The organism is Pseudomonas sp. 86_A, from assembly GCF_017491705.1.
GTDB lineage: Bacteria > Pseudomonadota > Gammaproteobacteria > Pseudomonadales > Pseudomonadaceae > Aquipseudomonas > Aquipseudomonas koreensis.
This window is the reverse complement of sequence record NZ_JAFGYS010000024.1, coordinates 1-49,300: the sequence shown is the minus strand read 5'-3', so window position 1 is coordinate 49,300 and position 49,300 is coordinate 1. Positions and strand designations below refer to the sequence as shown.

Genomic DNA, 49,300 nt, shown 5'->3' with positions numbered 1-49,300 from the left:
CCCGCGCCCCGCCCATCGCCGCGTAAACACCGCACCTTTGATTGCACACGGTTGAGAAGACAGCTCCAGGCTGCCGGCCGTGTCGTTTACGACTGTTTGATGGAAATTGTCATGTCCAGGTTTTCCGCTGTTCCACGTTTGAGCGCTGCTCGGGCGTCCTTCGCTTTGAACGAGTCGCGCATTCGTTTCTCGCACGCTACCGCCGTCCTTTGCGGCGTCCTGCTGTCCCCGCTGGTGCTGGCCGATGACCACGCCGGGCACAACGATGAACTCAGTCCAACGGTGATCACCGCGATCGCCCCGAGCTCGCCGTTGACCATCGTCACCAATCCCAAGGATCCGCGCCAACCGGTGCCAGCCAGCGACGGTGGCGATTATCTGAAGACCATTCCGGGCTTTGCCCTGGTGCGCAATGGCGGCACTAACGGCGATCCGGTGCTGCGCGGCATGTTCGGTTCGCGTCTGAACATCCTCACCAACGGCAGCATGCTACTCGGCGCCTGCCCCGGCCGCATGGATGCACCGACCTCGTACATCTCGCCGGAAACCTACGACAAACTCACGGTGATCAAAGGCCCGCAGACCGTGCTCTGGGGCCCGGGCGCCTCGGCCGGCACGGTGCTGTTCGACCGGGAACCGGAAAGCTTCGGCGAACTCGGCACCCGGGTAAACGCGAGTGTGCTGGCCGGCTCCAACGGGCGCTTCGACAAAGTGGTCGACGCCGCCGCCGGCGGGCCGCTGGGCTACGTGCGGGTGATCGGCAACACCGCGCACTCCGACGACTATCGCGACGGCAACAACGACACCGTGCCGTCGCGCTACGACAAGTGGAACGGTGACATCGCGCTCGGCTGGACGCCCGACGCCGACACCTTGATCGAACTCACCGCCGGCAAGGGCGACGGCGAAGCGCGCTACGCCGGACGCGGCATGGACGGTTCGCAATTCCTGCGCGAAAGCCTCGGGCTGCGCTTCGAAAAATCCAACGTCACTGATGTGCTGGAGAAGTTCGAAGCGCAGGTCTACTACAACTACGCCGACCACGTGATGGACAACTACACCCTGCGCACACCGTCCGGCACCGGGATGATGGCCGGGCCCATGGCCTCCAACGTCGACCGCCGCACCCTCGGCGCGCGGATCAAGGCGACCTGGCGCTGGGCCGACATCCAGTTGATCACCGGCCTCGACGCGCAGACCAACGAGCACCGCCAGCGCAGTGGCATGGGCATCGACACCTACAAGGATCAGCCGTACACCAAGGACGCCGACTTCCATAATTACGGCGTGTTCAGCGAAATGACCTGGTACGCCGCCGACCGTGACCGCCTGATCAGCGGCGCCCGGGTCGACCGCGCGTCGGCCAAGGATTATCGGCAGAGCATTGGCTCGGGAATGATGAGCCGGCCAAATCCGACCGCCGACGACACCCGTGCCGACACCTTGCCAAGCGGCTTCGTGCGTTACGAGCATGACCTCGCCGACAGCCCGACCACGCTGTACGCCGGCCTCGGCCACGCGCAGCGCTTCCCGGATTACTGGGAGCTGTTTTCGCCCAAGTCCGGCCCGGCCGGTTCGCTGAATGCGTTCGACTCGATCAAGCCGGAAAAGACCACCCAGTTCGACTTCGGCGTGAACTACAAGACCGCCGAACTCGAAGCCTGGGCCTCGGGCTACATCGGCGTGGTGCGCGACTACATCCTGTTCGACTACACGCCGACGATGATGGGCATGAGCACTTCCAGCGCCGAGAACATCAACGCGCGGATCATGGGCGGCGAACTCGGCGCTGCGTACAAGCTCACCGACAACTGGAAAGCCGACGCGACCCTGGCCTACGCCTGGGGCAAGAACAGCAGCGACGGCAAGGCCCTGCCGCAAATGCCGCCGCTGGATGCGCGTTTCGGTCTCACCTACAGCGAAGACAACTGGAGCGCCGGAGCGCTGTGGCGCGTGGTCGCGGCGCAAAACCGCATCGACCAGAACAAGGGCAACGTGGTCGGCAAGGACTACGACAAGAGCGGCGGGTTTGGCGTGTTCTCGCTCAACGGTGCCTACCGTATCAACAAACACTGGAAGGTCAGTACCGGCGTCGACAACTTGTTCGGCAAGGCTTACGCCGAGCATCTGAACCTGGCGGGCAACGCCGGTTTCGGCTACCCGGCCAACGACCCGCAAGCGATCAATGAGCCGGGGCGCACGCTCTGGACCAAGGTCGACATGAGCTTCTGATAAGAAAAAGTCAAAAGATCGCAGGCTCCTACACAGGAGCGCGCGCCCCCTGTAGGAGCTGCCGAAGGCTGCGATCTTTTGATCTAAAAAAAATGATTCGCCAAGCGGAGCACACGTGATGCAAAAGCCCAAACCGAACTTCTACAACCTGGCCTGGCGCTGGCATTTCTATGCCGGATTATTCGTCGCGCCCTTCATGGTGATGCTGGCCCTGACCGGCATCGTCTACCTGTTCAAACCGCAACTCGATGCGCTGATGTACAGCAGCCTGCTCAACGTTCCGGCAGGTCATCACACGGTGCCGGCCGATGACCTGCTGCAGCGGGTGAAAAGTGCTTATCCACAGGGCCAGATCACCCAATACCTGCCGCCGGCCAACGCCGAACGCAGCGCGCAATTCGTGGTGAAGAACGCCGGTCATGAACTCAACGTGTTCATCGATCCGTACCACGGCGACATCCTCGGCGAGCAGGACGCGAAGAAAAACCTGCAAGCCGTCGCCCGCGCCATTCACGGTGAGTTAATGATCGGCACTGTTGGTGATCGGCTGATCGAACTCGCCGCCGGTTGGGGCGTGGTGCTAGTGGTGTCGGGGGTGTTCCTGTGGTGGCCGCGGGGTCAGGCCGCCGGCATTCTATGGCCACGGCTGAACAGTCGCGGCCGGGTGTTGTGGCGTGATCTGCACGCGGTCACCGGGTTCTGGGGCGCAGCGTTGCTGCTGGTGATGCTGCTCAGCGGCATGACCTGGACCGGCTTCTGGGGCAAACAGTACGCCCAGGTATGGAACGTGTTCCCGGCCGCCATGTGGAACAACGTGCCGACCTCCGACGTCGAGGCCGGCAGCCTGAACAACGCTGCGCGCCAGACCGTGCCGTGGGCGATGGAAAACACGCCGATGCCGATGTCCGGCGACCATGCCGAGCACATGGCCCACGACGGCATGCAACACGGTCCCGCCGCGCCCGCGATCAGCCTGCAAGACGTGCAGAACATTGCAGTGGAACGCAAGGTCGAACCCGGCTACAGCATCACCCTGCCGACCACCGCCACCGGTGTGTTCACCATTGCGGTGTTTGCCGACGACCCGCGTAACGACGCCACCCTGCACGTCGATCAGTACACCGGCAAGGTCCTCGCCGATGTGCGCTTCGAGCAGTACGGTGCGGTGGCGCGGGCCACGGAAATCGGCGTGATGCTGCACGAAGGCAAGATGTTCGGCACTTTCAACCAGATTGTCGTGCTGCTGATCTGCCTGATGATCCTTCTCAGCGCCGTCAGCGGTGTGGTGATCTGGTGGAAGCGTCGCCCGCAAGGCAAGTTCGGCGTGCCGCCGCTGCGTCATGACCTGCCGAAGTGGAAAACCGGCGTGGCGATCATGCTGGTGCTGGCGGTGATTTTTCCGCTGGTGGGCGCTTCGCTGGTGCTGGTCTGGTTACTGGATCGCCTGCTGTTGTCGCGCCTGGGGCGTCAACCTGAATCCGCCTCAACTTCATCGTGAAGCAGGCGAGATGCGCGCTTTAGACAGATCTTTAAACTGCCGGGGCTTAATCTCCGGCGATTTTTAGTGTTACTGTATAACGCAAGTAGGCCGCTCTGCCCGCAACCAAACGTTGCGGGCTTTCTTTTGAAGAAGTGATTCACCGCCCCGATGAACAAGTACCTCTTGTCCAGTCTCTGCCTGTTCGGCCTGAACAACGCCCATGCCGACAACCAGGCGCTGTTGCTGCCCACCGGCACCATCAGCGCACCGGCCATCGACGACGCAAGCGTCAGCCTGACCACGCCAACCACCGCCGGCTCGCGCCTGAACCTCAACGCCATGCAAACCCCGGCCAGCGTCGAAAGCCTCAGCGGCGAACAGGTCCGCGCCCGTGGCGATCGCAGCGTGCAGGACGCCGTGTCGCGCAGCACCGGCATCAGCCGCACCGGTACGCCGGGCGATGGCGGCACCTCGTTGCAGGCACGCGGGTTTACCGGGCAGAGTTCGGTGATGCAGTTGTATGACGGCAACCGCATGTACACCGGCATGGGCACCGTGACCTTTCCGGTCGATACCTGGTCGGTGGAGCGCGTCGACGTGCTGCGCGGCCCGGCCTCGGTGCTGTACGGAGAAGGCGCGACCGGCGCGGTGGTCAACGTGATCCCGAAGAAACCGTTCGAAGGCGAAATCGAAAACCACCTGCGCGTCGGTTACGGCTCCTACGACCGTCAGCAACAGGCGTTCGACAGCGGTGGCTCGCTGACCGATACCCTGAGTTATCGCCTCAATCTCAATCGCCTGCGCAGCAACGGCTGGATCGATCGTGGCGACTCATCCAGCGATTTCATCAGCGCCGCCCTGCGCTGGCAGGCCACCGATGATCTGGCCTTCACCCTCGCCCACGATTACGGCGACCAGCGCCCGCAGAACTATTTCGGCACGCCGCTGATCAACGGCCGGTTGCACGACAACCTGCGCAACAAGAACTACAACGTGCGCGACGACCAGCAGCACTACAACGATCAGTGGACGCGCCTGACCACGGCTTGGCAGATCAACGACACGGTCAGCGCCAGCAACGAGCTGTACTACCTCAAGGCCCAACGCCGCTGGCAGAACGCCGAGAACTACAACTTCGACACCGCCACCCAACAACTCAGCCGCAGTGGCTATTTCGGCATCGGCCACCGACAGGAGCAGGTCGGCGACCGCCAGACCTTCACCTTCAAGCACTCGCTGTTCGGCCTCGACAGCCAGACTGTGACCGGCGTCGATTACAACCGCATCCGCTTCCAGCTCAACAGCAACTCGCCGTTCAACGACGTGCTGCCCAACGGCCAGGCGCTGGACCTGTATCACCCGCAACCGGGCTACTTCGAAAGCGCCAACCCGTACCGGGATCAGTTCGACAGCACCACGAAACAGATGTCGCTGTTCGGCGAAAACCGCACGCAACTGAGCGAGCGCTGGGCGCTGGTGACCGGTGTGCGCCGCGATTACGTGCAGGTGGATCGCACCAACCTGATCGACGACAGCCAGAGCGACAAGACCCTGACCGGCAATAACTGGAAGGCCGGACTGGTGTTTGCGCTGACGCCGGAGACTTCGTTCTACGGGCAGGTCGCGACCAGCACCGACGGCATCGGCGGCCTGATTTCCCTGAGCCCGAGCCAGCAGCAATACGACCTGTCGAGCGCACGCCAGACCGAGGTCGGTCTGAAGCAGTTGTTCTGGGATCAGCGCGGCGAGTTCACCCTGGCGGCCTATCGCATCGTCAAGAAGAAGCTGCTGACCGACGATCCGGGCAACCCGACGCTCAAGCAGCAAGTCGGTCAGCAATCGTCCAACGGCCTGGAAGCCAGCCTTGATCTGCAACTGCCGCATGCCTGGCAATTGCAGGCCAACGCCGCGATCGTGAAGGCCAAGTACGACGATTTCTCCGAGGTGGTCAACGGGCAAACCCTGTCGTACAACGGCAACCGCCCGGTGGACGTGCCTCGGCGTACCGCCAACCTGTGGCTGAACAAAACCCTCAGCGATGACCTGAAGGCCGGCGCCGGCGTGCGCTATGTCGATGCGCGCTACGCCGACATGGCCAACCGCAACGAGTTGCCGAGTTATACCGTGGTCGATGCAACGCTGTCGTGGCAAGCCCTGCGCAACACCACGCTGGGCCTGCAGCTGAACAATCTGTTTGACCGCCAGTACGCACTAAGCCAATACAATGCGGGCCAGCAATGGATGCTCGGCGAGCCGAGATCGTTCTTCGTCACGGCGGATTACACTTTTTGACCCAATCCCTGTAGGAGCTGCCGCAGGCTGCGATCTTTTGATCTTGATCTTTCAAAAGATTGCAGCCTGCGGCAGCGCCTAAAGGGGCAAGCATCGCTTTATGAGAATTTGATGACCTCGCTAAACCTCACCAACCTCGCCTGGACACCTCTGGGCCACGGCCACTGCCATCACCAGTTCCAGCTGCGTGACGCCTCGTTGCGGGTGGCCGCCGGTGAGTTTGTCGGCTTGATCGGTCCCAACGGCAGCGGCAAGACCAGCCTGCTGCGCTGCGCCTATCGCTTCAGCCAACCGGAACACGGTGAGGTCCGACTCGATCATCACAACGTCTGGAAACAGTCCTCGCGCTGGTGCGCGCAACGCATCGCCGTGGTCCTGCAGGAATTCCCCGATGCCTTCGGCCTGACCGTCGAAGAGGTCGTCGCCATGGGCCGCACACCGCACAAAGGCCTGTTCGATGGCGACACGCTGGAAGATCGCAACCTTGCCACGCAAGCGCTCAAATCCGTCGGCCTCGACGGCTTCGAAGACCACGCGTTCGCCACCCTGTCCGGCGGTGAAAAACAACGGGTAATCCTCGCCCGGGCCCTGACCCAGCAACCGCAACTGCTGATCCTCGACGAGCCGACCAACCACCTCGACCCGCGCTATCAACTCGAACTGCTGCAACTGGTCAAGCGCCTGCAGATCGGCACTCTCGCCAGCATTCACGACCTGAACCTCGCGGCGGCGTTCTGCGACCGACTGTGTGTGATCAACCACGGACGCATCGTCGCCAGCGGCACGCCGCAAGAGGTGCTCAGCACCGAGCTGCTGCGCGATGTGTTCGGCGTCGAGGCGCTGATCGACTCCCACCCCCTCCACGGCTACCCGCGAATCACCTGGATAACCCGACCATGACTGTGCGTTCCCTGCTTTGCGTCGCTCTTCTGTTGTGCAGTGCCCAGGCCTTGGCCGAAGCCACGAAATACCCGCTGACCATCCACAGCTGCAACCGTGACGTGAGCTTCAGCGAGGCGCCGAAACACGCGGTCAGTCACGACATCAACATGACCCAGATGATGCTCGCCCTCGGCCTCAAATCGCGCATGGCCGGGTACAGCGGTGTCAGTGGCTGGAAGTCGGTGACGCCCGAGATGCAGTCGCTGCTCGACGGTTTGCCGGAGCTGGCCGCGAAGTACCCGTCGGTGGAAACCCTGCTCAATGCCAACGTCGATTTCTTCTTCGCCGGCTGGGATTACGGCATGCGCGTCGGCGGTGACCTCACCCCGCAGACCCTGCAGCCGCTGGGCATCAACGTGTACGAACTGACCGAATCCTGCGCCTTCGTGACGAAGCGCCCGGCGGCGACGCTGGAGGATACCTACAACGACCTGCGCAACCTCGGCCAGATCTTCGACGTACAGGATCGCGCCAACGCGCTGATCGCCGACATGCAGCAGCAGGTCGCCGAGATCCGCAAAGACCTGCCCGCCGACAAGCCGCGCGTGTTCCTCTACGACAGCGGCGAAGACCGCGCCATGACCTCCGGCCGCCTCGGCATGCCGCAAGCGCTGATCGATGCCGCCGGTGGGCGCAACATTCTCGATGACGTCGACGCGAGCTGGACCCGGGTCAACTGGGAGACCGTGGTCGAACGCAATCCGCAGGTGATCGTGATCGTCGACTACAGCGAAATCACCGCCGAGCAGAAGATCGAATTTCTGCTGAAGAACCCGGCGCTGCAATCGGTGGACGCGATCCAGAACCAGCGCTTCATCGTCATCCCTTATGTGCAGGCCACGCCGGGCATCGATAACGTGCTGGCGGTGGAAACCCTGGCCAAGGGGTTCCACGGCGAATGATCGACCGTCGCTACGCCCTGTTGCTGACCGCCCTCGGCGCCCTGTTGCTGGTGTCGTGCGTGGTCTCGCTCGGCTTTGGTCCGGCGCGGGTGCCGGTGGACGTGGTGTGGCGGATTCTGCTGCACAAGACCTTCGGCCTCGGCGAGGTGAGCTGGAGCGCCGGGCAGGAACACATCGTCTGGCTGATTCGTGTGCCGCGCATGTTGCTCGGTGCGTTGGTCGGCGCCGGGCTGGCGTTGATTGGCGCGGTACTGCAAGCGGTGACGCGCAACCCATTGGCCGATCCGCACCTGCTTGGCGTCACCTCCGGCGCGACCCTGGGCGCAGTGATCGTGGTGCTGCACATCGGTGAGATCGTCGGCCTGCTGACCTTGCCGATTGCCGCGTTCATCGGGGCATTGCTGAGCATGTTTCTGGTGCTGGGTATTGCCAATCGTCAGGGCCGGCTCGACAGCGACCGCTTGCTGCTGTGCGGTGTGGCGGTGTCGTTCGTGATGATGGCGATCGCCAACCTGCTGCTGTTCATGGGCGACCACCGTGCCAGTTCGGCGGTGATGTTCTGGATGCTTGGTGGTCTCGGTCTGGCGCGCTGGGAACTGCTGGCGGTGCCGGCCCTGAGCGTGTTGCTCGGCCTCGGTTTGCTGCTGGGCATGGCCCGCCCGTTGAACGCGCTGATGGCCGGCGAGCAGACCGCCGTGACCCTCGGCCTGAATGCCCGGGCGGTGCGTTTGCGGGTGTTTGTGATCGCCTCGCTGATGACCGGCGTGCTGGTGTCGATCAGCGGCTCGATCGGCTTTGTCGGGCTGATGGTGCCGCACATTGCCCGGCGTCTGGTCGGCGCCGAGCACCGGCGATTGCTGCCAGCCTGTGTGCTGCTCGGCAGCCTGTTTCTGGTGTGGGTCGATGTCGCCGCGCGGACCCTGATCGCGCCGGAAGACCTGCCTATTGGCGTCGCCACCGCGGCTATCGGCGGCCTGTTCTTCATCGGCCTGATGCGCCGCCGCTGATCCAGCACAATCAACTTGTAGGAGTGAGCCTGCTCGCGATGACGGCGGCACATTCGACATCAATGTGGATGACAGAACGCCATCGCGAGCAGGCTCACTCCTACAGGGGACAGTGTTGTCCTTGAAATCGCGCCCCAATCTGGCGCGGCCGCCTGCACCAACGCTCCACCCGCGTTCCTTCATGGTGCACCCCGCCCGCGCGCAACCGCTCTAAACCGACATTTTCCTGCCCGATCCCGACCGGGCACAGCCCTTGCAAAACACACCTTCAGTCGTCCGCATCTGCCAACCAGAAAAATTAAACGTTCATGGAGATCGCACAATGAAGCGTCGCAGTTTGATCAAGGCTTTCACTCTCACGGCATCCATTGCCGCGATGGGCATGACCTGGACTGTCCAGGCTGCCGAGACCATCAAGGTCGGGATTCTGCATTCGTTGTCCGGGACCATGGCGATCTCCGAAACGTCGCTCAAAGATATGGCGCTGATGACCATCGACGAGATCAACGCCAAGGGCGGGGTGAACGGCAAGATGCTCGAACCGGTGGTGGTCGACCCGGCGTCGAACTGGCCGCTGTTTGCGGAAAAGGGCCGGCAGTTGCTGACCCAGGACAAGGTCGCCGTAGTATTCGGCTGCTGGACCTCGGTGTCGCGTAAATCGGTGTTGCCGGTGTTCGAGGAACTCAACGGCCTGCTGTTCTACCCGGTGCAGTACGAAGGTGAAGAGATGTCGCCGAACGTGTTCTACACCGGCGCCGCGCCGAACCAGCAAGCGATCCCGGCGGTGGAATACCTGATGAGCGAAGAAGGCGGCAGCGCCAAGCGCTTCTTCCTGCTCGGCACCGATTACGTCTACCCGCGCACCACCAACAAGATCCTGCGCTCGTTCCTGCACTCCAAAGGCGTGGCCGACAAGGACATCGAAGAGGTCTACACCCCGTTCGGCCACAGCGACTATCAAACCATCGTTGCCAACATCAAAAAATTCTCTGCGGGCGGCAAGACCGCTGTGATCTCCACGGTCAACGGCGACTCCAACGTGCCGTTCTACAAAGAGCTGGCCAACCAGGGCCTGAAGGCCACCGACGTGCCGGTCGTGGCGTTCTCGGTCGGCGAAGAAGAACTGCGCGGCATCGACACCAAGCCGCTGGTGGGCAACCTCGCGGCGTGGAACTACTTTGAGTCCGTCGAGAACCCGGTGAACAAGAAGTTCGTCGCGGACTGGAAGGCCTACGCCAAGAAACACAACCTGCCGGGCGCCGACAAAGCCGTGACCAACGACCCGATGGAAGCCACCTACGTCGGCATCCACATTTGGGCGCAGGCGGTGGAGAAAGCCAAGTCCACCGACGTCGACAAGGTCCGCGAAGCGCTGGCCGGCCAGACTTTCGCCGCGCCGTCGGGCTACACCCTGACCATGGACAAGACCAACCACCACCTGCACAAGCCGGTGATGATCGGCGAGATCCAGAACGACGGTCAGTTCAACGTGGTGTGGCAGACCGAAGGGCCGATCCGCGCGCAACCGTGGAGTCCGTTTATCGATGGCAACGACAAGAAGCCGGATTATGCGGTGAAGAGCAACTGAGCTATTGGATGTCAGTCCTGCGCCTGGCGTGGGGCTGATGCAATTCCCTGTGGTAGCGAGCTTTTGTGGCGAGGGGATTTATCCCCTCGCCACAAAAGCTCGCTACCACAATGTCCGCGTCAAGGCGACTGACTATGCCCACTGCCCTCTACCGCTTTATCTGCGTCATCGCACTTTTGTTGCCGATGATGGCCCACGCCGGCGACGCCGAAGACTTCGTCGCCGCCAATCCCGTGCAACAAGCCAAACTGCTGGAAGCCTGGGCCGCGCAGCCCGAGCCGGCGCGTGTCGAGCTGATCAACGCCCTGCAACAAGGCGAACTGACCCTCGACGGCCAAACCAAAACCCTGCGCCTGAACAACCGCCTGCGGGGTCTGATCGACACTGCACTGGCCAGCCACCAATTGCTCGCCGCCGACGCCAAAATCCGTCTGAGCGCCGCGCAGCAATTGCAGAAAAGCGCAAAACCCGCGCAGCTGAAATTCCTCGACCAGCAACTGGCTGGCGAAAAAGACCCTGGCGTTCACGACGCCCTGAGCCTGGCCCTGGCCAATCTGCAACTGGTGGATGCCGACCCGGCGGTGCGTCTGGCCGCCGTGCGCCTGCTCGGTGAAACCGGTGACCCACTGGCCCGCACCCGCCTCGAAGGCTTGCTCGAACCCGGCGTCGAAACCGATGCCGGCGTGCGCACGGCCGCCGAAACCAGCCTCGCGCAGGTCAAGCGCAAACTGCTGATCGGCGAAGTGTTGGGTCAGGCGTTCAGCGGCATGTCCCTTGGTTCGATCCTGCTGCTGGCGGCACTCGGTCTGGCGATCACCTTCGGCCTGCTCGGGGTGATCAACATGGCCCATGGCGAGATGCTGATGCTCGGTGCCTACTCGACCTACGTGGTGCAGTTGATGTTCCAGCGCTACGCCCCGCAAGCCATCGAGTTCTATCCGCTGATTGCGCTGCCGGTGGCGTTCTTTGTCACGGCGGCGATCGGCATGGCGCTGGAACGCACGGTGATTCGTCACCTCTACGGCCGGCCGCTGGAAACCCTGCTCGCCACCTGGGGCATCAGCCTGATGCTGATCCAGTTGGTGCGCCTGCTGTTCGGTGCGCAGAACGTTGAAGTGGCGAATCCGGCGTGGCTGTCCGGCGGCATCCAGGTGCTGCCGAATCTGGTGCTGCCGTACAACCGCATCGTGATCATCGCCTTCGCCTTGTTCGTGGTGGTGCTGACCTGGCTGCTGCTGAACAAAACGCGCCTGGGCCTCAATGTGCGCGCGGTCACGCAGAACCGCAACATGGCCGCCTGCTGCGGCGTGCCCACCGGGCGCGTCGACATGCTCGCCTTCGGCCTCGGCTCGGGCATCGCCGGCCTCGGCGGCGTGGCGCTGAGCCAGATCGGCAACGTCGGCCCGGACCTCGGCCAGAGCTACATCATCGATTCGTTCCTGGTGGTGGTGCTGGGCGGCGTCGGTCAACTGGCCGGCAGTGTGCTCGCCGCGTTCGGCCTCGGTATCGCCAACAAGATTCTTGAACCGCAGATCGGTGCGGTGCTGGGCAAGATCCTGATCCTCGCGCTGATCATTCTGTTTATCCAGAAACGTCCGCAAGGCCTCTTCGCACTGAAAGGACGGGTGATCGACTGATGAACCAGCCTCTATTAGTTACAGCCACACAAAAGGCCGGACCGAGAGTCACGCTGGCGGTCGGCGCGGTGATTCTTGCGCTGCTGATCGCCCTGCCGCTGCTCTCGCTGCTGTCGCCGGACAGCGCGCTGCACATTTCGGCCTACACCCTGACGCTGGTCGGCAAGATCCTCTGCTATGCCATCGTCGCCCTGGCGCTGGATCTGGTCTGGGGTTACGCCGGCCTGCTGTCGCTGGGGCACGGCTTGTTCTTCGCTCTAGGCGGCTATGCGATGGGCATGTACCTGATGCGCCAGGCCGCCGGTGATGGCTTGCCAGCGTTCATGACCTTTCTGTCGTGGACGGAGTTGCCGTGGTACTGGAGCGGCACCAGCAGCTTTGTCTGGTCGATGTGTCTGGTGGTGTTGGCACCCGGCCTGCTGGCGCTGGTCTTCGGTTTCTTCGCCTTCCGCTCGCGGATCAAGGGCGTGTATTTCTCGATCATGACCCAGGCCCTGACCTTCGCCGGCATGCTCCTGTTTTTCCGCAACGAGACCGGCTTCGGCGGCAACAACGGCTTCACCAATTTCCGCACGATTCTCGGTTTCGGCATCACTGAACCGGGCACCCGCGCGGTGCTGTTTCTGGCCACGGTGTTGCTGCTGGTGGCGAGCCTGTTCATCGGCTGGCGCCTGGCGCAGAGCAAGTTCGGCCGGGTACTGACGGCGCTGCGCGATGCGGAAAACCGTCTGATGTTCTGCGGCTACGACCCGCGTGGTTTCAAGCTGTTTGTCTGGGTCCTGAGCGCGGTGCTGTGCGGTTTGGCCGGTGCCTTGTATGTGCCGCAAGTGGGGATCATCAACCCCAGCGAAATGTCGCCAACCAACTCCATCGAGGCGGCGGTCTGGGTCGCCCTCGGCGGGCGCGGAACCTTGATCGGCCCGTTGCTCGGCGCCGGCGTGGTCAACGGCATGAAGAGCTGGTTCACCGTGGCCTTTCCCGAATACTGGCTGTTCTTCCTCGGCGCGCTGTTCATTGTCGTGACGTTGTATTTGCCCAAAGGTGTGATCGGTCTGCTGAAGAAACGAGGTGAGCAATGAGAGTGACAGCAACGGCTGAATTCATGCTGGAACCGGCGTTCTTTCCCGTCGAACCGAACAAGGATGAAGGCACCAGCCGCGATTCCATCGGCCTCGGCCAACGGGTCGGCCCGGGTCTCGACACCCGGCACGGCACGATCCTGACCCTGGAAGACATCAGCGTCAGCTTCGACGGCTTCCGCGCCCTGAACGATCTGAACCTGTACATCGGCGTCGGCGAATTACGCTGCATCATCGGCCCCAACGGCGCGGGCAAGACCACGCTGATGGACGTGATCACCGGCAAGACTCGCCCCAGCCACGGCAAGGCCTGGTTCGGCGAAACCCTCGATCTGACGCAGATGAGCGAAGTGCAGATCGCCCAGGCGGGGATCGGGCGCAAGTTCCAGAAGCCGACGGTGTTCGAAGCCCTCAGCGTGTTTGAAAACCTGGAGCTGGCGCAGAAAACCGACAAGTCGGTGTGGGCCAGCTTGCGTGCACGCTTGAGCGGTGAGCAGCGTGATCGCATCAGCGAAGTGCTGGAGACCATTCGCCTCACCTCTTCGGTCAATCGCCCGGCGGGCTTGCTGTCTCACGGCCAGAAGCAGTTTCTGGAAATCGGCATGTTGCTGATGCAGGACCCGCAATTGCTGCTGCTCGACGAACCGGTGGCGGGCATGACCGATGCCGAAACCGAATTCACCGCCGAGCTGTTCAAGTCGCTGGCCGGCAAGCATTCGCTGATGGTGGTGGAGCACGACATGGGTTTTGTCGGCTCGATTGCCGACCACGTGACGGTGCTGCATCAGGGCAGCGTGCTGGCCGAAGGGTCGCTGGAGCAGGTGCAGGAAAACGAGCGGGTGATCGAGGTCTACCTCGGCCGCTGACGATCCATCCCCTGTAGGAGCTGCCGCAGGCTGCGATCTTTTGATCTTGATCTTAAAAACAAGATCAAAAGATCGCAGCCTGCGGCAGCTCCTACACAGGGATTTGAGGAGATTTTGAGAATGCTGCAAGTCGACAAGCTGCACCAATACTACGGCGGTAGCCACATCCTGCGTGGCCTGAGCTTTGACGTGAAGGTCGGCGAAGTCACCTGCCTGCTTGGCCGTAACGGCGTGGGCAAGACCACCCTGCTCAAATGCCTGATGGGCCTGTTGCCGGCCAAGGAAGGTGCGGTGAACTGGGAGGGCCAACCGATCACCACGCTCAAGCCGCACCAGCGCGTGCACGCCGGGATCGCCTATGTGCCACAGGGCCGGGAAATCTTCGGCCGGCTGACCGTGGAAGAAAATCTGCTGATGGGTCTGTCACGGTTTCCCGGCAGTGAAGCCAAAGAAGTGCCAAGTTTCATCTACGAATTGTTCCCGGTGCTGCTACAAATGAAGCAGCGTCGCGGTGGCGATCTCTCCGGCGGTCAGCAACAGCAACTGGCGATCGGTCGCGCATTGGCCAGCCGCCCGCGTTTGCTGATCCTCGACGAACCCACCGAAGGTATTCAGCCGTCGGTGATCAAGGAGATCGGCGCGGTGATCAAGACACTCGCGGCCCGTGGCGACATGGCGATTTTGCTGGTGGAGCAGTTCTACGACTTCGCCGCCGAACTGGCCGATCAGTATCTGGTGATGTCCCGGGGCGAGATCGTGCAGCAGGGTCGCGGTGAAAATATGGAGGCCGAGGGTGTACGAGGTCTGGTAACGATTTAATCTGTAGCTTCCTAACGATAATCACACATCATGAATCTAGCGCTTCCCACTGCCCTGTTTACCCCGAGCTGGCACGCCGAGCTGGAGCTGGCCTACGCGCGCTTCGGCGATTGCACGCGCCCGGTTCAGCGCCGCCATCTCGGCCCGCTGCGGGTGCAAAAGCACCTGTATGCCGAAGGCCCCGAGGTCTGCCAGCACATCATCGTTCACCCACCGGGCGGGATCGCCGGCGGTGACCGGCTGAACATCAGCGCCCGCGTCGAACCAGACGCCTGGGCGCAGATCACCAGCCCCGGCGCGGCCAAGTGGTATCGCGCGGCAGGGCCGGCGTATCAGCGGCTCGACCTGAAAGTGGCGGCCGGCGCGACGCTCGAATGGCTGCCGCAGGAAACCATCGTCTACAGCGCCGCCCAGGCTGAACTCACCACCGCGATCGAGCTTGAGGGCGATGCACGACTGTTCTACTGGGACGTGGTAGCGCTGGGTCGCCCGGCCAGTGGCGAGCGCTTCGACCTCGGACATTTCCAGGCGCACCTGGATATTCGCCGCGACGGCCGCTTGCTCTGGCATGAGCGCCAGCGCCTCAGCGGCAATGACGGCCTGCTCGATTCGCCCATTGGCCTGGATGGCCACCCGGTGTTCGCGACCCTGCTGGTGACCGGTGAAATCGACGCCGAACTGCTGGAGCGTTGTCGCTCGCTGGGCCATGAGGTGCGCGGCGATCTGACCCAGTTGCCGGGGCTGTTGGTGGCCCGCTGTCTGGCGCACGAGGCACTGCTGGCCCGCGCCTGGTTGATCGACCTGTGGCGCCTGCTGCGCCCGGCCCTGCTCGGCCGCGAGGCCCAGCCACCACGAATCTGGAATACCTGAAATGCATTCCCCCTGTAATCCCGTGTAGGAGCTGCCGCAGGCTGCGATCTTTTGATCTTGATCTTAAAAACAAGATCAAAAGATCGCAGCCTGCGGCAGCTCCTACAGGGTGTACGACTTAACGTTCTTCTGCCGAGATTTGAAAAACAAATGGACCTGACCCCACGCGAAAAAGACAAGCTGCTGATCTTCACCGCCGGCCTCGTCGCCGAGCGCCGACTGGCCCGTGGCGTGAAGCTCAACTACCCGGAAGCCATGGCCTACATTTCCGCCGCGCTGCTGGAGGGTGCCCGGGATGGCCAGACCGTGGCCGAACTGATGCACTACGGCACCACCCTGCTCAGCCGCGAACAAGTGATGGAAGGCATCCCGGAAATGATCCCGGAGATCCAGGTCGAAGCGACGTTCCCCGACGGCACCAAACTGGTCACCGTCCACCAGCCGATCGTCTGAGGCCGCGCCATGACTTACACCATTCGCGATGCCCTGCACGCCGATCTGCCGGCGATCCGCGACATCTACAACGACGCGGTGCTCAACACCACGGCGATCTGGAACGAATCAGCGGTCGACCTCGGCAACCGTCAGGCATGGTTCAGCGCACGCCAGGCTCAGGCCTACCCGATTCTGGTGATCGTCGACGGCGACAATGCAGTGCTCGGCTACGCTTCATTCGGTGACTGGCGGCCGTTCGACGGTTTCCGCCACACCGTCGAGCACTCGGTCTACGTGCGCAGCGACCAGCGCGGCAATGGCCTTGGCCCGCAATTGATGAGCGTGCTGATCGAACGGGCGAAGGCCTGCGACAAGCACGTGATGGTCGCCGCCATTGAGAGTGGCAACGCCGCTTCCATTCGTCTGCACGAACGCGCCGGTTTCAGCATCACCGGGCAAATGCCGCAGGTCGGCACCAAGTTCGGCCGCTGGCTCGACCTGACGTTCATGCAACTGACCCTTAATCCTGGCGCACAGCCGCCGGTCGCCAACAAGGAGTGACACGCGATGAACCCCGCCCAACTGCGACGCGTCAATGCAGAAAGTTTTGCGCACTATCGTCAGGGCCTGATTGACCTGCTGCTGGATGCCGTGGGCTATGGCGCCAGCGTCGGCTTCATGGCCGACCTCGATGCCGCGCAGGCCCGCGCCTATTTCGATGAGGTGCAGCAACAAGTGAACAAGGGCAGCGTGTTGCTCTGGGTGGTGGTCAAGGATGAACAGGTGCAGGCCAGTGTGCAGTTGGGCCTGTGCCAGAAGGCCAACGGCCTCAATCGCGCCGAAGTGCAAAAACTGCTGGTGCGCGAACAGGCGCGCCGGCGCGGCCTCGGTCAACAACTGATGACTGCGCTGGAGCTCGAAGCGGCCAAGCACAAGCGCGGCATGCTCTACCTCGACACCGAGGCCGGCTCCCCCGCCGAAGATTTCTATAAAGCCCTGGGTTACACCCGCGCCGGGGAAATCCCCGACTACGCCTGCGACCCTCACGGCACTTATCGACCGACCGCCCTCTACTACAAGATTCTGCAAGGAGCCCGGCCATGATTCCCGGCCAGTACCAGATCCAGCCCGGCGACATCGAACTGAATGTCGGCCGCCGCACCGTCAGCCTGAAAGTCGCCAACAGTGGCGACCGGCCGATTCAGGTCGGCTCGCACTACCACTTTTTCGAAACCAATGACGCGCTGACCTTTGACCGCGCCGCCAGCCGCGGCATGCGCCTGAACATCCCGGCGGGCACCGCCGTGCGCTTCGAGCCGGGGCAGAGCCGCGAGGTCGAGCTGGTGGAGTACGCCGGGCTTCGGCGGGTGTTCGGGTTTGCCGGGCGGGTCATGGGTGATCTCGACTGAGACGCGCACAAGCCTGTGGCGAGGGAGCTTGCTCCCGCTCGAGTGCGTAGCACTCGCAAACCCGGGGACGCGGTGTGTATGAAAGAAATCATTGGCAGGTTGTGGGGCTGCTGCGCAGCCCGGCGGAAGCAAGCTCCCTCGCCACAATACATTTGTGCAAGGAATTGAAATGAAGATTTCCCGGCAAGCCTACGCCGACATGTTCGGCCCCACCGTCGGCGACAAGGTACGCCTGGCGGACACCGAGCTGTGGATCGAAGTCGAAAAGGACTTCACCACCTACGGCGAAGAAGTGAAATTCGGCGGCGGCAAAGTCATCCGCGACGGCCAGGGCCAGAGCCAGCTGCTCGCCGCCGAAGTGGTCGACACCCTGATCACCAACGCGCTGATCATCGACCACTGGGGCATCGTCAAGGCCGATGTCGGCCTCAAGGACGGGCGCATCGCCGCGATCGGCAAGGCCGGCAACCCGGACGTGCAGCCCAACGTGACCATCGCCATCGGCGCCAGCACCGAAGTGATCGCCGGGGAAGGCATGATCCTCACCGCCGGCGGCATCGACACCCACATTCACTTCATCTGCCCGCAGCAGATCGAAGAAGCGCTGATGAGCGGCGTCACCACCATGATCGGCGGCGGCACGGGACCTGCCACCGGCACCAACGCCACCACCTGCACCTCCGGGCCGTGGCACCTGGCGCGCATGCTCCAGGCCGCTGACGCTTTCCCGATGAACATCGGCCTCACCGGCAAGGGCAACGCCAGCCTGCCGGAGCCGCTGATCGAACAGGTCAAGGCCGGGGCCATCGGCCTCAAGTTGCATGAAGACTGGGGCACCACCCCGGCGAGCATCGACAACTGCCTGAGCGTCGCCGACCAGTACGACGTGCAGGTGGCGATCCACACCGACACCCTCAACGAATCCGGTTTCGTCGAAACCACCCTTGGCGCGTTCAAGGGCCGCACCATTCACACCTATCACACCGAAGGTGCCGGTGGCGGTCACGCGCCGGACATCATCAAGGCCTGCGGCTTCCCCAACGTATTGCCGAGCTCGACCAACCCGACCCGGCCGTTCACCCGCAACACCATCGACGAACACCTCGACATGCTGATGGTCTGCCACCACCTCGACCCGAGCATCGCCGAAGACGTGGCGTTTGCCGAAAGCCGTATCCGCCGCGAGACGATTGCCGCTGAAGACATCCTTCACGACCTTGGCGCGTTCTCGATGATCAGCTCCGACAGCCAGGCCATGGGCCGCGTCGGCGAAGTCATCACGCGCACCTGGCAGACCGCCGACAAGATGAAAAAACAGCGCGGCCCGCTACCGCAGGATGGCGAAGGCAACGACAATTTCCGCGCCAAACGCTACATCGCCAAGTACACCATCAACCCGGCAATCACCCACGGCATCAGCCACGAAGTAGGATCGATCGAAGTCGGTAAATGGGCGGATCTGGTGCTCTGGCGTCCGGCGTTTTTCGGCGTGAAACCGACGCTGATTCTCAAGGGCGGCGCGATTGCCGCCAGCCTGATGGGCGATGCCAACGCTTCGATTCCGACCCCGCAACCGGTGCACTACCGCCCGATGTTCGCCAGCTACGGCGGCTCACTGCACGCCACCAGCCTGACCTTCATCAGCCAGGCGGCACACGAGGCCGGGTTGCCCGAAGCGCTGGGGCTGAAGAAGAAAATCGGCGTGGTCAAAGGCTGCCGCGAGGTGCAGAAAACCGACCTGATCCACAACGACTATCTGCCGAACATCGACGTCGATCCGCAGACCTATCAGGTCAAGGCCGACGGCGTGCTGTTGTGGTGCGAGCCGGCGGAAACCCTGCCGATGGCCCAGCGTTATTTCCTGTTCTGACGCAGCCGACACACGGTAAAAAGGCCCCGGGCCGTGCCTTGCGCACCGTCTCGGGGCCTTTTTCGTGGCGGTATGAAACCACTGCACAAACGGTCGTGTATTTCTCGTCAAAGGGTCTACTATTCGTTTCGCTCCACCTCTTTTCAGGAACTGCCCATGCGTCTATCCGAGTTCATCCTGGCCAATATCGAGCCTATCGTCGATGAGTGGGAACAGTTTGCCGCGACCATCACGCCGGCCGCCGACTATCTGGACTCCACGGCCCTGCGCGATCACGCCAGCGAGATTCTGAGGGCCGCCGCCCGCGACATGAACAAGCCGCAAACCCCTGCTGAGCAGGCCGCCAAAGCCAAGGGCGAAGGCCCGGAAAAGACGCCGAGCCTTGACGAAGCGGGCGCCAGCCATGGCGAGCTGCGTCACACCGTGGGGTTTGATCTGGTGCAGATGACCAGCGAGTTCCGTCATCTGCGCGCCTGCGTCATCCGTCTGTGGGTCGACAGCCTCGAATCGCCGGACAAGGCTTATTTTCAGGACATGATCCGTTTCAACGAAGCCATCGACGAAGCGCTCGCCGAATCGACCGCTGCCTATGCCGAACAGGTCAACCGCTCGCGGGACATCTTCCTCGCGATCCTCGGCCATGACCTGCGTGCGCCCCTGCAGGCGGTGAGCATGTCCACCGAACTGTTGCTGCGCAAATCCAGCCTCGAGGGCGATGCCCTGGCCTGCGCCCTGCACATCAAGCGTGGCGCGCGACACATGGCGTCGATGGTCGGTGACTTGCTGGAGCTGGTGCGCAGTCGGCTGGGCCGCAGCTTGCCGATCGAGCCGGTGCCGATGGACATGGCCAACGCTGCACGGGCGGCAATCGCCGAGGCTTGTGCCGGCAACCCCCATTACCATCCGACGCTGACGGTCGAGGGTGATACCCAAGGCACCTGGGACGCCGGCAGGATCGATCAACTGCTGCAAAACCTGATCGGCAATGCCTTGCAGCACGGCGCGAACCAGCGCGAGGTGAACATCCGCCTCGGTGGCAACGTCGATAACGTCTGCCTGACGGTGCATAACTTCGGCACACCGATTCCCGAAGAGGCAATCGGCACGATCTTCGACCCGTTGGTACGCAGCGCCGACGAAGAGCTCGGGCAGCCGTCGACCAGCCTCGGGCTGGGCCTGTTCATCGTCAAGGAAGTGGTGAATGCCCATGGCGGGGCGATCGAAGTCAGCTCGAGCGAGACTGACGGCACGCGGTTCAGCGTGGTGTTGCCCAGAAAGGTTTAAGCAGGAAAATTTGCAGTGAAGTCATCGCTGGCAAGCCAGCTCCCACAGGTCCAGCGTCCAATACAATCGTGGTGAACGACAGCGTTCTTTGTGGGCGCTGGCTTGCCAGCGATGGGGCCCACCCATACAACCGAGAACCTATTCGACCACCAAGCGTCCCAACCGCTGACGCAGCATGCGGTTCTCGGCCCGTAGAGCCTGCACTTCTTCCAGCAGATTCAACGCCAGCGCCACCCCCTCCCACTCCAGCTCCAGTTCGCGCCGCAACTTGGCGGCGCGCTTGGCCAGACTCAGTTCGTAGTCGGTGAAACGCCATTCCCGGGGCTGCGCGCCCTGAGGTTCGAGGATGCCGTGTTCGACGATTTCGATCACGTAGACGTCCGACAGATCGGCCGCCTCACAGAATTCTGCCAAGTCCAGTTGAACGATCAGGGGGCTGCTCATGATGGGCTACTCCGTCGTCGGATTCAGAAGTTCTCGCGCGGATTGAAGGCGGCTTTCTTCGCCAGTTCCTGCCACAGCGCCTTGACCTCGTCGTCCGAGGTTTTCGGCATCACGGCCTTGAGCTGCACGAACAGGTAACCGCGTTCACCCGCCTTGTTTTTCAGACCATGACCCTTGGCACGCATGCGCTGGCCGTTCTGGCTACCGGCCGGGACCTTGAGGTTGATCTTGCCGGTCAGGGTCGGCACGGCCACCTCGGTGCCCAGGGCCAGTTCCCACGGCGCCAGCGGCAGGGTGATGATCAGGTTTTCGCCTTCGACATCGAATTTCGGGTGCGGCGCGAAGCGAATGGTCAGGTACAGATCACCATTGGCCCCGCCACCGATGCCCGGCGCGCCCTGGCCTTTGAGGCGGATGCGCTCGCCGTCGGTCACGCCCGCCGGGATCTTCACGTTCAGGCTCTTGCTGGTGTTGCTGACGTGCTGACCGTTGGCGTTGTATTGCGGCACCTGAAAGGTGACCTTCTTCGATTCATTCGAGAGCGTTTCCTCGAGGAAGATCGGCAGTTCCATTTCCACGTCTTGCCCTCGGCGCCCTGCACTGCGTTGCTGCCGACCTTCGCCGCCACCGAAACCGGGGCCGCGATTGCCGAAGATCGAACTGAAGAAGTCCGAGAAGTCGCCGGTGTCGCCACCGCCGCCAAAACCGCCACGGCTCTGCCAGCCCGGTGGCCCCTGGAACGGCTGACCATGCTGGCCGTAGCGGCGCAGCTCGTCGTATTCGGCGCGTTTGTCAGCGCTTTTCAGCGCTTCATAGGCTTCCGAGGCGTCCTTGAACTTGGCCTCGGCATCCTTTTCCTTGCTGACATCGGGGTGGTATTTGCGCGCCAGCTTGCGATAGGCCGCCTTGATCGCCTTGTCGTCCGCTGTCGGCTCCACGCCGAGTATCTTGTAATAGTCTTTGAAGTCCATCGAAGGAATCACCATCCGTTATCGATTTCGCGCCGCCTGCAGCATGCGCCTGTTTGCGCGTGCCGGGTTGACCGATCTCAAGGTTGTGACCGGGTGGCGCAGCAGAAGTTTATCGGCAGTGGACGACGGTTCTTGCGACCGCCGGTATGTCTGCCGGCCCATGCCAGCAAGTTTGGGGCGAAGCTGCGACTTTCAAGAAGCTTAGTCGTGAAATAGCAGATGACCGGCCTTCGAATCTGTCGCGCACTGACATACACTGCGCGGCCGTTTTTTGACCGGAACCCGAAAGACATGAACAACGCCTCTCCAGCCCGTGCCTGCGGTATCGACTTCGGCACCTCCAACTCCACCGTCGGCTGGCTGCGCCCCGGCATGGAAACGATGATCGCGCTGGAAGACGACAAGATCACCCTGCCGTCGGTGGTCTTCTTCAACATCGAGGAGCGCCGCCCGGTTTACGGTCGTCTGGCGCTGCACGAGTACCTGGAAGGCTACGAAGGCCGGCTGATGCGCTCGCTCAAGAGCCTGCTGGGTTCCAAGCTGATCAAGCACGACACCAGCGTCCTCGGCACCGCGATGCCGTTCAAGGACCTGCTGGGGCTGTTCATCGGCCAATTGAAGAGCCGCGCCGAAACCGCCGCCGGTCGGGAGTTCGAGCAAGTGGTCCTGGGGCGTCCGGTGTTTTTCGTCGATGACGATCCGCTGGCCGACCAGGAAGCCGAAGACACCCTGGTCGAAGTGGCACGCAAGCTCGGCTTCAAGGACGTGTCGTTCCAGTACGAGCCAATTGCCGCCGCATTCGACTATGAGTCGACCATCGAAAAAGAAGAGCTGGTGCTGATTGTCGACATCGGCGGTGGTACGTCCGACTTCTCGCTGGTGCGCCTGTCGCCCGAGCGTCGCGGCATGGACAACCGCCACGATGACATCCTCGCCACCGGCGGCGTGCACATCGGCGGTACCGATTTCGACAAACAGCTGAGCCTGCAAGGCCTGATGCCGTTGTTCGGCTACGGCAGCCGCATGAAGAGCGGCGCCTACATGCCGACCAGCCACCACATGAACCTGGCGACCTGGCACACCATCAACTCGGTGTATTCGCAGAAGTCGACCCTGGCGTTGGGCAGCATGCGCTACGACATCGAGGACACTGGCGGCATCGACCGCCTGTTCAAACTGATCGAACAGCGCGCCGGGCACTGGCTGGCGATGGAAGTGGAAGAAACCAAGATCCAGCTGACCCACGCCGACAGCCGCCATGTGCCGCTGGACCGGATCGAGCCAGGCTTGAGCGTGGAGCTGAGCCGCGCCCTGTTCGAATCGTCCATCGATGCCCTGCTGGAGCGCGTGCGCGGCAGCGTCACGCAGCTGTTGAACGATGCCAACGTGTCAGTGGCTCAGGTCGATACGGTGTTCTTCACCGGCGGTTCCAGCGGCATCCCGGCCTTGCGCAACAGCGTCTCGGCGATGCTGCCGAATGCGCGGCATGTCGAAGGGAATATCTTTGGCAGCATTGGTAGCGGCTTGGCGATTGAAGCGATGAAGCGTTACGGCGCAATGGCCTGATACACAACCTGTAATGGTCTGATCACACATCTTGTGGCGAGGGAGCTTGCTCCCGCTGGACTGCGCAGCAGGCCCAGGCTTTTGATTCAAGGAGCGGGGCCGCTTCGCGCCCCAGCGGGAGCAAGCTCCCTCGCCACAGTGGACGCCCTACACCATCCCGCCCAGCTTCAACTCACTCTTCAGATACGCGTAATAAATCGGCCCTGCCACCACCCCCGGCAGGCCGAACGCGGCTTCGAACACCAGCATCGCCAGCAGCAACTCCCACGACTTGGCACTGATCTGCCCGCCGACGATGCGCGCGTTGAGGAAGTATTCGAGCTTGTGGATAAAAATCAGGTAACCCAGCGCCGCCACCGCCACCCAGATCGACAGCGACAGGCCGACGATGGTGATCAGCGTGTTCGACATCAGGTTGCCGATCACCGGCAGCAGGCCGAGCAGGAAGGTCAGGACGATCAGGGTCTTGGTCAGCGGCAGCTTGATGCCGAACAATGGCAAGACCACCACCAGGAAAATCGCGGTGAAGAACGTGTTCAGCAGGGAAATCTTGATCTGCGCGAAGACGATGTTGCGAAAGGCTTGAACCACCAGGTGCAGGCGGTCGAACAGGGCGGCGGCCAGCGGTTTGCGTTTGGTCAGATCCGGCACTCGCTGCAAGGCGATGATCGCGCCGAGGACCATGCCGATCAGCAAGGTGACGAACATGTGCGCGGCGTCCTTGCCCACCAGTTGCAGCTCGGACAGGTGCTTGCTCGCCCATTCCCCGATGGCCACGCGAAACTCCGCAGCACTGGCCGGCAGGTAGGCATCGAGAAACGGCGGCAGTTGCCCGCGCGCGCGGTCGACCACGCCCATGAATTTGTCGAGCGAGGCGCCCGGATTTTCCGCTTCGTGCAGCAGGAAACTGATAGCACCGGCAAAGATCAGCGCCAGCACACTGACCACCAAGGTGCCCAGCAGTGCCACCGCCAGCCAGCGCGCACGCCGACCTTCGATCAACCGTTGCAATTGCGGGGTGAGCATGTTGACCAGCTCGAACACCAGCAAACCGGCCAGCAGGCTGGGCAACAAGCGCAGCGGCAATGCCAGCAGCAAACCGCCGCCGATGATGATGCAACTGACCCAGAACACAACATGACGCTCAGAAAACGTTGGCATACAGCCTCAAAACGAACGGCGTAAAAGGATTGGCAGTCTGCCAGCGTTCAGGGGAGAGCACTAGGGATATGCAGGGGCCTTTGTCGCGCTCAATGGCCCCTTCGCGAGCAGGCTCGCTCCCACAAGGGGTATGCATCTCAATGTGGGAGCGAGCCTGCTCGCGAAGAGGCCGGCCCGTTCACCACAAATCCTTGCTGATTACTTTTTCTTCAGGCAATCACTCATGAACGTCTTGCGCGCATCGCCGGTCAGGGCTTTGGTTTTCGCGTCGGCGTTGCAGGTCTTCATTTTTTCCTGCTGCGGGGTCAGCACTTTGGCGTCATTGGCGGCCGGCGCGGCCTTGAGGCAGGTGCTCATGAAAGTCTTGCGCTCGTCGCCCTTGAGGCTCTTGGCGGTAGCGTCGGCATTGCAGGTGGTCATTTTGTTCTGTTGCGCCGTGGCGGCGAAACCCTGGGAACACAGGAGCAGACCGATCATCAACAAAGGGACACGCAACATCTTCATGGAGTTTTCTCCTTGTCGCCGCACCGATGGATGCGGCCTCTGCTGGAGTGTAGCCAAATCTTGTTACACCTTCCTGCCTTCGAGATGGCTGCGCCGATACTGTTCCGGCGTACACCCGGCCTGGCGAGCAAACATGGCGATGAAGGCCGAACCACTGCTGTAACCCAAATCAAAAGCGATTTCCTGCACGCTCTTCGTACTTTCCAGCGCCTCGATCGCAGCCAGGTAACGCAGACGCTGACGCCATTCGCCAAAACTCATCCCCAGTTCGCGCACGAATTGCCGGGCCAGGGTGCGCTCGCTGACGTGCACCTGCGCCGCCCAGTGCGCCAGCGGCTGGTTATTTCCCGGATCGGCCTGCAACGCATCGAGGATCGCCAGCAACCCGGGGTGGCTGGTGTACGGCAGGTAACATTCATGCACCGGCGCCTGTTGCAGTTGATCGACCAGCACCTGGGCCAGACGCTGGTCGGCATCCAGTTCGGGGATTTTCACGTCGCGGGCGGCGAAGTCCTTGAGGATCGCCTTGAGGATGTCACTGATCGCCAGCGTGCAGGCGCGCGCCGGCAGATCGGCGCAGACCTTGGGGTCGAGGCACACCGCGCGATAGTTGACCGGTTGGTGGCTGTAAAAACTGTGCTCGACCTGCGGCGGCACCCACACCGCGTATTGCGGCGGCGACATGAAACGGCTGCCGTCGACGTCCATGTGCAGCACGCCGTGGGCCGCGTACTCCAGCGTGCCCCAGGGATGACGGTGCGGCGCGGCGTATTCATGGGCGTTGAAGTCGGCGTAGCGGAAGTACACCGTTGACGGCAGTTCGCTGAAATCCAGCAGATCGATGTGTTTACTGTTCATGCTGTCCGGTTACAGAGGCAGGTTGTCCGGTTTGCAGTATAGGGCTGCATCCAGACAGGGGATAATCACCGTTCATCAACGTTCTGGTTTTTACCCATGCAATACGCGTTTCCCCTGCTGGCGATTTTCATCTGGGCCGGCAACACCGTGATCAACAAACTGGCGGTCGGGGCGATCTTCCCCGCGGAGATCGGTTTCTATCGCTGGCTGCTGGCCGGGCTGCTGTTCACCCCGTTCATGCTCAAAGCGGTAATCGCGCACTGGCCGCAGATCCGCCCGAACCTGGGCAAGATCTTCGTCCTCGGCGTGCTGGGCATGGCGGTCTATCAAAGCCTGGCCTACTTCGCCGCGACCCTGACCACCGCGACCAACATGGGCATCATTCTGTCGCTGATGCCATTGATGTCGCTGGCCATGGCAATCATCAGCCTCGGCCAGCGCCTGACCGCCGGCGCTTTGTTCGGCGCGGTGCTGTCGTTCGCCGGCGTGCTGGTGGTGGTCTCGTCGGGCAGCCTCGGTGCGCTGCTGCAGCATGGGGTGAATCTGGGTGACGCGATGATGCTGATCGCCACCCTCGCCTACGCGATCTACAGCACCTTGCTGAAAAAGTGGCAGCTGCGTTTGCCGCCGCTGGTGTTGCTGTATCTGCAGGTGCTGGTGGCGATTGTGGTGCTGTTTCCGCTGTACGCCGCCTCGCCGAAGACCGGCCTGACCGTGCAGAACATTCCGCTGGTGCTGTACGCGTGCCTGCTGGCCTCGATGCTCGCGCCACTGGCGTGGATGCAAGCGGTGCAGCGCCTGGGGCCGAGCCGGACGACGTTGTTCTTCAACTTGCTGCCGTTGATTACCGCGCTGATTGCGGCGGTGGTGTTGAAGGAAGAGTTGGCGATGTATCACCTGGTGGGCGGGGTGCTGACGTTGGGCGGGGTGATTCTGTCCGAGCGTTGGACCACGGTGTTGGGCCGTCGGATCAGCGTTGCCTGACGAACTCCTGTGGCGAGGGAGCTTGCTCCCGCTGGGGCGCGAAGCGGCCCCTTTTTTAAAAGCCGGGGCCTGCTGCGCAGTCCAGCGGGAGCAAGCTCCCTCGCCACAAAAGCAGGTTAGAGCCCGGCAGCCTTGAGCCGCTCCGCATGCTCGACAAACAGCCGCACCGGGTCCGCACCTTTGCCCACCAGCCCCAGCGACTGGTTGACGATGTCGAAGTGATCCAGCGGATAGTCGTCGCCAATCACCGTGCCCAGGTGCGAGCTGTAGCGCCCGACCATCCCGTCGCACTGCCCAGGTTCACGCACGAAGGTTTTCGCGAACAGGCGGCAGCTGCGATTGGTGCCGTCGAATAGGTTGCCGCCGCGATCGGTCTTGCCCGGCTGTAACGTCCCCGACCATGAGTAATACCGCACGCCGTTGACCTCTTCCGGTCCGTGTCCGCCCCAGGTCTCGGGCAAGCCCTGTGGATAACGCTGATTGAACAGCGCCACGCCCTCACGGGTCAGCGATTGATGGGAAGCATGGATATCCACCGGCAGTTTCGGCCCGTGGTAGCCGGTTTCCAACAGCGCCATCAGCCAGCCGATAAAACGCAGCAGCGCCTCGAGCAGGCGGCCCTTGGCGCTGTTCGCCGGGTAGTGTTGTTGCAGATAGTCGGCCAGCTCCGAACCGTGATTGGGCCCGGCCACCGAGGTCACCGACGCGACCAGGTCCGGCCGCTTGGCGGCGGCATAGCGGGCGGTCAGTGAACCCTGGCTGTGGCCAAACAGATTGACCTTGGCGGCGCCGGTCTCGCGCAATATCTCGTCGATGCGCGCCAGCAATTGCTCGCCGCGCACCTCGCTGGAATTGAGCGGCGACACCTGCACCGCGATCACCGTTGCACCACCGCGGCGCAAGGCCTTGATGATCCCGTACCAGTACGGGTACAGCAGCAGCCGGATAAACCCGAGCATGCCTGGCACCAGCACCAGTGGATAACGTGTCGCCGTACCTTGTGACATGGGCAAACATCCTTGTGGTCGTGAGTGGATGCCAGACGTGCAAAACGCCCGCCAAGCATCCTCCTTGATGATGACAACTCCACCATCAGCCTACTTCAGGCCCACCACCCCCGCCACAATCAGCCAGGCCTTCTAGAACGCCCGGGCGAGGTCGAGCAAGCGCTGCTCGGCCTCGGCCAGCGACACCGCGAAAGTGCGCTCGGCCGATTCTTCGCCCTCGGCCGCGACCACGCTGACGTCGTTGATGCCGATAAAGCCCAGCGCGGTGCGCAGCCATGGGTCGGCGTGGTTCAGTGCTTCCAGTTCACCGCCGGGGCCGAAACCGAAACCGCCGCGACTGGTGACGATCAGCGCTTTCTTGCCCTGCAGCAGCGGGGTGTACTGGGCCACGCCGTTGTCCAGGGTGTGGTCGAACGTCAGGCCCAGGCGCACGATCTGATCGACCCAGGCCTTGAGGCCGCTGGGCACGCTGAAGTTGTACATCGGCGTGGAAATCAGCAGCAGGTCATGCTCGAACAACTCGCCGACCAGTTGATCGCTGAGCGCCAGATCGGCCTGCATCGACAACGGACGGGCCTGGGGCTCCGGGTAAAACGCCGCCGCCACGAACGCCTCGTTGACCGCTGGAATCAGCGCCCGTCCGACTTCGCGGCGGGTGACCAGAGCCTGCGGTTGACGCGCTTGCCAGGCGCTGAGAAAACTTTCCGCCAGGCGCCGTGAGTGCGAACGGTCACCGCGTGGGCTGGCATGAATCGCAAGAATCTTGCTCATCTGAAACTCCTTTGAGACTGGACTTTTCGGGGTGCTTGGCGCCACATTGCCGCTGGCTTGCCGTCGTCTCAAATGAGCAAAAATCAGTCGGGATGAATTAATTTCATCCATGGAGCTATCAATGTTCGCCTCATTGCCGCTGACCGCCCTGCGCGCCTTCGAATCCGCTTCGCGCCTGCTGAGTTTCAAAGCCGCCGCCGAAGAGTTGTCGGTCACCCCCACGGCGATTTCGCATCAGATACGCGCGCTGGAAGACTGGCTCGGTGTGGCGCTGTTCGAACGCTTGCCGCGTCAGGTGCGTCTGACCGAGGGCGGTGAGCGGCTGTTTCGCAGCCTGCACGGCGCGCTGCTGGAAGTGGCGCAAAGCGTCGACACCCTGCGTCCGCAACGCAGTGGCAGCAGCCTGACACTGTCGACCACCGCCGCGTTCGCCGCGCTGTGGCTGGTGCCGCGCCTCGGGCGTTTTTACACCCGGCACCCGAACATCAATGTGCGCCTGGATACCCACTGTGAAGTCATCGACCTGCATCAGGACGCCAGCGTCGATCTGGTGCTGCGCTACAGCCTCGACGACTACCCCAATCTCTACGGTTTGTGCCTGTTCGATGAGTCGTTCGGCGTGTACGGCTCGCCGGAGCAGGTGGCACTGGCCGCCCGGCGCACGCCGGCGCTGATCAGCGTGCACTGGCACAACTCCAGGCTGTATGCCCATGGCTGGGAAGCGTGGTGCGCCAGGTCCGGCGAGCAGTGGCTGAGCCAGCAACCAGCGATCCGCGAATACGACGAGGAGCATTACGCCCTGCAGGCCGCGATTGCCGGGCAAGGTCTGGTGCTGGCGAGCAATATTCTGGTCTCGCAAAGCGTCGCCAGCGGTTTGCTGGTGCCATACAAGGGCGAGGTGCAGGTCGATGGCGCCGGTTACAGCGCACTGTGCGTGCCGGGACGGGAGCGGCATCCGCCAGTGCGGGCGTTCTTTGCCTGGTTGCAGGAGGAGGCCGTGTTGTCCGGGCTGACGCCAAGATCGCAGGCTTCGCCCGCGCCTGCCGGGGAATCAGCGTAAAACCGATAAAACTTTTTGCATCGCGCAGGACTCACAACCTGGGTAGGCAATCACGTCAGTAGAACGTGGCGCCAATCGGATTAGCCTCCAGGAGACTGAAATGAGTGACATGCATTTGTCTGATGTAAAAACCCTGCGCGAGCGCGCACGGCAACACGTCGAGAACGGCGCGGTAACCGAGAGCTACAGCGCCAACCGTGAGGAAGTGCTGCGCTTGCTCAATGAATCGCTGGCCACCGAGCTGGTCTGCGTACTGCGCTACAAGCGTCATTACTTCATGGCCAACGGCCTGAAGGCCCACGTGGCCGCCGAGGAATTTCTCGAACACGCCACTCAGGAAGCTGAACACGCCGACCGTCTGGCCGAGCGCATTGTGCAACTGGGCGGCGAGCCGGAGTTCAACCCGGACCTGCTGTCGAAAATGTCCCACGCCCAGTACGTGGCCGGGAACACCCTGAAAGAGATGGTCTACGAAGACCTGGTGGCCGAACGGATCGCCATCGACAGCTACCGCGAGATTATCCAGTACATCGGCGATAAAGACCCGACCACCCGACGCATCTTCGAAGACATCCTGGCGCAGGAAGAAGAGCATGCGGATGACATGGCCGACATCCTGCAAGACCTGTAAGCCGTTCAAAACCGCCTTCGCGAGCAAGCTCGCGAAGGCGCCGTAGCAGAAGTAAAAAGATCGCAGCCTGCGGCAGCTCTTACAGGAAAATACATTCCTCTGCAGGAGCTACCGCAGGCTGCGATCTTTTGCTCTTGCCTTTATTTGGTTGGCTTGACGGTCACTGGTGCCTTGCCGGCCTTCATCTGTTGCAGCAACGGCGCACACTGATTCGGCTCACCACCGCTCGGTGCCACCAGCGCCAGCAGCCCTGCCGCCGGTGCGGCAATCACGCCCAACGCAACCATCCCCGCCCCGCGCAGCATCAGCGGCACGGCTTTCACGCCCGCGTCCGGTTTGATGAACTTGCCGCGCACGTACAACGGTGAACGCAGCGAGATCAGACGCCAGCCCTTGGATTCCGGCGTTACGGTCAGGTCCAGTTGCTCGGTGGCCATGTTCGCCGTGCCATCGATATAGATGATCGCGTTCTCGGTATCGAACACAAACAGCCGCGTGGTCGCCAGGCCGGTCTTGATGTCGAAGTCCGCCGCCGCGCAGTTGATCTTCACTTCCTTGTCGCCAAAGATCTTGCCGATCACATAGTTGCCGACGTTGAGCCCCGCCAGTTCCATCAGCTCACGGCTGATCGCGCCGTCGTTGATCAGCATCTTCAGGTTGCCATTGGCGCCGCCGAGCAGCTTGGCCACCGAGTTGCCGCGACCGCTGATGTCGGCATCGCCATTGAGCTCACCGAAACTGGTTTTCATCGGCTCGAAGGTCGGGAACAGTTCCTTGAGCTTGAATTTGCGGGCGGTCAGTCTGGCCCGGCCTTCCAGCGGTTCGGTGCGGCCATTGAGGCGAATCTGCGCGTCCAGATTGCCGCCGGCGACGCCGAAGCGCAGCGGCTCGAGGCTGAGTTCGCCGTCGTTGAGCTTCAGGTGGGTGTAGAGGTCGTTGAACGGCAGTTTTTCGCTGTGCACGATGCGCTTGCCGGTGAACTCGACATCGGCGTCCATCGCGCGCCAGCGGTCGGTCTTGAACTCTTCGACCGGCAGCACTTTGTCGGTCGGCTGTTTGCTCTCGCCGCCGCGGGCCTTTTGCTTGTCGTTGGAGTCGGCACCGATCAGCGGCGCGAGGTCGGCGAACAGCAGTTGGTTGGACAGCAGCGCGCCACTCAGCTTGGGCCGTGGCTGGCTGGCGACGTAGGTCAGATCACCGTGAATGTCGCTGCTGCCGATCTTGCCGTTGAACTGCTCATAGGTGAATTTCGCCCCAGCAGCGTCATGCAGCTTGGCAATCAGGTGACCGTCGGTGGAATACGGCGGCGTGTCCGGCAGGGTCACGCCGGTCAGTGGATAGAGGTTGCCGAGGCTGGCGCCGGCCAGCTTCAGACGCAGATCGAGGGCGCCGAGGTTGAGCGGGTCGGTCAAGGTGCCGGCCAGTTCAATGCTGGTGGCGCCGATCTTCGCCTGGGCCTGCAGCGGGAACGGCTTGCTCGCATCCTGCAGCGCCAGCAGCCCGCCGATCTTGCCCTGGCCGGTGAGGTTCTGGCCGTGAAACTGGCCTTTGACCTTCAGCGCGAACGCGTAGTCCTGCGGCGCGGCGCCCTTGTCCTGCGCAGTCTTCGCGGCTTTGTCACCGACGATCTCGTTGAACGGAATCGGCTTGCCCAGCGGATCGATCACCACGTCGAGGTTGGTCTTGAGCGTCTGATCATCCAGCGTGACGTGGCCCTTGTCGAAGCCAATCGCCCCGATGTCCACCACCCAGTTGGACGGCTCAGCGTTCGGGTCCTTCGGATCGAACTTGAAGGTCCAGTTGGCGCGGCCGTCGGCCAGGCGTTGCAGTTGTGCATTGGGTTCAGTCAGGTCGATACGCGGGATCGTCACTCGTTGCGCCAGCAGCGCCAGCGGCGAGATGCGCAGTTCCACGCGCTTGAGCGTGACCATCTGCGGTTGTTTCGACCAGTCCGGATTGCCCAGCGTCAAGTCTTCAGCCACTACATGCGGCCATGGCACCCAGGCTCGCCAGCCGCCCTCATCCGGCTCGCGCTGCCAGATCACCGCGAGGTTGCCGTTGATGGCAAACGGTCGATGCAGTTCTTCCGAGACTTTGGCGTTGAGCGGCGGTTTGATCCGGTTCCAGTCGAAGAACACGATGATCAGAACCAGCACCGCCAGCAGCAGTACGAGGATGGCGAAGGTCCAACTGAAGATTTTCCCGGTGCGCGTCATGCACAAGACTCCTGATGACGACCGCACGCCGACTTCGCGACGCACAGCTGAAACGACGGGCCAAAGCGGCCCTCATGAATTCTACGACTGGCAAACAGTGCGCAGGTTTAATCGGAATATAGATTCCACGGCAAAAAATCGCCCGAATGCTGACCGATCGGTCGAACTGCGTTACCGCGAACCGCACATTTGCGAGGCGCGAGTGAGTCGAAAATACCCACTGCGGTGCAAAACCACCGCCCGCAAACGCCCGAGCTAGAGCGCCTCGGCAGAACAATCAATTCTGTTGATTATTACCATTGCGTTTATGAACTTTTATATCGACTTATCGAGAGTAGCATTGGCTTCGTACCCACTTTATCGCCCTCCCAAGGAGCAACCCATCATGAAACGCCAATTACTGCTCAGCCTTACCCTGTCGATGCTAGCCAGCACTGCTTTCGCCCTGCCCGCTGCCGAACAGGCTACCCCACAAGTGAAATCCAGCCACTCGGTATTCAGCCAGACTGTGGCGGCCGACGGCAGCGACCGTACCCCACAAGGTCAGACCCTGGCTGAAAACGGCCGTAATCGTCTGGAAGAAAAAGGTCTGGTCCAGGATGGCTACGACAAGACCCCACAAGGTCAAGCTGTAGCTGAAGGCGGCCGTGATCGCCTGGAAGAGAAAGGTCTGGTTCAAGACGGCTATGACAAGACTCCACAAGGTCAGGCCCTGGCTTCCGATGGCTACGACAAAACCCCACAAGGTCAGACTCTGGCTTCCGATGGCAGCGATCGCACTCCACAAGGCCAAACCCTTGCTGAAGGTGGCGGTGACCGTACCCCACAAGGCCAGACCCTCGCTGAAGGCGGTGGTGACCGTGTGATCGAACGCAACAGCGCTTTGAGCTAAGCCCGTGGCGGCCTGGAAAAAAAGCCCAATCACCCGATTGGGCTTTTGACTTTTTCAGCCCCGACACACACCGCAAGACTGGATTTGCCTCTGCTGACTTTCCCCTGCCGTTCGACGCCAGCAAAGCCGATTTGCTAGAGTGCGGCGCTTGTCCCGCTCAAGAAAACGCCTTTGCGATGCTGCCCCGCGCCGAACAGAAACAACAGACCCGCAACGCCCTGATGGACGCTGCCCGCCACTTGATGGAAAGCGGCCGAGGATTCGGCAGCCTGAGCCTGCGTGAAGTGACCAAGACCGCCGGCATCGTGCCGACCGGTTTCTATCGGCATTTCGCCGACATGGACGAACTCGGTCTGGTGTTGGTCAGTGAAGTCGGCCAGACCTTTCGCGAGACCATCCGCCTGGTGCGCCACAACGAATTCGTCATGGGCGGCATCATCGATGCCTCGGTACGGATCTTCCTCGACGTGGTCAGCGCCAACCGTTCGCAATTTTTGTTTCTCGCCCGCGAGCAATACGGCGGCTCGCAGCCGGTGCGCCAGGCGATCGGCCGTCTGCGCGAGAACATCAGCGCCGACCTCGCGGCTGACCTGACGCTGATGCCCAAGCTGCAACATCTGGACGCTGCCGGCCTAAGCGTGATCGCCGACCTGATCGTCAAATCGGTGTTCGCCACCCTGCCGGACATCATCGACCCGCCCGCCGAAGCCCTGCCCGAACATCTGACGCCGCAGGCGAAGATCACCCAGCAGTTGCGCTTCATCTTTATCGGCCTCAAGCACTGGCAAGGGCTGGGCAGTACCGAGTAAAGATCAAAAGATCAAAAGATCGCAGCCTTCGGCAGCTCCTACACCCATTCCCTGTAGGAGCTGCCGAAGGCTGCGATCTTTTTTTATAAGCCACAAATTGGTGCATGTAAAAATCTTCACGCACCAAAATCTTCCAAAATCCCGCAACATCTTGAAACATCCACTACGCTCCGACAGGGATTTCCTACATCTCGGCCGGTTGGCAAGCCACTTGCTCTAGCCCTCACTACAAGTCCATTGCTGGAAGCTTTCCGATGCTGGTGATTCACCGCAGAATCGACCCTCAACCTGTCTGGTCCGCCGAGTTGCACCTGACCTTCGAAGCGCGGAGCAAGAGCCGCCTGCGCTGTTTCAGTGCCGATGGCGAAGACGTCGGGTTGTTTCTGGAGCGCGGCCAGGCGCCTTTATACGACGGCGAATGCCTGCAGGCCGAAGACGGCCGCATCGTTCGCGTCTGCGCCCGCCCCGAGCAACTGCTGCACGTCACCTGCGCCAATGCCTTCGAACTGACCCGAGCCGCCTATCACCTGGGCAACCGTCACGTTGCCCTGCAAGTGGGCGATGGCTGGCTGCGCCTGCTCGACGACTATGTGCTCAAGGCCATGCTCGAGCAGCTCGGCGCGCAGGTCGAAGCGATTGAAGCACCGTTCCAGCCGGAACACGGTGCCTACGGCGGCGGCCATCATCATTCGCGGCACGGCGACGAAGACTTCAACTACGCGCCGAAACTCCACCAGTTCGGCGTCCGCCTGTGAATCCGGCCTGGGCGCTGCTGCGCCTGGCCAGTCCGCAATTGCCGATTGGCGGCTACAGCTATTCGCAAGGCCTGGAAATGGCGGTGGATAACGGCCGCGTAAACAATCCGGACAGCGCTCGGCGCTGGATCAGCGATCAGTTGCTGCTCAACCTTGCGCGTTTCGAGGCGCCGCTGTTGCTCGCCCATTGTCAGGCGGCGGCTGACGACAACTGGGATGAGCTGCTGCGCATCTGCGAAAGCCACCGCGCCAGCCGCGAAACCCGCGAGTTGCATCTGGAGAGCCGGCAGATGGGTTACTCGCTGCAGCAGTTGCTCAACGGTTTGCCGGAACTCGACGCGCCGGCCCGTAGCTTTCTCGAGCAATGCGCCGAACCGCATCTGGCCCTCGGCTGGGCATTGGCTGCCCGCGCCTGGGGCATCAGCCCGCAGGACGCCCTCGCCGCGTGGCTGTGGAGCTGGCTGGAAAACCAGCTCGCCGTACTGATGAAAACCCTGCCGCTGGGCCAGCAAGCCGCCCAGCGCCTGACCAGCGAACTGCTGCCGCTGCTGCAACAGGCGCAGCAGGACGCCAGCCGAATCAATCCCGAACACATCGGCAGCGCCGCGTTCGGCCTGTCCCTGGCGTGCATGGCGCATGAGCGTCAGTACAGCCGTCTGTTCCGTTCCTAGGGCCTGTCATCTTGGAGAAGCACATGAACACACAACCCCTGCGCGTCGGCATCGGCGGCCCGGTCGGTTCCGGCAAGACCGCATTGACCCTGGCCCTGTGCCTGGCGCTGCGCGATCGCTACAACCTGGCCGTCGTTACCAACGACATCTATACCCGCGAAGACGCCGACTTTCTGGTGCGCAACCAAGCACTGGCCCCGGAGCGCATCATCGGCGTGGAAACCGGTGGCTGCCCGCACACGGCGATCCGCGAAGACGCCTCGATCAACCTCGAAGCGGTGGACCAACTGAACCGGCGCTTTCCGGGGCTGGACCTGATTCTGGTGGAGTCTGGCGGCGACAACCTGTCGGCGACCTTCAGCCCGGAGCTGTCGGACCTGACCCTCTACGTGATCGACGTCTCGGCCGGCGACAAGCTGCCACGCAAGGGCGGGCCGGGGATCTGCAAGTCCGACCTGCTGGTGATCAACAAGATCGACCTGGCGCCGCTGGTCGGCGCCTCGCTGGAAATGATGGATAGCGACACCCGACGCATGCGCAACGGCAAGCCCTTTGTCTTCAGCAACCAGAAGACCGGCCAGGGCCTGGAAGAAATCATCGCCTTCATCGAACGCCAGGGCCTGCTGAACGCCGCCTGACTTATTGACCAACAAGGAAGCTTATCCATGACACTCAAACGTATTTTCGGCGCCGTGGCGCTGCTGCTGACCCCGGCACTCGCCTTCGCCCACCCGGGCCACGGCGACAGCGGTCTGGTCGCCGGGATCAGCCACCCGATCGGCGGCCTCGACCACTTGCTGGCGATGATTGCCGTCGGTTTGTGGGCGGCGCAGCAGCAAGGCGCGGCACGTTGGGCGCTGCCGTGCACGTTTGTCGGCACCATGCTGATCGGCGGCATGCTCGGCTTTGAGGGGCTGGAGCTGCCGGCACTGGAAAGCGGGATCGCCGCCTCTGTACTGGCACTGGGCCTGGCGGTGGCACTGGCGGTGCGTCCGCCGCTGCTGATGGCGGTGGCCGCGACGGCGCTGTTTGCGCTGTTCCATGGCGTGGCGCATGGTCTGGAGCTGCCGGACATGAGCAGCCCGTGGGCGTATGCCGCCGGCTTCGTGGCGGCGACGGCTGCACTGCATGCGGCGGGTTATGCGGTGGTTCGTTTTCTGCCTCAGGCTGCTGCGCCTCTGGTGCGTGTGGCGGGTGCCGCTTCGGCTGTGACTGGCGCGTGGTTGCTGGCCGGTTGATTCTCTAGCGCCTGCCACTGGCCTCTTCGCGAGCAGGCTCGCTCCCACAGGTTTTGTGTACGCTGCAAATCCACTGTGGGAGCGAGCCTGCTCGCGAAGGCGGACTGACAGACTCCGCGTCTCTAAGGCCCGCCGCTCTGCTACCATGTCGCGCAATCGCCCCAGCCGTGACGACGTCCGCCAATGCCCCATGCTTCCCGCTGCACCTCCCTGCCCGAATTGACCGCCCTGTTCAGCGACGTGCAACAGCACTTTCTGAACGTGATCGTGCCGCTCTGGCAAGGCCCGGGCTGGAACGCCGACATGGCGCTGCCCTACGAAGCACTGGACGCCGCCCACACGCCGCTGCCGCCACAACGCTATCGGGCAATGGCCTGCGCACGGCAGCTGTACCTGTTTTCCAGCCTGATCGGGGTTGTGGATAACGCCGAGATCCGCGCCGCCGCACTGTTCCGCTCGCTGCAACGGCACTTTCATGATGCCGAGCACGGCGGCTGGTTCTACAGCATCGATGCCGAGGGCAAGCCGCTGGATCAGCGCAAAGACCTCTACACCCACGCCTTCATCCTGTTCGCCTGCGCCCATTACTGGGGCAAGTCTCGCGAGCCGCTGGTGGAATCCACGCTCAACGCCGCACTGGAAGTCATCGCCCGGCGCTTCGCCACCGGTGACGGCTTGTACGAAGCGTGCCTGGACCGCGACTGGATCACCCTGCAAACCGGTCCGCTGCAGAACCCGCTGATGCACCTGGCCGAAGCCTTCCTCGCCACCCTCGCCGTGCGCGAAGATGCCCAGACGCAGACAGCGTTGCTGGAGTTATGCACAGCCATGCACAAGCACTTCGTCGATCCGCAGCACAGCGTGCTGATGGAGAAACCGTTGGGGGCTGTGGATAACTGGTACGAGCCGGGGCATCAGTTCGAATGGTATTTCCTGCTGCAATCGTCACCGCTACTGCGCGGTTCGAAACTGCACGCGGCATTGGACCGGGCCTTCGCCTTCACCGAACAGTTCGGCGTGGTCGAGTCGACCGCCGCGGTGCGGGCGATGCTTGATCTGGAACGGGATGGACGGCCGAAGGACTCGACTCAGCGCATCTGGGCACAGGCAGAATACCTGCGCGCCCTGACCTTGCGCCCGGGCAGCGAAGCGGCAGTGCAGCGCCAGCTGCAGGCGCTGCAACAGCGGTTTCTGCATGCCGGTGGCTGGTATGAGTGCCGGGATGAACAGGGTGAGGTGAGCCGCAAGGACATGCCTTCTACCACGCCGTACCACTTGGCGACGTGCTACCACGGCCTCACCGAATACTTGCAAGCCTGAACCTGTGGCGAGGGAGCTTGCTCCCGCTTGAGTGCGCAGCGCTCACAATATTGTGGGGCCGCTGCGCAGCCCAGCGCGAGCAAGCTCGCTCGCCACAGGGGCTCATCAGCGATGGATCAGGCAACCCACTTCCTGTCGCCAGTAAAGCTGATGGTCAGCCAGCGCGCCGTATCCGGCGCGCCCAGCTGCGCCGAAATCGCCTCACGCAGCGCATCCAGCTGCCCCACGCTCTGCAACCGGTAATCCGCCGGCAACACCACATGAATCTCGATAAACCGCGCCCGTCCGTGCTTCTGCACGTAGGTCACGTAATCGTCGAAACCATGCTCGACCTTCGCCGCTTCCATGACCTGCCGCACTTGGTCATCGAGCGTGTCCGGGGCGATACCCAGCACGTCGCGCAGCGCCGGGCCTAGGATCTTGAACGCCGGCGGCAACATGGTCAGGGCCAGCACGATCAGGATCAGCGGGTCGACAAACTTCGCCCACTCGTCAAAGCCCTGGGCCTTGAGCAGCAGCGCCGCGAGAAAACTGATCAACAGGCCGACCGAGAGCATCGCGTCCACCAGCCAGCTGATGTTGTCGAACTGGATCAGGCTGGATTTGAGCTTGCGATTACGTCGGCGCACGTAGAAGAAGTAGGCGAATTCAACGACGGTGAACACCGCCGCATAAATGATCACCAGCCCCAGCTCGATCTCGCGGCCACCGTTGATGATGCCGAACACACCGTTGAGAAACGCATAGATGGCGATCAGCAGCAGGAAGCTGCCTTCGATCAGCAGCACCATCGGCTCCAGATGCCAGAAACCGAACTGGAAGCGGTGATTGCTCTCTTTGGCAATCAGCCGGGCGGTGATCAGCATCAGCACTTTGATAAAGGTGGCGATCAGCGAGAAAAAACCATCGAAAAGGATGGATTGAGACCCAGAAATAAAACCGGTGACGATCCCGGCGATCGACACCGCGAACATCAGGATGGTGGATTGTTTGAGCAGCGACTGCTCACCTCGGTTACTCACGTAGCCTCCTCTAAAAACCTTTGAACCGCAGGGTGCGGTGGGGTTTGTCGGAGATGAGTTTACCTTATTGCCGGTTTTGCCCGATTTTGTGGCGAGGGAGCTTGCTCCCGCTGGGTGCGGAGCGCCCCCGCTCTTCAGTTCAAAAGACGCATGGGCCTGCTGCACAGTCCAGCAGGAGCAAGCGCCCTCGCCACACGGTCTTAGGCCTTGTTACGCTCAATGGCAAACCCGGCCCAGGTCTGGCTCACCGGCATCAGCTCCAGGCTGTTGATGTTGATGTGCGCCGGGGCATTGAGCACCCAGAAGATGGTCTCGGCGATGTCCTGCGGCTGGATCGGCTCGGCCCCGGCGTAGGTCGCGTTGTAACGCTCCTGGTCACCGGCAAAACGCACCAGCGAGAACTCGCTCTCACACAGGCCAGGCTCGATGTTGCTGACGCGCACGCCAGTGCCTTGCAGGTCGCAACGCAGGTTCAGCGAGAACTGCTTGACGAACGCTTTGGTCGCGCCATACACATGGCTGCCCGGGTACGGGTAGTTACCGGCGATCGAGCCGAGGTTGATGATACCGGCACCACGGCCGTGTGCGATCAGACGCGGCAGCAGCAGACGAGTGCTGTACATCAGGCCTTTGACGTTGGTGTCGACCATGGTGTCCCAGTCGTCGAGATCGCATTTCGGTGCCGGATCGACGCCCAGCGCCAGCCCGGCGTTGTTGATCAGGCCGCGCAGCTTGGCGAAGGACGGCGGCAGATTGGCGATCGCCTCTTCCATCGCCTTGCGATCACGCACGTCGAGCACCAGGCCGTGCACTTCAGTCTGCTTGGACAGTTCGGCGCACAGGGCATCGAGACGTTCTGCACGACGACCGGTCAACACCAGTTTCCAGCCAGCCTCGGCGAAACGACGGGCACAGGCTTCACCAAAACCGGACGTCGCGCCGGTGATAAACAGGGTGTTGGACATCGTGTTCTCCTTGCGTCGGCCGCCAGCGCAGCCATGGGAATAGAAAATCAGCAGCCAGCATGCCCGGCCACGCAACCACGGGCAACACCCGCAACCTGTATAAAAAACAACCAACACCCTGAACAGCACGGCGACCGTGGCCTGTAGCCATGTGCACGCACGTTATCCACAAGCCCTTCCACAGTTTCCGGGGGCAAGTGGAATCGCGCAAAGCCGCGCCACACAAGGCTTTGCGCCGGAAATAGAAAGTTTTTTGCTTGACCCTGAAGCGGCAGTTGTGCGGGACATGGCATTTTGCACGACCGACCGGTCACCGTCGTGATTGCGCGAGGCCAGTAATTACGGCCCTCAGCGCGGTCTTTCCAGAGTTTAGTCACAGACTTATCCACAGGCTTGCTCACATCAAATCACCTGTGTCGCCACCCGCACAAAAGGGTTGACAACGACGTCTTCAGCTCCAGCAAAAATGCCTGATCAAAAAACGCTCATCGCCCTGCAAGCCACGTCCAACAAGGGCTTCAGCCAGCTACTCCCACGTTATTCACAGCCGGCTCCACAGCAAACGGGGACAAGTCAAAACTGTGGAAAAACAGCCATTTGCAGCGTCTATATGTCGCGCTTTGGCAGCTATGGGAATTTGTTTTCCACAATTTCAAAATCGACTTGATATTGAAGATGGATTCACTGTAGGAGCTGCCGAAGGCTGCGATCTTTTGATCTTCAAAAACAACATCAAAAGATCGCAGCCTTCGGCAGCTCCTACAGGGTTTCTGTGTGAACTTGAGATGTAAAAAGCCCCGAGACTTGCGTCGCGGGGCTTGTGGACAACTCACGAACAATCAGTGCCCGCCCAGATAGGCGTTACGCACCTCCTCGTTCACCAGCAATTCTTTACCGGTACCGGTCAGGCGAATCTCGCCGTTGACCATCACATACGCGCGGTCCGACAGCTTCAGCGCATGGTTGGCGTTCTGCTCGACGAGGAAAATGGTCATGCCGGTTTTCGCCAGTTCGCGCAGCGTGGCGAAGATCTGTTTCACCACGATCGGCGCCAGACCCAGGCTCGGTTCATCGAGCAGCAACAGCTTCGGCCGACTCATCAACGCCCGGGCGATGGCGAGCATTTGCTGCTCGCCGCCAGACATGGTCATCGCCCGCTGGGTGCGGCGTTCTTCGAGCCGCGGGAACAGCTCGAACATGCGCTGCATGTCCTCCTTGGCGTACTTGTCGCCAATCGGGATGGTGCCCATCAGCAGGTTTTCCTCGACGGTCATGTCGGGGAACACCCGCCGCCCTTCCGGCGACTGCGCAATGCCGTTGGAGGCGATGTAGTGCGAAGACTTGTGGGTAATATCGACGCCTCGATAGAGGATCTGTCCGCCCGCCGCGCGTGGCTGGCCGAAGATCGACATCAGCAGCGTGGATTTGCCTGCGCCGTTGGAGCCGATCAGGCTGACGGTTTCGCCTTCGTTGATCTGCAGCGACACGCCTTTGAGAGCCTGGATCGGGCCGTAGAACACGTCGAGGTCTTTGAGTTCGAGGATCGGTTGGCTCATACCAGCTCCTCTTCGTCAGCGCCCAGATAAGCCGCGATCACTTTCGGATCATGACGGATGGCTTCAGGCCCGCCCTCGGCGATGACAACGCCGTGGTCCAGCACCACGATGTGATCGGAAATGCTCATTACCATGCCCATGTCGTGTTCGATCAGCACCACGGTCAGATCGTGCTCGTCGCGCAGCAGCCGGATCATCGCGCTCAGCGCTTCGGTTTCCTGAGGATTGAGGCCGGCGGCCGGTTCGTCGAGGCAGATGATCTGCGGCCGCGTGCACATGGCCCGGGCGATCTCCAGACGGCGTTGCTGGCCGTACGAGAGTTCACCAGCCAGACGGTTGGCACAGTCCACCAGATCGACCACCTCCAGCCAATAGAACGCGCAGTCCAGCGCGTCGCTTTCAGCCTTGCGGTAGCCCTTGGTGTTAAGGATGCCGGCGAGCATGTTGCGGTTGACCCACATGTGCTGGGCCACCAGCAGGTTTTCCAGCACCGACATTTCCTTGAACAGGCGAATGTTCTGGAATGTCCGCGCCAGTCCTGCACGGTTCACCAAGTGCGTGCCACCGAACATCTTGTAATACAGACGACTGAGGAACGACTTCGGCGAAACGAAATCGGTCGGTTTGAACGACTCGCCGAGCAACTGGATGACGTTGGTCTGCTTGCCGCGCACGTTGAGTTCGATCTTGCCGCCGGAGGCCTTGTAGAACCCGGTCAGGCAGTTGAACACCGTGGTCTTGCCCGCACCGTTGGGGCCGATCAGGGCGAAGATCGAGTTGCGTTTGACCTTGAGGCTGACATCGCTCAGGGCCTTGATGCCACCGAAGTGCATCATCAGTTTTTCCACAGAGAGTACGACTTCACTCATGGCGCAGTCCTCTCATAGTGAATGGCACCTTTGCGTGGAGTGACCCCGGTACGGCTGATGCGAATCAGCCCTCGTGGTCGCCAGATCATCATCAACACCATCAGGATGCCGAACAGCAGCACGCGGTATTCGGCGAAGCCGCGCAGCAGTTCCGGGGCCACCGTGAGCACGAACGCCGCGATCACCACACCGATGGTCGAGCCCATGCCGCCGAGCACGACGATGGCGAGGATCAGCGCCGACTCGAAGAAGGTGAACGAGGTCGGGTTGACGAAGCCTTGATAGGTAGCAAAGAACACCCCGGCCAGACCCGCCGTCGACGCGCCAATGGTGAACGCCGAGAGCTTGACCAGCACGTGGTTCAGGCCCATCGAGCGGCAGGCGATTTCGTCTTCGCGCAAGGCTTCCCAGGCGCGACCCACCGGCATCTTCACCAGCCGATGCTTGATGTACAGCACGGCCAGCACCACCAGGAACAACACCGCGTAGATGAAGTAATACTTCACATCGGGGTTGTAGGCGATGCCGAAGAACTCGTGGAACGGCACCCCGCCATCCTTCGCCCGCTTGCCGAACTCGAGGCCGAAGAACGTCGGCAGTGGCGCCGGCATACCGTTCGGGCCGCCGGTCAGCGACAGCCAGTTGTTGAGGATCAGGCGAATGATTTCCCCGAAGCCCAGAGTCACGATCGCCAGGTAGTCACCGTGCAGACGCAACACCGGAAAACCGAGGATGCAGCCGGCCAGGCCAGCGGTGATCGCCGCCAGTGGCAGCACGGTCCAGAAACCCAGTCCGAGGTATTGATAACCCAGCGCCAGACCGTAGGCGCCGATGGCGTAGAACGCCACATAACCCAGGTCGAGCAGACCGGCCAAGCCGACCACGATGTTCAGCCCCAGCCCCAGCAGCACGTAGATCAACCCGAGGATGACCACGCCCAGCAGGTACGAGTTGGAGACGAACGGCACGATGACCGCGAGCACAATCAGTAGCGGGATGATCCAGCGCAGCGAGGATTTGTGATCGGATGGCAATACATGCACACCGGAGCCGGTGCTCTCGAATCCGTCGAGAATCTTCAAGCCCTTGGGCGTCTGCAGAAACAGGCTGAGGGCAAAGCGGCCGAGCATGACGATGCCGATGATCCACGCCACGCGGGTCGGTTCAAGGTTGAAGCTATAGCCGTCGAGCACGACGCCGACAATCGGGCCGAACACAATCAGCGCAATCAGGCCGGCCAGAATCGCCTCAACCAGGCTTTTTTTGATATCGATGTTTTTTTGAGTGGTTGAAGACATCGCTTACACCTTCGACACAAGAGGACGGCCCAACAGGCCCTGAGGCCGGAAGACCAGAACAAGTACGAGCAGCGAGAAGCTGAACACGTCTTTGTAGTCGGAGTTGACCAGGCCCGAGAACAGCGACTCGGAGATCCCGAGAATGATCCCGCCGAGCATCGCGCCGGGCAGGGAGCCGATCCCGCCGAGCACCGCGGCGGTGAACGCCTTGATGCCAATGACGAAGCCTGCGTAGAAGTCGAACGTGCCGTAGTTCATGGTGATCAGCACGCCGGCCAGCGCCGCCATTGCCGCACCAATGATGAACACGTAGGAAATCACCCGGTCGGTGTTGATCCCGAGGATCGAAGCCATCTTGCGGTCTTGCTGGGTGGCGCGGCACATGCGGCCGAGCTTGGTGTACTTGATCACGTAGGTCAGCAGGCCCATGCCGACGAACGCGGCCACCAGAATGAAAATTTTGGTGTAGGTCAACTGGACGAAACCGCTGCCGACGTCGATACGCCAGGCACCGGTGAGCAGCGTCGGAACACCCTGTTGGCGGGCGCCCTGGCTGATCTGGGCATAGTTTTGCAGGATCAGGGAGATGCCGATGGCGCTGATCAGCGGTGCCAGTCGGGTGGAGTTGCGCAGAGGTTTGTAGGCGACGCGTTCGATTACCCAGCCATAGACGCCGGTGACGACGATGGTGAAAACCAGCGTGCCAAGCATCAACAGCGGGAAGGATTCAATACCGAAGTAAGCCAGCAGAGCCAGACTGATTGCCGCCAGGTAAGCGGAAATCATGTAAACCTCGCCGTGGGCGAAGTTGATCATGCCGATGATGCCGTAGACCATTGTGTAGCCGATGGCGATCAGGCCATAGACCGACCCGAGGGTCAGGCCGTTGACCAGTTGCTGCAGGAAAATACCATCCATAACGCAATCTCACGCAATGAGAACCTGCCCACCGGTGGGCGGGCGGTTCTTCTAGGAAAAATACAGATTTACGTCGGAGCAATGTCAGAGCGCGATTTACCAGTCACCACCGTCCCTGTAGGAGTGAGCCTGCTCGCGATAGCGGTGGAACATTCAACACATGTGTTGCCTGTCAGTCCGTCATCGCGAGCAGGCAAAGGCCTGCAAGGTATTGGTGGTGCTTAAGCTGATCGCGTCAGCCCTTACTTCTGTTTTTCCAGCTGATGGTATTTGCCGTCCTTGTCCCACTGGTAAACCACGTAGTCGGAGACTTTCAGGTCGCCCTTCTTGTCCCAGGCTTTCTCGCCCATCACGGTTTTCACCGGGTTGGCCTTGAGCCACTCGGCGGCTTTCTCGCCACTGTTGGACTTGGCGCCGTTGAAGGCGGCAGCCAGGGTCTGGACCGATGCGTAGGCATACAGGGTGTAGCCTTCAGGCTCGGTGCCGGCCTTGCGGAATGCATCCACTACAGTCTTGCTGTCTGGCAGCAGGCGTGGGTCGGCGCCGAAGGTCATCAGCACGCCGTCAACGTATTGCGGGCCGCCGGCGGTGGTCACCAGTTCGTCGGTCACGATACCGTCGTCAGACATGAACTTGACGTCTTTCAGGCCTTCGGTACGCAGTTGTTTGACCAGCGGGCCGGCTTCCGGGTGCAGGCCGCCGAAGTAGACCACGTCGGCACCGGCCGCACGGATCTTGGTGACCACGGCGCTGAAGTCTTTCTCGCCACGGGTCAGGCCTTCGTACAACACCGGCTTCACGCCGCGTTTTTCCAGTTGAGCCTTGGTCGCATCGGCCAGGCCCTGACCGTAGGTGTCCTTGTCGTGCAGCACGGCGACTTTCTTGCCCTTGAGCACGTCGACGATGTAGTCGCCCGCGACGATACCTTGCTGGTCGTCACGCCCGCACATACGGAACATGGCGCTCAGGCCGCGCTCGGTCACTTGCGGGTTGGTGGAACCCGGGGTAATCGCGATGACGCCGGCTTCGTCGTAGATTTCCGAGGCTGGAATGGTGGAAGAGGAGCAGAAGTGACCGACCACACCGGCAACCTTCTGGTTGACCAGGTCTTTGGCGACCGTCACAGCCTGTTTCGGTTCGCAGGCGTCATCGCCCTTGACCAGTACGATTTTCTCGCCGTTGACGCCGCCCGCCGCGTTGACCGCGTCCGCCGCTGCCTGTGCACCCTTCATGTACTGCTCGCCAAATGCCGCGTTGGCGCCAGTCATTGGACCCGCTACACCGATTTTCACATCAGCTTGAGCAAACGCAGAAACACCCAACGCAGTAGCCACTGCGAGGGCCAGAAAGCCTTTCTTGTAAAACGTCTGGGACATGAGGTGGTGCTCCAAGGTTTTTTTTAGTTGGCACTGCGACTTCACTTCACTGAATGCTCTGAGCAAGCGCCGTGCCATCGGTTTTTTATTCTTCAAAAAGTCGCTGCTTTCTTGTTATTTCGACTGTTTCGTTCCCATTTTCATTGGGCGTGCAACCGTCTAAACCGCGGAAGGTGAAACCTTTTTAAATCTGAGGCGCAACCCGCCTGCGCCATCATTGCAACCGCGGCACCAAACGACGTGCAACCAGCCTGTAACAGCCCGCGTCACCGAACTGCACACTGCTGGTGCGGGACTGCTACAACCCGCACCATTACAGGCTAGTCGCTACGCGCAAAAGCGCCGCGCAAAGCAACAAATTTCAACACTCAGATAACGATGCGCAGGCACTGGCCCGCGTGATACAGCGAGAACCCGGCCTCGTACAGGCAACTGCGCAGGCCGACACCGGCCAGGGGCTGCATCGGTGCGAAGGGGATTGGCAGAGCCCGCGGATTGCCATGGCACAGATAGTCGGCGAAGGCTTTGCCGACCACGGTGCCGGTGGTCACGCCACGGCCGTTGTAACCGGTGACGGCCACCAGTCCCTGCGCCGGTTCGAACAGGCGCATCAGGTGATCGGGGGTGAAGGCAATGCGCCCGGTCCAGGTGCATTCCCATTCCACCGGTTTCAGGTTGGGGAAGTAGTGTTGCTGCACCCGGTCGGCCCAGGCCTTGAGGAACCAGGTGGGTTTCTGATTGCCGTTGCCCAGGCTGCCGAGCAACAACCGGCCGTCCTTGTCGCGACGGATGCTGCTCAGCACCTGCCGCGTGTCCCACGAACCCTGCCCGCCCGGGAGGATGTCATGGGCCGCGTCTTCGGTCAGCGGCACCGAGGCGACCTGATAGTAGTAGCCGGGGAAGAAGTTGCGCTTGAGCTCGGTCCAGTCGCCTTCGGTGTAGGCGTTGGAGGCAATCACCACTTGCTCGGCGAGCACCGAACCCTGCTCGGTCTGCACCGACCATTGCTGGCCCTGGCGTTCGAGACGGGTGACCGGCGAGTGATCGAACATCTGCCCGCCCAGCCCCTTCACCGCATTGGCCAGCCCGGTGACATAGGCCATCGGGTTGAGGGTGCCGGCGCGGCGGTCGAGCAGTGCGGCGGCGATCTTTTGCGTGCCGGTGGCTTGCTCGCAGGCCTTGCCGGTCAGCAGTTCGACCGGTGCACCACGGCGTTTCCATTGTTGCTCGCGACTGCGCAGATCCGCCTCGCCCTTGGCATTGTGCGCCATGTGCAGGGTGCCTTCGCGGCGCAACTGGCAATCGATGTTGTACTTATCCACAAGGCTGAACACCAACGCTGGCGCCGCCCCGAGCATGCGGTTGAGCTGGCTGCCAACCGCCTCGCCGAAGCCGGCCTCGATCTCGTCCGGCGGGATCCACATGCCGGCGTTGACCAACCCGACGTTGCGTCCGGACCCGCCGTGCCCGGCACGATGCGCTTCCAGCACGCAAACGGTCTTGCCTTGTTCCAACAAATGCAGCGCCGCCGACAATCCGGTGAACCCGGCGCCGATCACGCAGACATCGACTTTGACCTCGCCGCGCAAGGCGGAGTTATCCGGGCGCTGCGGCGTGAGTTTTTCCCACAGACATTCTTCGCGTAACGGCATTGCCAGACTCCAACAGAAACCTAACCAATTGCGTTGTGGGCACTAAAAAGATCGCAGCCTTCGGCAGCTCCTACAAAACCGCAGCCAACCGCAGCCCTGTAGGAGCTGCCGAAGACTGCGATCTTTTCAGCTTTTCTCAATTTCAGTCGAAGGTAATACCCTGCGCCAGCGGCAACTCCAGCGAATAGTTCACGGTATTGGTCTGGCGACGCATGTACGCGCGCCAGGCGTCGGAGCCCGACTCGCGACCACCACCGGTCTCTTTCTCGCCACCAAACGCCCCGCCGATTTCCGCGCCGCTCGGGCCGATGTTGACGTTGGCGATGCCGCAGTCGCTGCCGACCGCCGACATGAACTGCTCCGCCTCGCGCACGTCAGTGGTGAAGATGCACGACGACAGGCCTTGCGGTACAGCGTTGTTCAGGCGCAGCGCTTCCTGGAAGTCGCTGTAACCGACCACGTAGAGGATCGGCGCAAAGGTTTCGCTGCAGACCACCTCGCTTTGCTCTGGCATTTCAACAATCGCCGGCGACACGTAGTAGGCGTTGGGGAACTGCTCTTCGAGCTGACGCTTGCCGCCAAACACCCGGCCGCCCTCGCTCAATGCCTGCTCCAGCGCATCCTGCATGTTTTCGAAGCTGTGCTTGTCGATCAGCGGGCCGACCAAATTGCCTTCCAGCGGATGGCCGATGCGCACTTTCGCGTACGCGGCCTTGAGGCGGGTGACGATTTCTTCCTTCACCGACTCGTGGGCGATCAGGCGACGCAATGTGGTGCAGCGCTGACCGGCGGTGCCGACCGCGCTGAACAGAATGGCGCGCACGGCCATGTCCAGATCGGCGCTCGGGCCGAGGATCATCGCGTTGTTGCCGCCCAGTTCGAGAATGCTGCGGGCGAAACGCGCAGCGACTTTCGGCGCCACTTCGCGGCCCATGCGGGTGCTGCCGGTGGCGCTGATCAGCGCCACACGCGGGTCATCGACCAGCGCTTCACCAGCGTCACGGCCACCGATGATCACTTGGCACAGGTTTGCCGGGGCATCAGTGAAATTCTTCACCACGCGGTCGAACAGCG

Annotated in this window: 46 protein-coding genes; 29 read left to right on the top strand and 17 right to left on the bottom strand. The window is 62.0% G+C overall.

What is annotated here, in order from left to right; genetic code table 11:
• Positions 1–111 precede the first annotated feature (111 nt).
• The 18 genes from J5M57_RS27070 to J5M57_RS26985 all read left to right on the top strand — a co-directional run bounded on the left by J5M57_RS27070 (position 112) and on the right by J5M57_RS26985 (position 20,712).
• Positions 112–2,232 (top strand): TonB-dependent copper receptor, encoded by a 2,121-nt coding sequence (locus J5M57_RS27070; RefSeq protein WP_207849093.1) that lies wholly within the window; start codon positions 112–114, stop codon positions 2,230–2,232.
• 118 nt (positions 2,233–2,350) lie between these two features.
• Entirely contained in the window at positions 2,351–3,730 is a 1,380-nt protein-coding gene (locus J5M57_RS27065; RefSeq protein ID WP_207849094.1) for a PepSY domain-containing protein, read from the top strand.
• Between the two features lie 150 nt (positions 3,731–3,880).
• Positions 3,881–6,004: a TonB-dependent receptor gene (locus tag J5M57_RS27060; protein ID WP_207849095.1), complete on the top strand. Its 2,124-nt coding sequence runs from the start codon at positions 3,881–3,883 to the stop codon at positions 6,002–6,004.
• Positions 6,005–6,115: 111 nt separating this feature from the next.
• Positions 6,116–6,904: an ABC transporter ATP-binding protein gene (locus J5M57_RS27055; protein ID WP_207849096.1), complete on the top strand. Its 789-nt coding sequence runs from the start codon at positions 6,116–6,118 to the stop codon at positions 6,902–6,904.
• Entirely contained in the window at positions 6,901–7,848 is a 948-nt protein-coding gene (locus J5M57_RS27050) for an ABC transporter substrate-binding protein (protein ID WP_207849097.1), read from the top strand. Before J5M57_RS27055 ends, J5M57_RS27050 begins: the two co-directional genes overlap by 4 nt.
• The gene (locus tag J5M57_RS27045; protein WP_207849098.1) at positions 7,845–8,855 is read left to right on the top strand and encodes an iron ABC transporter permease; all 1,011 of its coding nucleotides are present in this window, start codon (positions 7,845–7,847) and stop codon (positions 8,853–8,855) included. The genes J5M57_RS27050 and J5M57_RS27045 overlap by 4 nt, the downstream gene beginning before the upstream one ends.
• A gap of 322 nt (positions 8,856–9,177) precedes the next feature.
• Complete coding sequence (gene urtA / locus J5M57_RS27040; protein ID WP_207849099.1) at positions 9,178–10,443, top strand: urea ABC transporter substrate-binding protein; 1,266 nt, start codon at positions 9,178–9,180, stop codon at positions 10,441–10,443.
• 134 nt (positions 10,444–10,577) lie between these two features.
• Positions 10,578–12,080, top strand: coding sequence for an urea ABC transporter permease subunit UrtB (gene urtB, locus J5M57_RS27035; protein WP_207849100.1), 1,503 nt, complete (start codon positions 10,578–10,580; stop codon positions 12,078–12,080).
• Complete coding sequence (gene urtC / locus J5M57_RS27030) at positions 12,080–13,159, top strand: urea ABC transporter permease subunit UrtC (RefSeq protein WP_207849101.1); 1,080 nt, start codon at positions 12,080–12,082, stop codon at positions 13,157–13,159. Before urtB ends, urtC begins: the two co-directional genes overlap by 1 nt.
• 23 nt (positions 13,160–13,182) lie before the next feature.
• Entirely contained in the window at positions 13,183–14,025 is an 843-nt protein-coding gene (urtD, locus tag J5M57_RS27025; RefSeq protein WP_169844068.1) for an urea ABC transporter ATP-binding protein UrtD, read from the top strand.
• Positions 14,026–14,145: 120 nt separating this feature from the next.
• Entirely contained in the window at positions 14,146–14,844 is a 699-nt protein-coding gene (gene urtE, locus J5M57_RS27020) for an urea ABC transporter ATP-binding subunit UrtE (RefSeq protein WP_083367154.1), read from the top strand.
• Positions 14,845–14,874: 30 nt separating this feature from the next.
• Positions 14,875–15,714, top strand: a complete 840-nt coding sequence (locus J5M57_RS27015; RefSeq protein ID WP_207849102.1) for an urease accessory protein UreD — start codon at positions 14,875–14,877, stop codon at positions 15,712–15,714.
• Positions 15,715–15,864: 150 nt separating this feature from the next.
• Complete coding sequence (gene ureA, locus J5M57_RS27010) at positions 15,865–16,167, top strand: urease subunit gamma (protein WP_003221215.1); 303 nt, start codon at positions 15,865–15,867, stop codon at positions 16,165–16,167.
• Between the two features lie 9 nt (positions 16,168–16,176).
• Positions 16,177–16,710, top strand: a complete 534-nt coding sequence (locus J5M57_RS27005) for a GNAT family N-acetyltransferase (protein ID WP_064585751.1) — start codon at positions 16,177–16,179, stop codon at positions 16,708–16,710.
• Positions 16,711–16,716: 6 nt separating this feature from the next.
• Complete coding sequence (locus J5M57_RS27000) at positions 16,717–17,253, top strand: GNAT family N-acetyltransferase (protein WP_083367156.1); 537 nt, start codon at positions 16,717–16,719, stop codon at positions 17,251–17,253.
• Positions 17,250–17,558 carry an urease subunit beta gene (locus J5M57_RS26995; protein WP_064585749.1) on the top strand — a complete coding sequence of 103 codons (309 nt, stop codon included), beginning with the start codon at positions 17,250–17,252 and terminating at the stop codon, positions 17,556–17,558. The genes J5M57_RS27000 and J5M57_RS26995 overlap by 4 nt, the downstream gene beginning before the upstream one ends.
• Positions 17,559–17,727: 169 nt before the next feature.
• Complete coding sequence (gene ureC, locus J5M57_RS26990) at positions 17,728–19,428, top strand: urease subunit alpha (RefSeq protein ID WP_064585748.1); 1,701 nt, start codon at positions 17,728–17,730, stop codon at positions 19,426–19,428.
• Positions 19,429–19,584: 156 nt separating this feature from the next.
• Positions 19,585–20,712, top strand: coding sequence for a sensor histidine kinase (locus J5M57_RS26985; RefSeq protein WP_207849103.1), 1,128 nt, complete (start codon positions 19,585–19,587; stop codon positions 20,710–20,712).
• A 138-nt stretch (positions 20,713–20,850) separates the two neighbouring features.
• Here J5M57_RS26985 and J5M57_RS26980 read toward each other — a convergent pair whose 3' ends face one another.
• Both J5M57_RS26980 and J5M57_RS26975 read right to left on the bottom strand, forming a co-directional pair.
• Complete coding sequence (locus J5M57_RS26980; protein ID WP_169842513.1) at positions 20,851–21,156, bottom strand: chaperone modulator CbpM; 306 nt, start codon at positions 21,154–21,156, stop codon at positions 20,851–20,853.
• A 23-nt stretch (positions 21,157–21,179) separates the two neighbouring features.
• A complete protein-coding gene (locus J5M57_RS26975) occupies positions 21,180–22,127 on the bottom strand; it encodes a DnaJ C-terminal domain-containing protein (protein ID WP_064589945.1) in 948 nt (315 codons plus the stop codon).
• A 291-nt stretch (positions 22,128–22,418) separates the two neighbouring features.
• On the opposite strand from J5M57_RS26975, the gene J5M57_RS26970 reads away from it, so the two are divergent.
• Positions 22,419–23,693: an Hsp70 family protein gene (locus J5M57_RS26970; RefSeq protein WP_064585745.1), complete on the top strand. Its 1,275-nt coding sequence runs from the start codon at positions 22,419–22,421 to the stop codon at positions 23,691–23,693.
• A 147-nt stretch (positions 23,694–23,840) separates the two neighbouring features.
• On the opposite strand, the gene J5M57_RS26965 is transcribed toward J5M57_RS26970, so the two are convergent.
• The 3 genes from J5M57_RS26965 to J5M57_RS26955 form a co-directional block, all read right to left on the bottom strand.
• Positions 23,841–24,854 (bottom strand): AI-2E family transporter, encoded by a 1,014-nt coding sequence (locus tag J5M57_RS26965; protein ID WP_064585744.1) that lies wholly within the window; start codon positions 24,852–24,854, stop codon positions 23,841–23,843.
• Positions 24,855–25,052: 198 nt separating this feature from the next.
• Positions 25,053–25,358 (bottom strand): PsiF family protein, encoded by a 306-nt coding sequence (locus J5M57_RS26960; protein ID WP_003221193.1) that lies wholly within the window; start codon positions 25,356–25,358, stop codon positions 25,053–25,055.
• A gap of 63 nt (positions 25,359–25,421) precedes the next feature.
• Complete coding sequence (locus J5M57_RS26955; protein ID WP_207849104.1) at positions 25,422–26,216, bottom strand: helix-turn-helix transcriptional regulator; 795 nt, start codon at positions 26,214–26,216, stop codon at positions 25,422–25,424.
• A 96-nt stretch (positions 26,217–26,312) separates the two neighbouring features.
• Between J5M57_RS26955 and J5M57_RS26950 the strand changes: the two genes are divergently transcribed.
• Positions 26,313–27,200 (top strand): DMT family transporter, encoded by an 888-nt coding sequence (locus J5M57_RS26950; RefSeq protein ID WP_064585742.1) that lies wholly within the window; start codon positions 26,313–26,315, stop codon positions 27,198–27,200.
• Positions 27,201–27,316: 116 nt separating this feature from the next.
• On the opposite strand, the gene J5M57_RS26945 is transcribed toward J5M57_RS26950, so the two are convergent.
• Both J5M57_RS26945 and J5M57_RS26940 read right to left on the bottom strand, forming a co-directional pair.
• Positions 27,317–28,207, bottom strand: coding sequence for a triacylglycerol lipase (locus tag J5M57_RS26945; RefSeq protein WP_207849105.1), 891 nt, complete (start codon positions 28,205–28,207; stop codon positions 27,317–27,319).
• Positions 28,208–28,339: 132 nt separating this feature from the next.
• A complete protein-coding gene (locus J5M57_RS26940) occupies positions 28,340–28,978 on the bottom strand; it encodes an NAD(P)H-dependent oxidoreductase (RefSeq protein ID WP_083367159.1) in 639 nt (212 codons plus the stop codon).
• Positions 28,979–29,087: 109 nt separating this feature from the next.
• On the opposite strand from J5M57_RS26940, the gene J5M57_RS26935 reads away from it, so the two are divergent.
• A complete protein-coding gene (locus tag J5M57_RS26935) occupies positions 29,088–30,038 on the top strand; it encodes a LysR substrate-binding domain-containing protein (RefSeq protein ID WP_229754991.1) in 951 nt (316 codons plus the stop codon).
• Positions 30,039–30,138: 100 nt separating this feature from the next.
• Entirely contained in the window at positions 30,139–30,669 is a 531-nt protein-coding gene (locus J5M57_RS26930) for a ferritin-like domain-containing protein (RefSeq protein WP_064585738.1), read from the top strand.
• Positions 30,670–30,809: 140 nt separating this feature from the next.
• Here the strand turns inward: J5M57_RS26930 and J5M57_RS26925 are convergent, their stop codons facing one another.
• On the bottom strand, positions 30,810–32,885 hold the full coding sequence (locus tag J5M57_RS26925; protein ID WP_207849106.1) for an AsmA family protein: 2,076 nt from the start codon (positions 32,883–32,885) through the stop codon (positions 30,810–30,812).
• 385 nt (positions 32,886–33,270) lie between these two features.
• On the opposite strand from J5M57_RS26925, the gene J5M57_RS26920 reads away from it, so the two are divergent.
• The 7 genes from J5M57_RS26920 (at position 33,271) to J5M57_RS26890 (ending at position 38,570) form a co-directional block, all read left to right on the top strand.
• Complete coding sequence (locus tag J5M57_RS26920; RefSeq protein WP_169842518.1) at positions 33,271–33,777, top strand: hypothetical protein; 507 nt, start codon at positions 33,271–33,273, stop codon at positions 33,775–33,777.
• A 176-nt stretch (positions 33,778–33,953) separates the two neighbouring features.
• Complete coding sequence (locus J5M57_RS26915) at positions 33,954–34,586, top strand: TetR family transcriptional regulator (protein WP_027613541.1); 633 nt, start codon at positions 33,954–33,956, stop codon at positions 34,584–34,586.
• 254 nt (positions 34,587–34,840) lie between these two features.
• Positions 34,841–35,341 carry an urease accessory protein UreE gene (gene ureE / locus J5M57_RS26910; RefSeq protein WP_003221180.1) on the top strand — a complete coding sequence of 167 codons (501 nt, stop codon included), beginning with the start codon at positions 34,841–34,843 and terminating at the stop codon, positions 35,339–35,341.
• Positions 35,338–36,012, top strand: a complete 675-nt coding sequence (locus tag J5M57_RS26905) for an urease accessory protein UreF (protein ID WP_207849107.1) — start codon at positions 35,338–35,340, stop codon at positions 36,010–36,012. The genes ureE and J5M57_RS26905 overlap by 4 nt, the downstream gene beginning before the upstream one ends.
• A 23-nt stretch (positions 36,013–36,035) precedes the next feature.
• Complete coding sequence (gene ureG / locus J5M57_RS26900) at positions 36,036–36,650, top strand: urease accessory protein UreG (protein ID WP_207849108.1); 615 nt, start codon at positions 36,036–36,038, stop codon at positions 36,648–36,650.
• A gap of 27 nt (positions 36,651–36,677) precedes the next feature.
• The gene (locus J5M57_RS26895; RefSeq protein WP_064585733.1) at positions 36,678–37,250 is read left to right on the top strand and encodes a HupE/UreJ family protein; all 573 of its coding nucleotides are present in this window, start codon (positions 36,678–36,680) and stop codon (positions 37,248–37,250) included.
• A gap of 183 nt (positions 37,251–37,433) precedes the next feature.
• Positions 37,434–38,570, top strand: a complete 1,137-nt coding sequence (locus tag J5M57_RS26890) for an AGE family epimerase/isomerase (RefSeq protein WP_207849109.1) — start codon at positions 37,434–37,436, stop codon at positions 38,568–38,570.
• A gap of 116 nt (positions 38,571–38,686) precedes the next feature.
• On the opposite strand, the gene J5M57_RS26885 is transcribed toward J5M57_RS26890, so the two are convergent.
• The 9 genes from J5M57_RS26885 to J5M57_RS26845 form a co-directional block, all read right to left on the bottom strand.
• Positions 38,687–39,592 (bottom strand): cation diffusion facilitator family transporter, encoded by a 906-nt coding sequence (locus J5M57_RS26885; protein WP_207849110.1) that lies wholly within the window; start codon positions 39,590–39,592, stop codon positions 38,687–38,689.
• Positions 39,593–39,792: 200 nt separating this feature from the next.
• The gene (locus tag J5M57_RS26880) at positions 39,793–40,557 is read right to left on the bottom strand and encodes an SDR family oxidoreductase (protein WP_064585730.1); all 765 of its coding nucleotides are present in this window, start codon (positions 40,555–40,557) and stop codon (positions 39,793–39,795) included.
• Positions 40,558–41,396: 839 nt separating this feature from the next.
• Positions 41,397–42,113: an ABC transporter ATP-binding protein gene (locus J5M57_RS26875; RefSeq protein ID WP_083367165.1), complete on the bottom strand. Its 717-nt coding sequence runs from the start codon at positions 42,111–42,113 to the stop codon at positions 41,397–41,399.
• A complete protein-coding gene (locus tag J5M57_RS26870) occupies positions 42,110–42,982 on the bottom strand; it encodes an ATP-binding cassette domain-containing protein (protein WP_064585728.1) in 873 nt (290 codons plus the stop codon). Before J5M57_RS26870 ends, J5M57_RS26875 begins: the two co-directional genes overlap by 4 nt.
• The gene (gene livM / locus J5M57_RS26865; protein WP_064585727.1) at positions 42,979–44,280 is read right to left on the bottom strand and encodes a high-affinity branched-chain amino acid ABC transporter permease LivM; all 1,302 of its coding nucleotides are present in this window, start codon (positions 44,278–44,280) and stop codon (positions 42,979–42,981) included. Before livM ends, J5M57_RS26870 begins: the two co-directional genes overlap by 4 nt.
• A gap of 3 nt (positions 44,281–44,283) precedes the next feature.
• Positions 44,284–45,198, bottom strand: a complete 915-nt coding sequence (locus tag J5M57_RS26860; RefSeq protein ID WP_027613532.1) for a branched-chain amino acid ABC transporter permease — start codon at positions 45,196–45,198, stop codon at positions 44,284–44,286.
• Between the two features lie 242 nt (positions 45,199–45,440).
• Positions 45,441–46,574: an ABC transporter substrate-binding protein gene (locus J5M57_RS26855; RefSeq protein WP_027613531.1), complete on the bottom strand. Its 1,134-nt coding sequence runs from the start codon at positions 46,572–46,574 to the stop codon at positions 45,441–45,443.
• Positions 46,575–46,942: 368 nt separating this feature from the next.
• The gene (locus tag J5M57_RS26850; RefSeq protein ID WP_207849111.1) at positions 46,943–48,226 is read right to left on the bottom strand and encodes an FAD-binding oxidoreductase; all 1,284 of its coding nucleotides are present in this window, start codon (positions 48,224–48,226) and stop codon (positions 46,943–46,945) included.
• A gap of 142 nt (positions 48,227–48,368) precedes the next feature.
• Positions 48,369–49,300 (bottom strand): aldehyde dehydrogenase family protein (locus tag J5M57_RS26845; protein WP_207872026.1); only part of this gene is annotated, 932 nt, incomplete at its 5' end.

Bases quoted from the DNA above. Each gene is read 5' to 3' on its own strand.
- urtE (WP_083367154.1), top strand. From the start codon at position 14,146: ATGCTGCAAGTCGACAAGCTGCACCAATACTACGGCGGTAGCCACATC.
- J5M57_RS26965 (WP_064585744.1), bottom strand. From the start codon at position 24,854: ATGCCAACGTTTTCTGAGCGTCATGTTGTGTTCTGGGTCAGTTGCATC.
- J5M57_RS26960 (WP_003221193.1), bottom strand. From the start codon at position 25,358: ATGAAGATGTTGCGTGTCCCTTTGTTGATGATCGGTCTGCTCCTGTGT.
- J5M57_RS26935 (WP_229754991.1), top strand. From the start codon at position 29,088: ATGGAGCTATCAATGTTCGCCTCATTGCCGCTGACCGCCCTGCGCGCC.
- J5M57_RS26875 (WP_083367165.1), bottom strand. From the start codon at position 42,113: ATGAGCCAACCGATCCTCGAACTCAAAGACCTCGACGTGTTCTACGGC.
- J5M57_RS26980 (WP_169842513.1), bottom strand. From the start codon at position 21,156: ATGAGCAGCCCCCTGATCGTTCAACTGGACTTGGCAGAATTCTGTGAG.
- J5M57_RS27065 (WP_207849094.1), top strand. From the start codon at position 2,351: ATGCAAAAGCCCAAACCGAACTTCTACAACCTGGCCTGGCGCTGGCAT.
- J5M57_RS27005 (WP_064585751.1), top strand. From the start codon at position 16,177: ATGACTTACACCATTCGCGATGCCCTGCACGCCGATCTGCCGGCGATC.
- J5M57_RS27070 (WP_207849093.1), top strand. From the start codon at position 112: ATGTCCAGGTTTTCCGCTGTTCCACGTTTGAGCGCTGCTCGGGCGTCC.
- J5M57_RS26955 (WP_207849104.1), bottom strand. From the start codon at position 26,216: ATGAACAGTAAACACATCGATCTGCTGGATTTCAGCGAACTGCCGTCA.
- J5M57_RS27055 (WP_207849096.1), top strand. From the start codon at position 6,116: ATGACCTCGCTAAACCTCACCAACCTCGCCTGGACACCTCTGGGCCAC.
- J5M57_RS26895 (WP_064585733.1), top strand. From the start codon at position 36,678: ATGACACTCAAACGTATTTTCGGCGCCGTGGCGCTGCTGCTGACCCCG.
- J5M57_RS26915 (WP_027613541.1), top strand. From the start codon at position 33,954: ATGCTGCCCCGCGCCGAACAGAAACAACAGACCCGCAACGCCCTGATG.
- livM (WP_064585727.1), bottom strand. From the start codon at position 44,280: ATGTCTTCAACCACTCAAAAAAACATCGATATCAAAAAAAGCCTGGTT.
- J5M57_RS26940 (WP_083367159.1), bottom strand. From the start codon at position 28,978: ATGAGCAAGATTCTTGCGATTCATGCCAGCCCACGCGGTGACCGTTCG.
- J5M57_RS26890 (WP_207849109.1), top strand. From the start codon at position 37,434: ATGCCCCATGCTTCCCGCTGCACCTCCCTGCCCGAATTGACCGCCCTG.
- J5M57_RS26850 (WP_207849111.1), bottom strand. From the start codon at position 48,226: ATGCCGTTACGCGAAGAATGTCTGTGGGAAAAACTCACGCCGCAGCGC.
- J5M57_RS26930 (WP_064585738.1), top strand. From the start codon at position 30,139: ATGAGTGACATGCATTTGTCTGATGTAAAAACCCTGCGCGAGCGCGCA.
- J5M57_RS26870 (WP_064585728.1), bottom strand. From the start codon at position 42,982: ATGAGTGAAGTCGTACTCTCTGTGGAAAAACTGATGATGCACTTCGGT.
- urtD (WP_169844068.1), top strand. From the start codon at position 13,183: ATGCTGGAACCGGCGTTCTTTCCCGTCGAACCGAACAAGGATGAAGGC.
- J5M57_RS27000 (WP_083367156.1), top strand. From the start codon at position 16,717: ATGAACCCCGCCCAACTGCGACGCGTCAATGCAGAAAGTTTTGCGCAC.
- J5M57_RS26925 (WP_207849106.1), bottom strand. From the start codon at position 32,885: ATGACGCGCACCGGGAAAATCTTCAGTTGGACCTTCGCCATCCTCGTA.
- J5M57_RS26880 (WP_064585730.1), bottom strand. From the start codon at position 40,557: ATGTCCAACACCCTGTTTATCACCGGCGCGACGTCCGGTTTTGGTGAA.
- J5M57_RS26950 (WP_064585742.1), top strand. From the start codon at position 26,313: ATGCAATACGCGTTTCCCCTGCTGGCGATTTTCATCTGGGCCGGCAAC.
- urtC (WP_207849101.1), top strand. From the start codon at position 12,080: ATGAACCAGCCTCTATTAGTTACAGCCACACAAAAGGCCGGACCGAGA.
- ureG (WP_207849108.1), top strand. From the start codon at position 36,036: ATGAACACACAACCCCTGCGCGTCGGCATCGGCGGCCCGGTCGGTTCC.
- J5M57_RS27045 (WP_207849098.1), top strand. From the start codon at position 7,845: ATGATCGACCGTCGCTACGCCCTGTTGCTGACCGCCCTCGGCGCCCTG.
- J5M57_RS27050 (WP_207849097.1), top strand. From the start codon at position 6,901: ATGACTGTGCGTTCCCTGCTTTGCGTCGCTCTTCTGTTGTGCAGTGCC.
- J5M57_RS26975 (WP_064589945.1), bottom strand. From the start codon at position 22,127: ATGGACTTCAAAGACTATTACAAGATACTCGGCGTGGAGCCGACAGCG.
- J5M57_RS26995 (WP_064585749.1), top strand. From the start codon at position 17,250: ATGATTCCCGGCCAGTACCAGATCCAGCCCGGCGACATCGAACTGAAT.
- ureE (WP_003221180.1), top strand. From the start codon at position 34,841: ATGCTGGTGATTCACCGCAGAATCGACCCTCAACCTGTCTGGTCCGCC.
- urtA (WP_207849099.1), top strand. From the start codon at position 9,178: ATGAAGCGTCGCAGTTTGATCAAGGCTTTCACTCTCACGGCATCCATT.
- J5M57_RS27060 (WP_207849095.1), top strand. From the start codon at position 3,881: ATGAACAAGTACCTCTTGTCCAGTCTCTGCCTGTTCGGCCTGAACAAC.
- J5M57_RS26920 (WP_169842518.1), top strand. From the start codon at position 33,271: ATGAAACGCCAATTACTGCTCAGCCTTACCCTGTCGATGCTAGCCAGC.
- J5M57_RS27015 (WP_207849102.1), top strand. From the start codon at position 14,875: ATGAATCTAGCGCTTCCCACTGCCCTGTTTACCCCGAGCTGGCACGCC.
- J5M57_RS26945 (WP_207849105.1), bottom strand. From the start codon at position 28,207: ATGTCACAAGGTACGGCGACACGTTATCCACTGGTGCTGGTGCCAGGC.
- ureA (WP_003221215.1), top strand. From the start codon at position 15,865: ATGGACCTGACCCCACGCGAAAAAGACAAGCTGCTGATCTTCACCGCC.
- J5M57_RS26860 (WP_027613532.1), bottom strand. From the start codon at position 45,198: ATGGATGGTATTTTCCTGCAGCAACTGGTCAACGGCCTGACCCTCGGG.
- J5M57_RS26970 (WP_064585745.1), top strand. From the start codon at position 22,419: ATGAACAACGCCTCTCCAGCCCGTGCCTGCGGTATCGACTTCGGCACC.
- urtB (WP_207849100.1), top strand. From the start codon at position 10,578: ATGCCCACTGCCCTCTACCGCTTTATCTGCGTCATCGCACTTTTGTTG.
- ureC (WP_064585748.1), top strand. From the start codon at position 17,728: ATGAAGATTTCCCGGCAAGCCTACGCCGACATGTTCGGCCCCACCGTC.
- J5M57_RS26985 (WP_207849103.1), top strand. From the start codon at position 19,585: ATGCGTCTATCCGAGTTCATCCTGGCCAATATCGAGCCTATCGTCGAT.
- J5M57_RS26855 (WP_027613531.1), bottom strand. From the start codon at position 46,574: ATGTCCCAGACGTTTTACAAGAAAGGCTTTCTGGCCCTCGCAGTGGCT.